This window comes from Cohnella yongneupensis (genome assembly GCF_042655785.1).
Lineage (GTDB): Bacteria > Bacillota > Bacilli > Paenibacillales > Paenibacillaceae > Cohnella > Cohnella yongneupensis.
The window spans coordinates 1-45270 of record NZ_JBHSNC010000049.1; the positions used below are offsets into that span (position 1 = coordinate 1).

At 53.1% G+C, this 45270-nt stretch carries 37 protein-coding genes, 1 pseudogene and 2 riboswitches; of the genes and pseudogenes, 32 read left to right on the forward strand and 6 right to left on the reverse strand.

The window, feature by feature from the left end; translation table 11 throughout:
- Positions 1-46: 46 nt before the first annotated feature.
- The 21 genes and pseudogenes from ACFPQ4_RS16165 to ACFPQ4_RS16265 all read left to right on the forward strand — a co-directional run.
- A pseudogene (locus ACFPQ4_RS16165) lies at positions 47-946 on the forward strand (NHL repeat-containing protein); the annotation flags it as partial.
- A gap of 10 nt (positions 947-956) precedes the next feature.
- Entirely contained in the window at positions 957-3620 is a 2664-nt protein-coding gene (locus ACFPQ4_RS16170; protein ID WP_378112911.1) for an OmpL47-type beta-barrel domain-containing protein, read from the forward strand.
- A 180-nt stretch (positions 3621-3800) separates the two neighbouring features.
- Positions 3801-3901, forward strand: a riboswitch (purine riboswitch).
- A gap of 140 nt (positions 3902-4041) precedes the next feature.
- Positions 4042-5469: an NCS2 family permease gene (locus ACFPQ4_RS16175; protein WP_378112912.1), complete on the forward strand. Its 1428-nt coding sequence runs from the start codon at positions 4042-4044 to the stop codon at positions 5467-5469.
- A 269-nt stretch (positions 5470-5738) separates the two neighbouring features.
- Positions 5739-5839: riboswitch (purine riboswitch) on the forward strand.
- Between the two features lie 185 nt (positions 5840-6024).
- A complete protein-coding gene (gene purE, locus ACFPQ4_RS16180) occupies positions 6025-6510 on the forward strand; it encodes a 5-(carboxyamino)imidazole ribonucleotide mutase (RefSeq protein WP_378112913.1) in 486 nt (161 codons plus the stop codon).
- A 98-nt stretch (positions 6511-6608) separates the two neighbouring features.
- A complete protein-coding gene (gene purK / locus ACFPQ4_RS16185) occupies positions 6609-7745 on the forward strand; it encodes a 5-(carboxyamino)imidazole ribonucleotide synthase (RefSeq protein WP_378112948.1) in 1137 nt (378 codons plus the stop codon).
- A 6-nt stretch (positions 7746-7751) separates the two neighbouring features.
- Positions 7752-9047: an adenylosuccinate lyase gene (purB, locus tag ACFPQ4_RS16190; protein ID WP_378112914.1), complete on the forward strand. Its 1296-nt coding sequence runs from the start codon at positions 7752-7754 to the stop codon at positions 9045-9047.
- A 25-nt stretch (positions 9048-9072) separates the two neighbouring features.
- Positions 9073-9954 carry a phosphoribosylaminoimidazolesuccinocarboxamide synthase gene (locus ACFPQ4_RS16195; protein WP_378112915.1) on the forward strand — a complete coding sequence of 294 codons (882 nt, stop codon included), beginning with the start codon at positions 9073-9075 and terminating at the stop codon, positions 9952-9954.
- 36 nt (positions 9955-9990) lie between these two features.
- Positions 9991-10233 (forward strand): phosphoribosylformylglycinamidine synthase subunit PurS, encoded by a 243-nt coding sequence (gene purS, locus ACFPQ4_RS16200; RefSeq protein ID WP_378112916.1) that lies wholly within the window; start codon positions 9991-9993, stop codon positions 10231-10233.
- A 6-nt stretch (positions 10234-10239) separates the two neighbouring features.
- A complete protein-coding gene (gene purQ / locus ACFPQ4_RS16205) occupies positions 10240-10932 on the forward strand; it encodes a phosphoribosylformylglycinamidine synthase subunit PurQ (RefSeq protein WP_378112917.1) in 693 nt (230 codons plus the stop codon).
- Positions 10910-13165 carry a phosphoribosylformylglycinamidine synthase subunit PurL gene (gene purL / locus ACFPQ4_RS16210; protein WP_378112918.1) on the forward strand — a complete coding sequence of 752 codons (2256 nt, stop codon included), beginning with the start codon at positions 10910-10912 and terminating at the stop codon, positions 13163-13165. Before purQ ends, purL begins: the two co-directional genes overlap by 23 nt.
- Positions 13166-14662 carry an amidophosphoribosyltransferase gene (purF, locus tag ACFPQ4_RS16215; RefSeq protein ID WP_378112919.1) on the forward strand — a complete coding sequence of 499 codons (1497 nt, stop codon included), beginning with the start codon at positions 13166-13168 and terminating at the stop codon, positions 14660-14662.
- 280 nt (positions 14663-14942) lie between these two features.
- Positions 14943-15989, forward strand: coding sequence for a phosphoribosylformylglycinamidine cyclo-ligase (gene purM, locus ACFPQ4_RS16220; RefSeq protein WP_378112920.1), 1047 nt, complete (start codon positions 14943-14945; stop codon positions 15987-15989).
- Entirely contained in the window at positions 15986-16609 is a 624-nt protein-coding gene (purN, locus tag ACFPQ4_RS16225; protein ID WP_378112922.1) for a phosphoribosylglycinamide formyltransferase, read from the forward strand. Before purM ends, purN begins: the two co-directional genes overlap by 4 nt.
- A gap of 39 nt (positions 16610-16648) precedes the next feature.
- The gene (locus ACFPQ4_RS16230; protein WP_378112923.1) at positions 16649-17827 is read left to right on the forward strand and encodes a phosphoribosylaminoimidazolecarboxamide formyltransferase; all 1179 of its coding nucleotides are present in this window, start codon (positions 16649-16651) and stop codon (positions 17825-17827) included.
- A 19-nt stretch (positions 17828-17846) separates the two neighbouring features.
- Positions 17847-18581 carry an IMP cyclohydrolase gene (locus ACFPQ4_RS16235; protein ID WP_378112924.1) on the forward strand — a complete coding sequence of 245 codons (735 nt, stop codon included), beginning with the start codon at positions 17847-17849 and terminating at the stop codon, positions 18579-18581.
- A 3-nt stretch (positions 18582-18584) separates the two neighbouring features.
- Positions 18585-19850 (forward strand): phosphoribosylamine--glycine ligase, encoded by a 1266-nt coding sequence (purD, locus tag ACFPQ4_RS16240; RefSeq protein ID WP_378112925.1) that lies wholly within the window; start codon positions 18585-18587, stop codon positions 19848-19850.
- An 802-nt stretch (positions 19851-20652) separates the two neighbouring features.
- A complete protein-coding gene (locus ACFPQ4_RS16245; RefSeq protein WP_378112926.1) occupies positions 20653-21474 on the forward strand; it encodes an alpha/beta hydrolase family protein in 822 nt (273 codons plus the stop codon).
- 86 nt (positions 21475-21560) lie between these two features.
- Positions 21561-22649, forward strand: coding sequence for a DUF3048 domain-containing protein (locus tag ACFPQ4_RS16250; protein ID WP_378112927.1), 1089 nt, complete (start codon positions 21561-21563; stop codon positions 22647-22649).
- 260 nt (positions 22650-22909) lie between these two features.
- Complete coding sequence (locus ACFPQ4_RS16255) at positions 22910-23527, forward strand: DUF47 domain-containing protein (protein ID WP_378112928.1); 618 nt, start codon at positions 22910-22912, stop codon at positions 23525-23527.
- A 30-nt stretch (positions 23528-23557) separates the two neighbouring features.
- The gene (locus ACFPQ4_RS16260; protein ID WP_378112929.1) at positions 23558-24562 is read left to right on the forward strand and encodes an inorganic phosphate transporter; all 1005 of its coding nucleotides are present in this window, start codon (positions 23558-23560) and stop codon (positions 24560-24562) included.
- Positions 24563-24600: 38 nt separating this feature from the next.
- Entirely contained in the window at positions 24601-25545 is a 945-nt protein-coding gene (locus tag ACFPQ4_RS16265) for a DUF1861 family protein (RefSeq protein WP_378112930.1), read from the forward strand.
- Between the two features lie 70 nt (positions 25546-25615).
- Here ACFPQ4_RS16265 and ACFPQ4_RS16270 read toward each other — a convergent pair whose 3' ends face one another.
- Positions 25616-26032: a hypothetical protein gene (locus tag ACFPQ4_RS16270; protein ID WP_378112931.1), complete on the reverse strand. Its 417-nt coding sequence runs from the start codon at positions 26030-26032 to the stop codon at positions 25616-25618.
- 267 nt (positions 26033-26299) lie between these two features.
- On the opposite strand from ACFPQ4_RS16270, the gene ACFPQ4_RS16275 reads away from it, so the two are divergent.
- The 10 genes from ACFPQ4_RS16275 (at position 26300) to ACFPQ4_RS16320 (ending at position 37892) form a co-directional block, all read left to right on the forward strand.
- Positions 26300-26632: a YerC/YecD family TrpR-related protein gene (locus ACFPQ4_RS16275; protein WP_378112932.1), complete on the forward strand. Its 333-nt coding sequence runs from the start codon at positions 26300-26302 to the stop codon at positions 26630-26632.
- 154 nt (positions 26633-26786) lie between these two features.
- Complete coding sequence (locus tag ACFPQ4_RS16280; RefSeq protein WP_378112933.1) at positions 26787-28622, forward strand: sensor histidine kinase; 1836 nt, start codon at positions 26787-26789, stop codon at positions 28620-28622.
- Complete coding sequence (locus tag ACFPQ4_RS16285) at positions 28597-30201, forward strand: response regulator transcription factor (RefSeq protein ID WP_378112934.1); 1605 nt, start codon at positions 28597-28599, stop codon at positions 30199-30201. The genes ACFPQ4_RS16280 and ACFPQ4_RS16285 overlap by 26 nt, the downstream gene beginning before the upstream one ends.
- A gap of 184 nt (positions 30202-30385) precedes the next feature.
- Positions 30386-31366 carry an ABC transporter permease gene (locus tag ACFPQ4_RS16290; protein WP_378112935.1) on the forward strand — a complete coding sequence of 327 codons (981 nt, stop codon included), beginning with the start codon at positions 30386-30388 and terminating at the stop codon, positions 31364-31366.
- 20 nt (positions 31367-31386) lie between these two features.
- Positions 31387-32316: a carbohydrate ABC transporter permease gene (locus tag ACFPQ4_RS16295; RefSeq protein ID WP_378112936.1), complete on the forward strand. Its 930-nt coding sequence runs from the start codon at positions 31387-31389 to the stop codon at positions 32314-32316.
- Between the two features lie 100 nt (positions 32317-32416).
- Positions 32417-33997 carry an ABC transporter substrate-binding protein gene (locus ACFPQ4_RS16300; protein ID WP_378112937.1) on the forward strand — a complete coding sequence of 527 codons (1581 nt, stop codon included), beginning with the start codon at positions 32417-32419 and terminating at the stop codon, positions 33995-33997.
- A 192-nt stretch (positions 33998-34189) separates the two neighbouring features.
- Positions 34190-34963, forward strand: coding sequence for a sirohydrochlorin chelatase (locus ACFPQ4_RS16305; protein ID WP_378112938.1), 774 nt, complete (start codon positions 34190-34192; stop codon positions 34961-34963).
- Positions 34960-35928, forward strand: coding sequence for a diacylglycerol kinase (locus tag ACFPQ4_RS16310; protein WP_378112939.1), 969 nt, complete (start codon positions 34960-34962; stop codon positions 35926-35928). The genes ACFPQ4_RS16305 and ACFPQ4_RS16310 overlap by 4 nt, the downstream gene beginning before the upstream one ends.
- Entirely contained in the window at positions 35925-37415 is a 1491-nt protein-coding gene (gene rlmD, locus ACFPQ4_RS16315; RefSeq protein ID WP_378112940.1) for a 23S rRNA (uracil(1939)-C(5))-methyltransferase RlmD, read from the forward strand. Before ACFPQ4_RS16310 ends, rlmD begins: the two co-directional genes overlap by 4 nt.
- Positions 37416-37691: 276 nt before the next feature.
- Positions 37692-37892 carry a hypothetical protein gene (locus ACFPQ4_RS16320; RefSeq protein WP_378112941.1) on the forward strand — a complete coding sequence of 67 codons (201 nt, stop codon included), beginning with the start codon at positions 37692-37694 and terminating at the stop codon, positions 37890-37892.
- 67 nt (positions 37893-37959) lie between these two features.
- Here the strand turns inward: ACFPQ4_RS16320 and ACFPQ4_RS16325 are convergent, their stop codons facing one another.
- On the reverse strand, positions 37960-39132 hold the full coding sequence (locus tag ACFPQ4_RS16325; RefSeq protein ID WP_378112942.1) for a site-specific integrase: 1173 nt from the start codon (positions 39130-39132) through the stop codon (positions 37960-37962).
- Between the two features lie 221 nt (positions 39133-39353).
- Here ACFPQ4_RS16325 and ACFPQ4_RS16330 point away from each other — a divergent pair, with 221 nt between their 5' ends.
- Entirely contained in the window at positions 39354-40706 is a 1353-nt protein-coding gene (locus ACFPQ4_RS16330; RefSeq protein WP_378112943.1) for a protein kinase domain-containing protein, read from the forward strand.
- Between the two features lie 95 nt (positions 40707-40801).
- Here the strand turns inward: ACFPQ4_RS16330 and ACFPQ4_RS16335 are convergent, their stop codons facing one another.
- The 4 genes from ACFPQ4_RS16335 to ACFPQ4_RS16350 all read right to left on the reverse strand — a co-directional run bounded on the left by ACFPQ4_RS16335 (position 40802) and on the right by ACFPQ4_RS16350 (position 45071).
- Positions 40802-41731: a tyrosine-type recombinase/integrase gene (locus ACFPQ4_RS16335; protein ID WP_378112944.1), complete on the reverse strand. Its 930-nt coding sequence runs from the start codon at positions 41729-41731 to the stop codon at positions 40802-40804.
- Between the two features lie 5 nt (positions 41732-41736).
- Positions 41737-42846 (reverse strand): tyrosine-type recombinase/integrase, encoded by a 1110-nt coding sequence (locus tag ACFPQ4_RS16340; protein WP_378112945.1) that lies wholly within the window; start codon positions 42844-42846, stop codon positions 41737-41739.
- A gap of 12 nt (positions 42847-42858) precedes the next feature.
- On the reverse strand, positions 42859-44346 hold the full coding sequence (locus ACFPQ4_RS16345; RefSeq protein ID WP_378112946.1) for a tyrosine-type recombinase/integrase: 1488 nt from the start codon (positions 44344-44346) through the stop codon (positions 42859-42861).
- 89 nt (positions 44347-44435) lie between these two features.
- Complete coding sequence (locus tag ACFPQ4_RS16350; RefSeq protein WP_378112947.1) at positions 44436-45071, reverse strand: hypothetical protein; 636 nt, start codon at positions 45069-45071, stop codon at positions 44436-44438.
- Positions 45072-45270 lie beyond the last annotated feature (199 nt).

A 45270-nucleotide genomic window follows, 5' to 3' on the forward strand; every position in this document is an offset into this window, starting at 1 on the left:
TCTATTCTGTTAACACGGTGGCTCTGACAGATTAACCGAGCGGCTCTGCCGCACCGAAATATTCAGGAATTCCGTTAAGAAGATCGATGCGAGCGGCAATCTAGTTCCGCTCTGGCAAACGAGCGGACTAAACAAGCCGCGCGGCATTGCCGTCAATGGGGCTGGTAATTTGCTCGTCATAAATTCAAATACGCTGCACGGTTCGCTGGTAGAGATCGACACCGCCGACGGTTCCGTTATTCGAACCTATGAATCCACCGTTGGCCCGGATGATTTTCCCGGGTCCAGAGACGTCGTCGAGCATAAGAACGGTGTGATTTATATTGCGGACACCTATCACTCCAGGATACAGACGTGGACAGGCGTCATGGGTTTTAATGATTTATATATCGATGGCATTGACGAAAGAGGGATAAGGGAACCGACATCCCTCGCTATGGATCCGCAAGGTACTCTTTATATCGCGGACCAGTATTACGATCGTATCGTGAGAGTGTCCGACAACGGCTCCTATATCGAACACTGGGGCGGGTTCGGTACGACTGCCGGCCGCTTCGACGCGCCAGGCGGCGTTGCGGTCGATAAGAACGGCAACATGTATGTCGCGGATACGAACAATAACCGCATTCAGAAGCTGGCGCGAAAAATGAGCGTTTCTGCGAACGAGCTGACGCCGGAACTGCGTCAAGCGTTGAAAGTAACGCCTCCGGCATTGACGGTCGTGTCGGGCCAGACGTTCAGCATCGTGCTGGCAGGCTTCGCGGACCGGATTCCGAACGGCACGTATGGAGGCATCTTATTCACCGGGAGCACCGACCGGAAGTATGCGACATTGACCGGCCGAATAGATACCGAAGGCGTTCAGGTCATCCCGATGAATGGCGTCGACATCGTGTTCCAAGTCGTTGCTCCGCCATCGGCGGGCAGCGTTCAGGTCAGCTTCTAGGAGCGGGCGGATGATGAAACATAAACTATTCAGCTTGTTAATTGGGTCTTTCTTGCTAATCGCGGCTTTTCTGCTCGTGAACAGGGTAGAAGCGTCGGAGGATGCTTCGATTCTCGTCGGCGTATACGGGGGCGAATGGAAAGCGGCCGATCGGATCGAGATCGCTCTGCAGACGGGAGACGCCTCAGGACATTTCCGGTATCGGGGTTTCGATGCCGCGATTCTGGAAGGAGATTCGGAGGCTGGACCTTTCCGCGCTTTGGCCGGCAGGACGAAGCGGGTGTTGACCGACACCCCCGCGATTAGCCTTGAGTTAGGCGACGCTTCGGGGTACGATGCCCGCAAAACATATAAAATCGCGTATCGCGTGTTGTACAGCCCCGTCGGTTACGATACCGGGATCCTTGTCCCCGGGTCGGCCGATAACGGCAAGGACGGATGGATCGCGGCGCAGGACGGCTCGGGACGCGATATTGAGTTCGTTGCGCAAACCGTCGATGATACGCCTCCGAACGTGATCGTCGCGATGACGGACGAAACGGGATCCGCTTACGAGGATAATACATGGACGAACAGGTCGGTAACGGCGAGCGTCTATGCATCGGACGGGTCCGGCGATATCGGATCGCTTGAATACCGCGTAACCTCGTCCGGCGGAACGGTCGTCTCCGATTGGCAAACGTACGAGTCCGACATTGCTTTTCATAACGACGGTCAATACACGTTGAGCGTCAAAGCGATCGACCTAGCCGGCAACGAGACCTCTAGAGACTATATCGTCAAAATCGATCGGCAAGGCATCTCGCTCAGCGTCAATATGAGTATAGCGACAGGAGTCGCTTATCAAGATGGAAGCTGGAGCAATGTCCCTGTCATGCTTACCGCCGACGCGCGGCCAGCGAATCCGAATATCGATGTTCAGAGCGTCGTATATTCACTTAATAACGGTTCCACCTGGCAATACGTTCCCGGCGAAGGCATCGTAATAGGCGATGACGGAGTTCACGTAATAACATTCAAGGCGACGGACGAGCTCGGAGGATCGCGAGAAGAGATTCGCACCATCAATATCGACTCTTCCGCTCCGCAGCTTTCGATCGGCGGCGTACCTTCCGGTTGGACGAACGGCGCGGTGACGGCTATATTAGCGGCGAGCGACGTATGGAGCGGAACCGATCAACTGGAATATTCTCTGGACAACGGCACGCACTGGATCGCCGTTCCCGATTCAGGGACCGCTCAAATCACATTCGACGAGGAAGGCGAGCGCAGCTTGCTTGCGCGCGCGATGGACAAAGCCGGCAATATGGCATCGGCGCAAGCCGTCATTCGGATTAGCCGGGGAGGCATTACGCTAACCGCGCAATGGATGAAGGAAGACGGTACGTCTTACGCGGAAGGAAGCTGGTCCAACCAACCTGTTATATTGCGGGCGAGCGCTTCGCATGCACAGCCAGAAATCGGAATAGCAACAATCGAATACACGCTCGACGGAGGGGCGCATTGGGTAAATGCTATCGACCAGCCCATAATCCAAGACGATGGCGAATATGAAGTGACGATTCGCGCGATTGATACGTTAGGCAATGAGCGGAGTACGATTTCTCGCATTAAGATTGATAAAACGGCTCCCCATTGGCAAACCGGCGCTTCGCTGAGAACGGAGTCGGACTCAACTGACTCCATCCAGCTAAGCTGGAGCGACTCTCCGGCTGTCGATAATGCGGCACTAAGCCGTTATCTGCTATATGCCGGGGAACGCCTCGTTGCCGATTTACCGGTAGCCACGACGAGCGCGACGGTGACGGGACTGAACCCGGACACGAGCTATTCGTTCGCTGTTCAAGCCGTAGATGAAGCAGGGAACGCGAGCTCGGACGGACCGCGTGTCACGGTTCGAACGGCAGAAGCGGTAACTCCTCCGGTCGATCCAATCGATCCAATCGATCCAATTGATCCAATCGATCCAGTCGATCCAGTCGGTCCGGTCGATCCGATCATTCCGCCTCATTCGCCGGAACCCGAACAACCTACTAGGCCAGTTGGACCGGTAGGACCAATAAAACCAGTTGAACCCGTAAGTCCAACAGAGCCCGGTCAGCACGAAGAGGCACAACAACCGGTATTCCGCGACGTCGGCGGACATTGGGCGAGCGACCGGATTCTCGAAGCCATCGATAAGCATATCGTGAGCGGCTACGGAGACGGAACGTTCAAACCGGATCGGCCGGTTACGCGAGCGGAATTCATCTTCATGCTAGTCAAGGCGGTGGACCTGAAGGAGTCGTCGGACGATCGCAAGTTCGCCGATGACGACAAAATCAAAGATTGGTCTAGAGCGGCGATTCATGAAGCTGTCAGGGCCGGAATTCTGTTCGGCGACGAGAACGGAAACGTTCACCCTGATGCACAGCTAACGCGAGCGGAAATGGCGGTACTTATCTTCCGCGTGATATCCCAGCACGAGCTCACATCAACTACAGCGCCATCAGGAGCTTATAGTTTCACAGATGCCGGCTCGATTCCGGACTGGGCGAAATCAGCGTTCGATAAAGTCGGCGAGCAAGGAATTATGAGAGGCAGAGGCGGCAATGCTGCCGAGCCGAACGAGTCGGCTACGCGGGCGGAAGCCGTCGTTACGCTTCTGAACATGCTGGAGCGCATGACGAAATAAGCCGCACTATTCAGTTGAAACCCAAGCTTTCCCGAAAGGGAAGCTTGGGTTTCAATTGCGTCAGCAGAGGTGAAACGGCTATTTATGGAAAATTCCGAACGTTCGATACCGTTAAGCGCTTTCAATATTCGTAAATTTCCATTGACACAAATGGTACTAGGTCCTAGAATAATAAAGAATCGACAACTGAATAGTTCTTTTCGTATAATTCCGGGAATTGGCTCGGAAGTATCTACGAGGTCACCGCAAATGATCTGGCTACGGGAAGTGGAATAACCATGCAATGGGGCAGCGCGCGCTCCAATTGTATGATTTTCCCAGTTGTGCGGAACCTAGAGGTGTCATCTTCTGGGTTTTTTGTATGTTTAAGCCTTGGTTTTCACCATCAAACTCACAAATTGAAGGGAGCTTGTCGAAACTAATGGAACGTTTCTTTAAGCTGAAAGAACGGGGATCGAACGTACGCACAGAGCTCATGGCAGGTTTAACGACTTTTATGACGATGGCGTACATACTGGCGGTCAACCCTGATACGTTGTCCCACATGGTCGACGGCGTAAGCCAAACGGGCGGAGAATGGTATCCGATCTTCTTGGCTACCGCGCTGGCGGCGGGTATCTTTACGATCTTGATGGGGATCTTCGTGAATTTCCCTGTCGCCTTGGCACCTGGTATGGGTCTCAACGCTTACTTTGCAACGGTTATCCTGAGCTCTGCGGCAACCGGCAAGCCAGTAACGTTCGAAATCGCGCTAACCGCGGTGTTCATCTCTGGACTTATTTTTATTTTGCTTACGGTTACGAAGATCCGACAAATGCTGATCGTCGCAATGCCTGATAGCCTGAAGCATGCGATTACGGTAGGAATCGGTTTGTTTATCTCGATCATCGGTTTGAAAAACAGCGGCTTGTTGACGGTCGGCGTGGAGACGAACCCATTCGTCAGCGGCGCGATCGAACCTGGAAAGTTCACGGACGTAAAGTTCTTCGAGACGGTGTTCCACATGGGATCGCTTGAAGATCATGGCGTACAGCTCGTATTGATCGGCCTTGCGTTGATCTCCATTCTGATGGTTCTGCGCGTTAAGGGCGCGATCCTGTTCGGCATCTTAGGCACGACGATCATCGGTATTCTGATGGGTTCGTCCTATGTACCGACGGATATCAACACGGATTTGACCCCTTGGATTCCGGAACTGGATAAAGTGGCTTTCGCCAACTTTGACTGGGATGGCGTCATGTCGACTGGTCTCATCTCGATCGTCGCGACGTTCACGTTCGTCGAGCTGTTCGATACGTTCGGCACGCTCGTCGGTACGGCGAGTCGCGCGGGTCTCATGCAGGATCCGGTCGAAGGTCAAAAACGCGTCGGCAAAGCTATGATGGTGGACGCGGTAGCGGTCAGCGGCGGCGCTTTACTCGGCACGAGCACGACGACGGCGTACGTCGAGAGCGCTGCGGGCGTCGCGGAAGGCGGACGCACGGGTCTTACCTCGGTGGCAACCGGTACGTTATTCTTGGCGGCGCTCTTCATTGCGCCGATCATCAAGCTGATTCCGGGTTCCGCTTCGGCGGCTGCACTGATCATCGTCGGTCTGCTCATGCTGCAATCCGTCAAGCACATCGACTTCCAAGACTACACGATCGCGATTCCTTCGTTCTTGACGATCGTGCTTATGCCGTTCACTTATAACATCGCGAACGGTATCTCGTTCGGTATCGTTACCTACGTCATTCTCGCAACGCTTGTGAACCTGTTCGGCAAAGGTAAGTACAAGGTTCACTGGCTCATGTGGATTTTGGCTATTCTCGTAGTCGCTCGTTACGCGTTCATTGGTTCGCAAGGTTAATTTAAGCAATCGTTAAGCGCGCGTCAAAACCCCGCTATTTCTTCCCTTAGGGTAGAAGTTGGCGGGGTTTCTTGCATGCTAAGCAACAGAAATTATTCGAATTTCCGGGTAGTTCCCGCGTATGACAGGACTCGACATCGGACTTTTGCTTGGATAGTGTCAAAACACGAACATTAATATTTGATAGACATGAAAGCGTTCGTCTTTGTTTGACAACCTCGCAGATGTGGAGTAAACTTAGAAGCGTTATAAGAGCAAATTGCCTGCTGATCGTCAGCAGCGAAAATACGCGTATAATGTCGGGAATCGGCCCGATAAGTCTCTACCCGGAAACCCTAATTTCCGGACTACGCGGCATAGGACGAACGAGAGTTTTTGATAGAGAGCGCGGACCCTTGGTCCGGGCTTTCTGCTGTCGTACGTCGTCAATTATGCCAAACAGAGAGTTAAGGCCGATTGGGGAATGCTGTATGCATACCCAGCGGCCTTTTTGCGTTCTAACGCGCTTACGTTCGGCTTCATATTAAAATGGTTTAAACGGGGAAGGGTGGAATTATGTCTGCAATTGTCGGCATTATTATGGGAAGCACGTCGGATTGGGATACGATGAAAAAAGCTTGCGACGTTCTGGACGAGCTCGCGATTCCGTACGAGAAGAAAGTCGTATCGGCTCACCGTACGCCGGATTTGATGTTCGAATACGCGGCTACCGCCGTAGAGCGCGGTCTCAAGGTCATTATCGCGGGAGCGGGAGGCGCGGCGCATTTGCCGGGCATGGTCGCTTCCAAAACCGTATTGCCCGTCATCGGCGTCCCCGTTCAATCGAAGGCGTTGAACGGGCTTGATTCGTTGTTGTCGATCGTTCAAATGCCGGGCGGCATTCCCGTTGCGACGGTCGCGATCGGCGCGGCGGGCGCCACGAACGCGGGCTTGCTCGCGGCGCAAATGATCGGTTCTTTCGATTCGGGCGTCCAAGCTAAGATCGCGGCTCGCCGCGCGCGCATTACGCAGGACGTGCTAGATAACGGAGAATTGCCATGAACGAGCTAATTAAGCTGGATAGCTTGTTTGACGGCGATGGCGAGGCTTGCGGAATAGACGGTTGCGAACCGTCGGACGCACCTGCGCAGCGCACGATTATGCCGGGCGCGACGATCGGCGTGCTCGGCGGCGGCCAGCTCGGGCGCATGCTCGCGCACGCGGGTAACCGGCTCGGCTACAAGTTCGTAACGCTCGATCCGACGCCGGATTCGCCATGCGGGCAGACGGCGGAGCAGATCGTCGCCAAGTATGACGACCGGGATGCGGCGCGAGAGCTTGCCAAGCGCTCGGACGTCATTACGTACGAATTCGAGAACGTCGACGCCGACGTCGCGGCGATGCTGGAAGCGGAGTCGTACGTGCCGCAAGGCAGCAAGCTGCTTTATACGACGCAGCATCGTTTGCGCGAGAAGCGTGCGATCGAAGCTGCGGGCGCGACGGTCGCTCCTTACGCAGAGATCGTCAGCCTGGAAGGGTTGCAAGATGCGGCGGCACGGCTCGGCTTGCCGGCGGTACTGAAGACGGCGACCGGCGGCTACGACGGCAAAGGCCAATGGGTGCTGCGCTCGGAGGACGAGCTGGCGCCCGCTTGGGAACAAGCGAGCAAAGCCGGCACGGAGCTCGTGCTGGAGCAGTTCATCCGCTTCGACAAAGAAATATCCGTGATCGCGGCCAGAAGTCCTTCCGGAGAAGTCCGGACGTTCCCGCCGGCCGAGAACGTTCACGTTCGCAATATACTGCACTTATCGATCGTACCGGCCCGAGAGTCGGCCGAAGTTTTGGCCGAAGCCGAGCGGCTCGCCGTATCGATCGCCGAGACGCTGGGCGTCGTCGGACTGATCGCGGTCGAGATGTTCGTGACGGCGGACGGCAAGCTGTTCGTCAACGAGCTTGCCCCGCGGCCGCACAATTCCGGCCACTACACGATGGAAGCGTGCCGTACGTCGCAATTTGAGCAGCACGTTCGCGCGATTTGCGACTTGCCGCTAGGAAATCCTTCGCTGCTGACGCCGGTCGTCATGGCGAACATCCTCGGCGAACACATGGAGCCGCTCATGGCATGGATGAAGTCGCACGATGCGGTGGCGAACAAACTCGGCGTCGAGCCGAAAGTCCATCTGTACGGCAAGGCCGAAGCGAAACACATGCGCAAGATGGGCCACGTCAACGTGCTCGCCCCGAACGTCGAGGCCGCGCTTGAATGGATCTCTCAATCAGACATATGGAGGGTTTAACCGATCATGATCGAACGTTACAGCCGCCCCGAAATGCGGGCAATATGGACCGAAGAGAACAAATTCCAAGCGTGGCTAGAGGTTGAACTTGCAGCCTGCGAAGCATGGGCGGAGCTCGGACACATTCCTCACGAAGACACCGTTATTTTGCGCCGCGACGCGAAGTTCGATATCGATCGCATCTACGAGATCGAACAAGAGACTCGCCATGACGTTATCGCCTTCACGCGCGCCGTATCCGAGAGCTTGGGCGCTGAGCGCAAATGGGTGCATTACGGCTTGACGTCCACCGACGTCGTAGATACGGCGCTCGGGTACTTGCTGCTGCAAGCGAACGCGATTTTGAAAAAAGACATAGAGAACTTCATCGCCATCCTGCGCGACCAGGCGATCAAATATAAAGACACCCCGATGATGGGCCGTACCCACGGCGTTCACGCGGAGCCGACGACGTTCGGCCTCAAGCTGGCGCTTTGGCACGAAGAGATGAAACGCAACCTCGAGCGATTCGAGCGCGCGGCGGACGGCGTTCAATTCGGCAAAATGTCCGGAGCGGTCGGCACGTACGCGAACATCGATCCGGCAGTCGAGCAATTCGTTTGCGCGAAGCTCGGAATCAAGGCTGCGCCGATCTCGACGCAAACGCTGCAACGCGACCGTCATGCGGAATACATGGGAACGTTCGCGCTCATCGCGACGTCGATCGACAAGTTCGCTACGGAAATCCGCGGCTTGCAGAAGTCCGAGTTCCGCGAAGTAGAAGAGCCGTTCGGCAAAGGTCAGAAGGGCTCCTCGGCGATGCCGCACAAACGCAATCCGATCGGCTGCGAGAACATGAGCGGCTTGTCCCGCGTCATTCGCGGCCACATGCTTACCGCTTACGAGAACGTGCCGCTGTGGCATGAGCGCGATATTTCGCACTCCTCCGCCGAGCGCATCATCCTGCCGGATGCGACGATGCTTCTCAACTACATGCTCAACCGCTTCGGCAACATCATCAAAAACTTGACGGTGTTCCCGGAAAACATGAAGCGCAACATGGCTCGCACTTATAACGTTCCGTTCTCCGGTCGCGTCATGACGAAGCTGATCGACAAAGGCCTTAGCCGCGAGCAGGCGTACGACACCGTGCAGCCGCGCGCGATGCAAGCTTGGGAAGAGCAACGCGATTTCCGCGACATCGTCTCTTCGACGAGCGAGATCACCGAGTTGCTGTCGGCCGAAGAAATCGCCGATTGCTTCAACCCGACGTGGCATCTGAAGCACGTGGATACGATTTTTGACCGCTTAGGTTTGAAATAACAGCATTGATCATGGGGAGGCCATTATGTCCATCCAAGCGTTAGCGACGGCCGAAGGGCTCGTCAAAGCCCCGCTTATTCACAAGGGGAAAGTTAGAGAGCTGTACGATTTGGGCGAGCATCTGCTTATCGTCGTTACCGACCGGATCTCCGCGTTCGACTACGTGCTCGATCCGCCGGTTCCCGGCAAAGGCAGCGTGCTGAACACGCTTAGCGCGTACTGGTTCGAACAGACGGCCGGCGTGCAACCGAACCATGTCGTTCATACCGACGTGGCGTTGCTCGGAGACTTGGTGACGGAGCCCGAGAAGCTGGCGGGACGCATTATGGTGAGCCGCAAAGCGAAACGGATCGATATCGAGTGCGTCGTGCGCGGATACATTACGGGCGGCGGCTGGCGGCAGTATCAAGGTAACGGCGAAGTCAACGGAATCAAGTTACCGGACGGATTGCGCAAAAACAGCAAGCTGGACGAGCCTATCTTTACTCCGGCAGGCAAAAACGACGTCGGCCATGACGAAGACATTCCTTTCGAGGAAATGGCGTCGCGCGTCGGTCAAGCGCTGGCGGAAGAGCTTCGCGAGCGCAGCTTGAAGCTGTATGCGTTCGGACGGGACTATTGCGCGGAACGCGGAATCATTTTAGCCGATTGCAAATTCGAATTCGGAATCATCGACGGACAAGTCATTCTCATCGACGAACTATTCACGCCGGACTCTTCGCGCTTCTGGGCGAAGGAAAAGTACGCGCTCGACGTCGAGATCGATAGCATGGACAAGGAGCCGGTTCGCGCTTACCTCGCGGGATCGGATTGGGACAAGAACAGCCCGCCTCCGCGCTTGCCGGACGCAGTCGTTGAAGCGACGACGGAGCGGTATCGCGATATTGCACGCAGATTGATGGAATAGAACGAACACATAACCCCATTTTCAGGAGGAGAACTCATGAAAGCGAAAGTATACGTAACGATCAAAGAAAACGTGCTCGACCCGCAAGGCAACGCCGTACAAGGCGCGCTACACACGATGGGCTTCGGCGAAGTCGGCAAAGTCCGCATCGGTAAGTACCTGGAAGTCGAAATCGCAGGCAACGACCGCGCGAAAGCGGAAGCGCAACTGAAAGAAATGTGCGAAAAGCTGCTGGCGAACACGGTCGTTGAAGACTATCGCTTCGAATTGGAGGGCTAAGACGCCATGAAATTCGCGGTCCTCGTTTTTCCGGGTTCCAACTGTGATATCGACTGCTACAAAGCGGTAGAAGATACGATCGGCCAATCGGTCGACTATGTGTTCCATACGGCTACGGATTTGTCCGAGTATGACGCGATTCTCGTGCCGGGCGGTTTCTCCTACGGAGATTACCTGCGTTGCGGCGCCATCGCGCAATTCGCGCCGGTTATGGCGGAAGTTCGCAAGGCGGCCGAAGCCGGCAAGTTCGTGCTCGGCATTTGCAACGGATTCCAAATTTTGACGGAAGCAGGCTTGCTCCCGGGTGCTCTAATCCGCAACAGCTCGCTGAAATTCCGTTGCCATCAAGTGGACCTCGTCGTCGAGAACAACGCGACGGCGTTCACGAACGGCTACGCCAAAGGCGACGTCATCGATATTCCGATCGCGCACGGCGAAGGCAGCTACTACGTCGACGACGCTACGCTGCAACAACTCAAAGCGAACAACCAGATCGTTTTCCGCTATGCGGGCGAAAATCCGAACGGTTCGGTCGACGGCATTGCAGGCGTATGTAACGAAGCCGGCAACGTCGTCGGCATGATGCCGCATCCGGAACGCGCCGTAGCCGAAATCCTCGGCTCCGACGACGGCGTTCGCATGTTCACGTCAGTACTTAACGCTTGGAGGGAACGCAATGGCGCAGCAAGTATCCGCTAAAGAACCTACCGTAGAGCAAATCGCGGAACAAAAAATATATAAGCAATTCGGCGTGTCCGACAAAGAATATGCCCTCATCTGCGAATTCATGGGCCGCAAGCCGAACTACACCGAAATCGGCGTTTTCAGCGTTATGTGGTCCGAGCACTGCGCATATAAAAACTCGAAGCCTCTTTTGAAACGGTTCCCGATCACGGGACCACGCGTCCTGATGGGTCCGGGCGAAGGCGCGGGCATCGTCGACATCGGCGATAACCAAGCGGTCGTGTTCAAGATCGAATCCCACAACCACCCGTCCGCGGTAGAACCTTACCAAGGCGCGGCTACGGGCGTCGGCGGCATCATTCGCGATATTTTCTCGATGGGCGCGCGTCCGGTTGCTCTGTTGAACTCCTTGCGTTTCGGACGTCTGGAAAGCGATAGAGTGAAATATTTGTTCGAGCACGTCGTTAGCGGCATCGCGGGCTACGGCAACTGCATCGGCATCCCGACGGTCGGCGGCGAAATCATGTTCGACGAAGCGTACGAAGGCAACCCGCTCGTTAACGCGATGTGCGTCGGCTTGATCGATCACGATAAAATCCAACGCGGCGTAGCCAAAGGCATCGGCAACCCGGTGTTCTACGTCGGTCCGGCAACGGGACGCGACGGCATTCACGGCGCGACTTTCGCATCCGAAGATTTGACGGCCGAGTCCGAAGCTAAGCGTTCGGCGGTACAAGTCGGCGATCCGTTCATGGAGAAGCTCGTTATGGAAGCAACGCTCGAGCTGATCGACTCCGGCATCGTCCTTGGCATTCAAGACATGGGAGCGGCTGGCCTTACGTGCTCCAGCGCGGAGATGGCGAGCAAAGCCGGCAACGGTATGGAGCTGTACCTCGACGAGGTGCCGCAACGCGAAGAAGGCATGACCGCTTACGAGATGATGCTGTCCGAATCGCAAGAGCGCATGTTGTTCGTCTGCGAACCGCAGCACGAAGAGCAAGCCAAAGGCATCTTCGCACGTTGGGGACTGCATTGCGCGAAAGTCGGCAAAGTGTCCGACGACGGCCGCCTGAAACTGTTCCACAAAGGCGAACTGGTCGGTGATATGCCGGTTAAAGCGCTAGTCGACGATTGCCCGATCTACGACAAGCCATCCAGCGTACCTGAATACTACGTGAAAAACGGCTCCATCGATACGAACGGCTACGAGCAAGTGATCGACCTGAACGCGGCATTGAAAAAAGTGCTAGGTTCCCCTTCGCTCGCAAGCAAAGAGTGGGTTTACAACCAATACGATTACATGGTTCGCACGTCGACGGCGGTACGTCCGGGTTCGGACGCGGCGGTCGTTACGATTCGCGGCACCCGCAAGGCGCTGGCGATGACGACGGACTGCAACGGACGTTTCGTCTACTTGGATCCGGAAGTCGGCGGACGCATCGCGGTTGCCGAAGCAGGACGCAACATCGTTTGCTCCGGCGCGGAGCCGCTCGCGATTACGGATAACTTGAACTTCGGCAGCCCGGAGAAGCCCGAAATCTTCTGGCAAATGGAGAAATCGGTCGACGGCATGGCGGAAGCTTGCCGCGTGCTCGAGACGCCGGTCATCGGTGGTAACGTATCGCTGTATAACGAGAACAGAAACGGCGCGATCTACCCGACGCCGGTCGTCGGAATGGTAGGTCTCGTACACGATACGGATCACATCACGACGCAAGAGTTCAAAGCCGAAGGCGACGTTATCTTCTTGCTTGGCGAGACGAAAGCAGAGCTCGGCGGCAGCGAATTCCAATACGCAGTTCACGGCGTAACGGAAGGCCGTCCTCCCGAATTGGATTTGACGGTTGAGAAGCGGTTGCAAGGCGCTGTGCTTGGCGCGATTCAGCAGGGCCTCGTCGCTTCCGCGCACGACTTGTCCGAAGGCGGCTTGGCAGCGGCTTTGGCCGAATCCGGCTTCGGTCGCGGTCTAGGTGCAGACGTAACGTTCGGTTCGAACCTGCGTCCGGACATCGCGTTGTTCAGCGAATCGCAATCCCGTATTCTTTTGACGGCTAAACCGGACAATGCGGATGCACTCGCGGCTGCTGTAACGGCTGCAGGCGTTGCGGTTGAGCGGTTGGGCGTCGTAACCGGCGAGCGCTTGAAAATTGTTATCGGCGGCCATAACGCGATTGACGCATCGGTCGCAGAGCTGCGCCACGAATGGAAAACGGCGATTTCTTCGAAAATGAACGGTAAAATCAAATAAATGACAACTCGATTGGCGAACGGAGGTACAGCAGTGACGCGCTTCTGGACCGGAGACTACTACAACGAAGGCAACAGCAGTCGGGATTCGATCTTCGATAAATTGAAAGAAGAGTGCGGCGTATTCGGGGTGTACGGTCATCCCGAAGCCGCCAACATCTCCTTCTTCGGCTTGCATGCGCTACAACATCGCGGTGAAGAAAGCTGCGGCATCTGCACGTCCGACGAAGGCACGTTCCATTACCATCGCGGGATGGGGCTCGTCAAAGAAGTGTTCGACCGCGACCGGTTGGAGAGCTTGTCGGGCAGCCACGCGATCGGCCATGTGCGGTATTCGACGTCCGGCGCCAGCCAACTCGGCAACGCGCAGCCGCTCGTCTTCAAGTACCGCGGCGGCGATCTCGCCGTCTGCACGAACGGCAACCTCGTGAACGAGCCGGGCATCCGCAAGGAGCTCGAGGAGAGCGGCTCGATCTTCCAGACGACGAGCGATACCGAAGTCATCGCGCATTTGATCGCGCGGTCGCCGAAGGATCTCGTCGAAGCGGTCAAGGACGCGTTCGCGCGTCTGATCGGCGGCTTCGCGTTCCTGATCATGACGAAAGACAAACTTATTGCCGCTTGCGATCCGCATGGCTTGCGTCCGCTCGTCATGGGTCGCCTGGGCGATGCGTATATTTTCGCTTCGGAATCGTGCGCTTTGGAAACGACGGGCGCCGAATACGTTCGCGACGTACAACCGGGCGAACTGCTCGTGCTCGACAGCGACGGTCTTCACGAGGATCGGTTCGCGCCGATGGAACGCCGCGCGATCTGCGCGATGGAGTACATCTACTTCGCGCGTCCGGATAGCGACATCTACGGCGTGAACTTACACTCCGCGCGCAAGCGCATGGGACAGCAGCTCGCGCAAGAAGCGTTCGTCGACGCCGACATCGTTACCGGCGTGCCGGATTCTTCGATTTCCGCCGCGATCGGCTATGCGGAGCAGACGGGTATTCCTTACGAACTCGGACTCATTAAGAACAAATATACCGGACGTACGTTCATCCAGCCTTCCCAAGAGCTTCGCGAGAAGGGCGTTAAGATGAAGCTGTCTGCGGTACGCAAAGTCGTCGAAGGCAAACGCGTCGTCATGATCGACGACTCGATCGTGCGCGGTACGACTTCGCTGCGAATCGTCAACATGCTGCGCGAGGCAGGCGCGCTCGAAGTTCACGTGCGCATCACTTCGCCGCCGTTCATGAACCCTTGCTACTACGGCATCGATACGCCGAACCCGGCGGATCTGATCGCTTCTAGCAAGACGGTCGAGGAAATTCGCCAGGCGATCAACGCCGATTCGCTCTATTTCTTGAGCGAGACCGGCCTTATCGATTCCGTCGGCGGTCACGATAACGAGAAGAACCGGGGGCTCTGCCTCGCGTGCTTCAACAACGACTACCCGACCAAGGTTCAATTCGAGGACGCTAAGCTGACTTCTTGCAGCTGCGACTAAGATTCGAACCGAAGGCAGCACCTCCGCCGAAGGGTAACCTACTAAGCGGAGTTGCCCAATCCAGCTTTTCGACGCGGGCTTGTCCCGCGAAGGTACAATAGAACGACTTACAAGGGTCTGAGCAACGTAAGAACAATCATCGGGTGGAGAGTTTACGTCCTGCCTTTTCAGTCGCGTGATTACCTCATCGTCTAATCCGATCACGCGACTGGAACAGCAGGCGGAACCCGATGGTTCGTTCTGAAGTGGCGATTATGACCCATACAAAGGAGTGGAGTTTGTGTCCGAAGCCTACAAACAAGCCGGCGTCGACATCGCCGCGGGCAACGAAGCCGTCGAACGGATGAAGAAACACGTCAAAAAAACGTTCCGCCCCGAAGTCCTTACCGGTCTCGGCGGATTCGGCGGGCTTTTCGGCCTGAACAAGGATAAGTACGAGGAGCCCGTGCTCGTCAGCGGCACCGACGGCGTCGGCACGAAGCTGAAGCTCGCGTTCGCGATGGACAAGCATGACACGATCGGCATCGATGCGGTCGCGATGTGCGTTAACGACGTCATCGTTACCGGCGCTGAGCCGCTCTTCTTCCTCGACTATCTGGCGTGCGACAAGATCATTCCCGAGAAGATCGAAGCGATCGTCAAAGGCATCGCCGACGGCTGCCAGCAAGCAGGCTGCGCGCTTATCGGCGGCGAAACGGCGGAAATGCCGGGCATGTACAGCGCAGGCGAATACGATATCGCCGGCTTCACCGTAGGCATCGTGGATCGCCCGAAAGCGATCGACGGCTCCACGATCGCTGCGGGAGACGCGGTCATCGGTCTCGCTTCTAGCGGCGTGCACTCCAACGGCTTCTCGCTCGTGCGCAGATTGTTGCTCGAACAGAAGGGCTACGCGCTTACGGACAAGCTTCCCGAACTCGAAGGCAAGACGCTCGGCGAAGTGCTGATCGAGCCGACTCGCATTTACGTGAAGCAAATTCTTAACATCATCGAGAGCGTTAAGATCAAAGGCATGGCGCACATTACGGGCGGCGGCTTCATTGAGAACATTCCGCGCGTCCTCCCGGACGGCGTGAACGTCGATATCAAGCTCGGCGCATGGCCGGTGCTTCCGATCTTCAACCTCATGCAACGCGACGGCGCAATCACCGATCGTGATATGTACACGACGTTCAATATGGGCATCGGCATGGTACTCGTCGTGCCTGCGGATCAAGCGGAGGAAGCGCTCCGTATCGCGAAGGCTCAGGGCGAGCAAGCGTACCGCATCGGCACCGTGACGGAAGGCAACAAGGTCGTCACGTTCGAAGGCGTTGAGTTTCCATGACCCGAGCCGTGCCGCTGAAAATAGCGGTATTCGCTTCCGGCAGCGGAAGCAACTTTCAGGCGCTAGCTGATGCTATACGCGCGGGCGGGATCGATGCAACGATCTCGCTCGTCGTGTGCGATAAGCCTTCGGCCTATGTGCTCGAGCGCGCCAAAGCATTCGAAATAGAATCGTACCTTTTCAACCCGAAGGAATTCGCGTCCCGCGAAGCTTACGAAGAGCAAATCGTGGCGAAGCTTCAGGATAAAGGCATCGAATTAATCGTCATGGCCGGCTATATGCGACTCGTGACGAACGTGCTCGTCGAGCCTTATTACGGGCGAATGATTAATATTCATCCTGCTTTGCTCCCCGCGTTTCCGGGGATGGACGGCATCGGGCAAGCGATCGCCTACGGGGCGAAAGTAACCGGAGCAACCGTCCATTTCGTGGACGGCGGTACGGATACGGGACCGATTATCGCTCAGCGAGCGGTAGAAGTCCAAGAAGGCGATACGAAGGAAACTCTCGGCGCGCGCATCCAGCAAGCGGAACACGCGATGCTGCCGGAAGTCGTGAAATGGATAGCGGACGGTAGAGTGTCGCTAAGCGGCAGAGTAGTTACGGTCTCGCAATGCTAGAAGCGGACGGCAAGCGACAATGGAAAGGGCGAACAAACGATGAGCGAAGTATACGAAATTGGTTTGAGATACGGCATGAACCCGCATCAGAAGGAAGCCAAGCTGACGGCGGACGGAAAACCGCTACCGCTGAAGGTCGTTAACGGAGACCCTGGCTTCATCAACTTATGCGACGCATTGAACGCATTCCAGCTCGTGCGCGAGCTGCGCCAAGCGACCGGATTGCCGGCTGCGGCTTCCTTTAAGCACGTCAGCCCAGCAGGAGCGGCCGTGTATGCGCCGTTGACGCCTGAGTTGGCCAAAGCGTACTTCGTCGACGGCGCGGAGCTTTCGCCGCTGGCGACGGCTTATGCGCGCGCGCGCGGCGCCGACCGCATGTCCTCCTTCGGGGATGCGGCAGCTTTAAGCGACGTCGTCGATGCCTCGACGGCGCTGTTGCTCAAACGCGAAGTGTCCGACCTAGTCGTGGCGCCGGGTTACACGCCTGAGGCGCTCGAGATTTTGAAGCAGAAAAAAGGCGGCAAGTATTTGATTTTGCAAATCGATCCCGAGTATGTTCCCGACCCGATCGAAACCCGCACTTTGTTCGGAATGAAGCTTCAACAGGAGCGCAATAGCGCCGTGCCTGACGCTTCGGTATTCGACAAAGTCGTGACGGCGAACAAGGATTTGCCGGACAACGCGAAACGCGATTTGCTAGTCGCTCTCATCACATTGAAATATACGCAATCCAACTCCATCTGCTACGCGCTGGACGGCCAGACGATCGGTATCGGCGCAGGCCAACAGTCGCGCATTCATTGCACGCGCCTTGCGGGAGACAAAGCGGACCGTTGGTTCCTGCGTCAGCATCCGGCAGCGCTGAACATGAAGTTCCGCGAAGGGCTTGCGCGCGCCGAACAGAACAACGCCATCGATCTGTGGTTGGAAGACGAACTCACTCCGATCGAGCAAGCGAGCTGGGAAGGCTGCTTCGAAGAAGTACCTGCGCGCTTGACGCGGGAACAGAAGCGCGAATGGCTGAGCGGACTTCAAGGCGTATCGTACGGTTCCGACGCGTTCTTGCCGTTCCGCGATAATATCGACCGTGCAAGCCGCAGCGGCGTGAAATACATCATCCAGGCGGGCAGCTCGCTGCGCGACGAAGAAGTGGTGCAAGCCGCGAACGATTACGATATGGTCATGGTGTATTCGGGCGTACGCCTGTTCCATCACTAACGGGGAGGGTGTTACGAGCATGAGCGCACAATGGCAGAAGCAAGCGGAAAGCACCGTTCAAGAATTAAGACAAAACGCGTACCCGGGACGAGGTATCATCATCGGACTGACTCCGGACGCGACCCGATACATGCAAGTTTATTGGATCATGGGAAGGAGCGAAAACAGTCGCAATCGTATTTTCGTTCCGGAAGAGAACGGATTTCTGCGGACGGAAGCAGCCGATCCGGCGAAGCTGTCGGACCCTTCGCTCATCATCTATTATCCGCTCAGACATACGGACGGCGCGCACATCGTGACGAACGGCGACCAGACCGACACGATCTACGAGGCGCTGCGCCAAGGCGGCACGTTCGAGCAAGCGCTCGGAACGCGCACGTACGAGCCGGACCCGCAGAACTTCACGCCGCGCATCTCGGGCATCGTCGATTTGAACGACAAGCAGAACGCCTACAAGCTGTCGATCCTTAAGTCGAACGAGAACGACGAGTCACAGACGAAACGTCAGTATTTCCATTACGAGAACGCGATCGCGGGTTACGGCCACTTCATATCGACCTACGTGGGCGACGGCAATCCGCTGCCTTCGTTCCAAGGCGAGCCGAAGCTGGCGCCGCTGTTCAACAACGCGCAAGAGACGGCGAGCTACTATTGGAGCCTGCTCAACGAAGACAATAAAATTTCGCTTCTGGTGAAAACGATCGGCGTAGACGACGGCTCGATTTCTTTGACGGTCTTCAACAAGGAGGTCTAATCCGTGAACATTCTAGTGGTAGGACGCGGCGGACGCGAGCATGCGATTCTGTGGGCGTTGAAGCGCAGCGACAAAGTTAAGCAATTGTACTGCGCGCCGGGTAACGCCGGTACGGCTTTGATCGCGGAGAACGTGGATATCGGGGAGTTCGAATTCGACCGTCTCGTGCAGTTCTCGCAAGACAGCGGGATCGATCTTGTGGTCATCGGACCGGATGACCCGCTTGCCGCGGGCATCGTGGACGCTTTCGAAGCGGCCCGCATTCCGGTGTACGGCCCTCGCAAGAACGCCGCCGAGATCGAAGGCAGCAAAATCTTCATGAAAAACCTGCTCCGCAAATACGATATCCCGACGGCGAAGTACGAGACGTTCACGGATTACGCGGCGGCACGCGACTACTTGCAATCGCAACCGGTGCCGATCGTTATTAAGGCGGACGGACTTGCAGCAGGTAAAGGCGTAACGGTCTGCTTCACCCGCGAGGAAGCGGAGAAGGCGCTCGAGGAGACGATGGTCAGCCGTTCGTTCGGCGCGGCCGGAGATAAAGTCGTCATCGAGGAGTTCCTTGAAGGACAGGAAATGTCTATCTTGGCGTTCGTAGACGGAGAGACGGTACGTCCGATGTCCCCGGCGCAAGACCATAAGCCGGCGTACGACGGCGACAAAGGTCCGAATACCGGCGGCATGGGCACGTATTCGCCTCTGCCGCATATCGACCAGTCGATTATCGACGACGCGATAGAGAACATCATTAAGCCGACAGCTTGCGCGATGGTGTCCGAAGGCCGTCCATTCCGCGGCGTATTGTTCGCGGGTCTCATGATTACGAAGGACGGACCGAAGACGATCGAGTTCAACGCTCGCTTCGGCGATCCGGAGACGCAAGTGGTGCTTCCGCGCCTGCAGACCGATTTGCTCGATATTTTCTTGGCATCGATCAACGGCCGGTTGAACGAGATCGACATTACGTGGAGCGAAGAAGCTGCGGTATGCGTCGTGTTAGCTTCCGGCGGATATCCTGGCTCCTACGCGAAAGGGCTTCCGATTACGGGGCTTGAAGAAGTGAGCGAGGAGCAAGCGCTAGTCTTCCACGCCGGTACCGCAAGCAAAGACGACCAAATCGTAACGAACGGCGGTCGGGTGCTCGGCATAGTCGGGCGCGGCGTGGGCATTGCCGAAGCGCGCGCTAACGCCTATGCCGCGGCAAACCGCATTTCGTTCGAAGGCAAAATGAACCGAACCGACATTGCGGCTAAAGCGCTAATCTAATAAACGAACCCAAATAGCACCGTCCGTTATCCCTTGCGTTAAGGGGTGACGGGCGGTGCTATTCTTTGCGGAACAATTCCTTGCGATGCGAGAGGACGAACCACAACGCATAAGCCGTTCCTACGATCAACACGGCGGTAAGCGTATGCTCGGACAGCCAGGTTACGAACGATTTCATGAGGGGAAGCTCCTTTCAATTGAGGCAAGCTTTCCCTTAGTGTGTCCAATTATTGGCGATTCGTGCGCCGCTCTAACGGTGCCACGCACCGCTGCACGAGCCAATCGCGCCAACTCGCCGCTCTAACGGTGCCGCACACCGTTGCACGAGCCAATCGCGCCAACTCGCCGCTCTAACGGTGCCACACACCGTTGCGCGAGCCAATCGCGCCAACTCGCTGCTCTAACGGTGCCAGACACCGTTGCACGAGCCAATCGCGCTAACTCGCCGCTCTAACGGTGCCAGACACCGTTGCACGAGCCAATCGCGCTAACTCGCCGCTCTAACGGTGCCACGCACCGCTGCACGAGCCAATCGCGCCAACTCGCTGCTCTAACGGTGCCACGCACCGCTGCACGAGCCAATCGCGCCAACTCGCCGCTCTAACGGTGCCACGCACCGTTGCATGAGCCAATCGCGCTAACTTCGCCGCTCTAACGGCGCCCCACACCGTTGCACGCGTTAATCCCGTAAACGACGTTCAATTTACGTTAAGCTATCTCTTGACATCCCCTTATAACGATGATAATCTTTAATTCATAGTTAACTTATCGGAATTAACGGTTATTGAAGGGGGTTTACATCATGGAGAAACCAATCACGATTCGCCATGAAGACATCGCGCTTACGGCAACAATTCATTACCCGGTCAAGGACGAACAGGTAACGGCCAATAAAATGCCGCTCGTCGTTATATGCCACGGCTTCGTCGGCAACCGGATCGGCGTAGATAGACTGTTCCTGCTGGCAAGCAGACAGCTCGCGCATAGCGGCTATCTGGTCATCCGCTTCGACTTCGCGGGATGCGGAGAGAGCGGCGGTATATACGGAGAGCATGGGCTCGATTCGATGATCGCGCAAACCCGCTCAGTTCTGGATTACAGCCTCAGCCTCGATTGCGTCGATCCGCTGCGGGTTACGCTGCTTGGCCATAGCTTGGGCGGCGCCGTCGCGCTACTTACCGGAACGAGGGACCGCCGAGTGAAATCGCTCGCGCTGTGGTCGCCGGTAGCCCATCCATTCAACGATATCGTCCGCATCGTCGGACGCAAAGTATACGAAGATGCCGCTAGCAAAGGGCAAGCAGACTATCAAGGCTACCGACTGAAGCCGAAGTTCTTCGAATCGTTGCAGCAGCACCAGCCGTTCCAGGAAGCGCAGAAGTTCCACGGCGACGTTTTCGTAGCTCACGGGACTTCCGACGACGTCATCCCGGCCGATTATAGCTTCTTATTGGAGAAGACGTTCTGGCTGCGCGGAGAGGGCCGCTGCGACAAGAACATCCTGTTCCAAGCGGATCATACGTATACGCAAGGTCTTCATAAGCAGGAGCTGTTCGACTCGACGCTGGCATGGCTGAACAGCCACGAAACGCGGCAGCAGGACTGGCAGCACTGGAGCATCTGACGCGATAAGACGTTGGGATCAAGACAAGCTCCGTCCGTTGTGGTTTAATGGGAGAATAACCCGAATGCTGACGGAGGGATCTTCTCTTGAAATCTCGTCTTACATGGAGCAAGAAGTATGCAGCAGTAGCTTTGTCTCTCAGTCTCGTCGGGCTTTCGGCATGCGGCGGTAACGATAAGCCGGTAACCGCGCCGACGGAGTCCGCAAGCGCGTTGCCGACTTCGACCGCATCGCCTTCGGAATCGCCTACGCCTACGCCGACTCCGATCGCCGCATTCGTCGCGCCTCTGACCGGGTTGCCGGTCGAGCAAGCGGTAACGAATCGTCCGTTCGGCGTCATGATCAACAACTTGGCGCCCGCGCGTCCCCAATCCGGTTTAACGAATGCCGATATCGTATGGGAGCTGCTTGCCGAGGGCGGAATCACGCGTCTAGTCGCCATTTTCCAAAGCAAAGATTTTACCGATCCGATCGGTCCGGTTCGCAGCATTCGTCCTTATTTCCTGCAAGTCGGAGAATTTTATAACAGCGTCCTCGTCCACGTCGGCGCAAGCAACGACGCGCTCGCCATCTTGCAACGTCAGAAGAAGCAGACGCTCGACGAGATTAACAACGCCGGGGCTTACTTCTACCGCGATAAGACGCGCAAAGCGCCGCATAACGTATACACGACGCTCGAGAAGCTTCGCGAAGCGGTTGTGAAACGCAAGTACACGACGACAGTTACGGTGCCGCAGCTTTCGTTCGATCCTGCTCCTCCCGCATTGGCAACCGCCGAAGCCGCGACGAAGATCGATATCAAATTCATGCTGCAGGATTACAAAGTTTCCTATGCGTACGATAGCGCCACGTCCAAGTACAACCGGTTCATCAACGATAAGCCGCATATTGACAAGAACAACAATCAGCAGCTGACGGCGACCAACTTGGTCGTGCTGGCCTCCAAGTACGTGACTTACGACGATTACGGACGGCTCGAGCTTGACCTCAACAGCGGCGGGGACGCGGTATTGTTCCAGCAAGGCAAAGCGATTCCATGCAAGTGGGAGCGCAAGGAAGGCGACACGATCCGCTTGATGAAAGACGGAGCGGAGCTGCCGTTCATCCCGGGAGTCACTTATTATCACGTCGTACCGAACGCCAAGGCGCTGAACTCATACTTAACGTATCAATAATAACGATCGCAACCGATTAAAGTCCGTGCCGAGCGCGGGCTTTTTTTCGTGATTGCATGTATCGGCGAATATAAAAAAATGTCGGCACTATCCGACTACGATTTCCCCTCGCTGGTAACCTTAAAAAATGTGTCGAAAGTGTCAAAGGTAGGCATACCAAGCTCGTCCAGCCTATGATAAAATATTGAGTGGTCATCCGGATGTAAAAAATGGATGCAAGGTTTATTAAGTAGGTACTCAATGGGAAAGAAGGGCTATCCGTGTTCCTCCGTAAAAAAGACATTTTTTTTAAGACGCTCGAAGAAATGGCCGACGTTATTTACGAAACCGTCGATCGATTCGCTAACGCAGTGAACGGCGATCTGCCGGACGTAACGGCTTTCGCCAAAGAAATGAAGGACTATGAGCATAAGGGTGACAAGTGCACCCATATAATTTTGACCGAACTGAACAAGACGTTCATCACGCCGATCGAGCGCGAGGACATCATGGAGCTGATCAAGAAGCTGGACGACGTGCTGGACGGTATCGAAGCTTGCGCGTCCCGTTTCGAAATGTACCAGATCACGAAGGCCGATCCGTTCATCCGCAAGTTCGGCATTTGCTTGCGCAATTGCGCGCAAGAAATCAAATCGGCGATTTATTTGCTGACTCAGAAGAAGCTGCTCGCTATTCAGCCGTATTGCGTGAAGCTTAACGAGCTGGAGAACGAAGGCGACGAGTTGATGCGCCAAGGCATCAAGCATCTGTTCCTGAACGTGAAGGATCCGATCGAGCTGATCAAGCACAAGGAAATTTACGAGCGATTAGAAGAGACGACGGACTCGTGCGAAGACGTCGCGAATACGCTGCAATCTATAATCATGCGCAATTCTTGATCGGCGCGAACGGGGACTGAACAGAATATAATGGATTATCAAACGTTATTAGTCGTGATTATCGTCTTATTAGCGCTAGGCTTCGACTTCATCAACGGTTTCCACGATACGGCGAACGCCATCGCGACGTCCGTATCTACGCGTGCCTTGACACCTCGTCGGGCGATTATTTTGGCGTCCGCGATGAACCTGTTAGGTGCGCTTATGTTTACCGGCGTCGCCAAGACGATCGGTAAAGATATCGCCAATCCGCTCGAGTTAGACCACGGATTGACGGTAATAATAGCCGCGCTGATCGCGGCTATACTGTGGAACCTTATAACGTGGTGGTTGGGCCTTCCTTCTTCTTCCTCGCATGCGATCATCGGCGCGCTGGCCGGCGCGGTCATCGCTTCGGAGGGCTTCGACGGCATTAACTACGCGGGCTTCACGAAGATCGTCAAATGGCTGATCATATCGCCGATCGTTGCGTTCATTATCGGTTATATCATCATGTTCATTCTGAAGCACATCTTCGCCAACTCGAGTCCGCACCGCATCAACAAAGTGTTCCGTTCCGGTCAAGTGCTGACGGCGGCGTTCCAATCGTTCACTCACGGTACGAATGACGCGCAGAAGGCCATGGGCATCATTATGATGGCGCTTGTCGCGGCGGATTTCGAACCGAGCATGGATGTGGACATTCCGATATGGGTTAAGCTGGGTGCAGCAACGGCCATGGCGCTCGGCACGTCGGTCGGCGGATGGAAAATCATTAAGACGATGGGCACTAAAATCTTCAAAATCGAGCCGATCAACGGATTCGCGGCGGACTTGTCTTCCGCGTCCGTTATTTTGACGGCGACGTTGTCGAACTTTCCGGTCAGCACCACGCATGCGATTACTTCTTCGATTCTCGGCGTAGGCTCCGCCAAGAAATTTTCCAGCGTCAAATGGAGCATGGCCGGCAGAATCGTATGGACTTGGGTCATTACGATACCGATCGCCAGCGTGATTTCGATGCTTGTCTACTTGTTAGTAAGCTTGTTCGTTTAACTCATTTCGGCCCCTGATCATGTCTGGAGGGCGACATAATGCTTGTATACACCGAGCGGGCGAAATCATGTGTCGAATTGTTGCGGGAGTTCATGGTTCATCCACCCGAGGCGAGAGGCGAGCAGTTGATCTTCGCGGGTGTAGGCAAGCGGGACGTATACAATATATGCGCGCCTTTCATCGATAACGGTGAGCCCGTCATTGCCGGACGCGTCGAGGATCGAGACAAAGAATCGTCCGAGGTCGTCTTCTTCGTCGAGCGGAACGGCGAGTGGGTACCGAGGAACGGAGCGCCGGTCTTAGCGCTGCAAGATCCGTTCGTTACCTTCATCGAAGGTGAACTCGTCTTCGGAGGCGTTGAGGTGTACTTCGATGGAGACGATCCGCACTACGTTTCGTCTTGGAGGACCGTATTCTATCGCGGGCATTCGATCGCGCAACTGGAGCCGTTCGCCAAAGGTCCGCTAACGATGAAGGATATTCGGCTTATCGGCTTGGAGAGCGGGCGCATTGGCGTGTTCACGCGTCCGATGATGGTCGATGGCGCGCGGGCGCTTATCGGGTATACGGAAGTCGGGGCTTTGTCGGAATTAACAGAGGAGATTATCTCCTCGGCCAGACTGTTCAAAAATCAGTTTTTGCTCGACGAGTGGGGCGGCGCGAACGAAGCGCATTTGCTCCGCAGCGGCAAGATCGGCGTGCTCGGCCATATCGCGAGGATGGAAGACGACAACATCCGGCACTATTATCCGATGGTGTTCGCCTACGACCCGGCTACGCATCGGACGACGCCGATCAAGCTGATCGCGACGCGGGCGATGTTCCCGGACGGACCGGCCAAGCGGCCGGATTTGATCGACGTGTTGTTCAGCGGCGGGCTCATCCGGCATCCGAACGGAACCGCATCGCTTTACACGGGAGTCAGCGATGCCCAAGCGCATGTTATCGTCCTGCCGGATCCCTTCCTCGAGTACGAGTCCTAACACGCAAACAAAATGGCCTGAAGCGGGAACTTCCTGCTTCAGGCCATCATGTTTTAATTCCGCGTCTCCGTTAGCGCTTCTTGGAGGAAATACGTCTGCGACGGGCAGCCGGACGCCTTGCGGTCGTCCGCCTTCTGCGCCGCGGGCGGGATGTCGATTTGTCCGCGGATGATCCCTTTTTGCCCATGAACAGCTTGACGAGCGGCGCCACTTGCTGCATCGTGGACATGAACTTCTGGGCTTTGCCCACCATGGACATGACGCCTTCGATGCCGCCCATGCGATCGAACATCGCCTTCAGATCGTTCAGGTTCGAAATATTGATGTTGAACGGGAGTTTGATGGAGGAGCCCGTCGATCCCGTCTGCGTAGGCAACACCGTCGGATTGACCTCGGCAGGAGGACCGGAGAACGTGGGTCCAATACCGGGAAACGAATCCTGGCCCGATGTCCAGTTGCGATCGGAGGGCGTATACGGATCGTACATGATGAAGTCACCCCCTTCTTCGTTATTCAACCCCATGCAAAGCGACGCATAGGTTTACGTTTGGTTATACATATGTGCGAATGCCCCGAGCGGCATGGACGAATGCCCGCCTACCCGGACATTTTACCTCTGTAATGCGGAAATACGGTGACGCTTGAAGAATACGAAGCTACGAAGTACAATGGGATCATAGGTTTGTGCGAACATGCCATGCGCCGATGCATCGCTTTCGGCAGGGGAAGTTCGCGAGGGAAGGAGCACGCGATCATGCAATTAAAGAAGCTGAACGATAAATCGATCGACCAACTATTCGAGGCAATCCTGACGTTGAAGGATGTAGAAGAAGCTTATGTGTTTTTCGACGATCTGTGCACGGTGAACGAGATTCAATCGCTTTCCCAGCGGTTGGAGGTTGCGCGCATGCTCGGCAAAGGGCATACGTATAACCAGATCGAATCGGAGACGGGTGCGAGCACGGCTACGATCTCCCGCGTGAAACGCTGCCTCAACTACGGCAACGACGGCTATAAGCTGACGCTCGAGCGGCTTGGACGCTTCGGTAACGAAGCGAAGCCGGCCGAGGGAGTTCACAACGAATAAATCCTTATCGTGTACCAAACGTACGCCGCTTGTTCCCTTGGAGGGAGCAGGCGGCGTATTTTGCGTTCGGAATGTTCTATCGAAATACGTGTTGCCCATTCCGGAAATGGTAGGTTATGCTAATGGCAACATCGACTTACAGGGGGAGCGCGCCGTGAAGTATTGGCAGTCGGTAAGATTCAAGATCGTATTCGGCTTCCTGCTCATCATCGTGCCGATCGTCGCCTTCCTCATTTACAATAACCTGTACGCCATGAACGTCGTTCGCCAGCAGGTTTCCTCCAACTACAACAAGCTACTGTCCGTCAACGTTCGCGAGAACGACAAAATATTGCTCGAGTTCGTCTATTATTTGCTGCGACTGAAACAGAGCGACCCCGATATCGCCAGCATCAAAAATTTATCGGCGAAAGATGACGGCTACACGCTAGCCAAAATCCGAATCCAGAACAATTTCATAGGCAACTCGCTAGGGATGAACTACAACATCGATTCGCTGTTCGTCTATAACCGCAAAGAGGACGAAATCTTCCTGACGACGCAATACAGCGGCAACTCGGTGAGCAAGCAGGCCGCGCTGAAGGATTGGACGACGAGGCATCTGAAGAACAACACGCTCGCCTTCTCCCCGGAATGGGAGACGATGAAGATCGGGGATATCTACTACTTGCTGAAGTTCGTCGACATGGGTTCCGAAGTGTTCGCCGGCGTTCTGGTGCGGGCCGAGAGCATGATGCGGGGGATGGACAGCTTCGAGGTCGGCTCTGTCGGCAGTACCTTCCTGATCGATCCGGCCGAAACGGTCATAGCCGACGACGATGCATTCAAACCGCTGCAGGACGAGCAATTCCGTAAGAAGGTCAGCGAGATGAAAGATTCCTATGGCGTCGTGAGGCAAGGCGGCGAGTCCTACCTCGTCTTATCCAAGCCTTCGGCGTACACCGATTTCAGCTATTTGATCGTTATGCCGGAGTCGTATATTTTGCGTAACTTGCCGTTTTTCCAGAAAATGCTGTACGTGTGGATTCCGCTGTTCATGGCGTTGCTCTTGTCTCTCTATCTGATCTTCCTGCAGCGCGTCATGTTCAAGCCGCTCGTCGAATTGATCCGCGGGATGCGCAAAATCGGTCAAGGCCGGCTGGACGTCCGTCTTCCAACCGATCAGAGCAGCGAGTTCGCGTTCATGTCGGGCTCGTTCAACCAGATGGCGGAGCAGATCGAACGGCTCAAGATCGGAATCTACGAGGAGCAGCTTCGCGTGCAACGAGCGGAATACAAGCATTTGCAAATTCAGATTAACCCGCACTTCTATATGAACTGTCTGAACATCATCTACAACTTGGCGGCGCTAAAAGATTTCAAATCCGTGCAGAAGCTGTCGCTGCACTTGGCGGACTACTTCCGGTTCCTCATGCAGAGCCACCGCTCGGTCGTGCGATTGGAAGACGAAGTGGGGCACGTCAAAAATTATTTGGAAATTCACAAGCTCAGGTACGTCACGAAGCTCGATTACGAAATCGAAATCGAACCCAGACATATGAATACCGATATTTCCCCGTTAATGATTCAGCCTTTCGTGGAAAACTCGATTATTCACGGGTTCAATCGCAGGGTACAGGATGGCTCGGTATTCCGCATTCGGATTTATTCCGAGGATGACCCCGTCGCGCCGGACCGATTCATTCGAATCGTCGTCACGGATAACGGCTCGGGATTCCCGCCGGATATGCTGAGAGATTTGGAGAGCAACGTGTACATGGCCGGAATGGGCGAACAGCATCTTGGGATATGGAATATTTTGCGACGATTCAAAATGCTATACGGAGACGAAGGCAGCATTACATTCCGCAATAGCGAAACCGGCGGCGCGGTAGTGACGATCAGGCTGCCGACGTCGCGCACGGGACAGGTCGACATGGATACGGAGATGGCGATCGAAGAAACTGCCGCGGAGGGGGATAACGATGCTAACGATGCTGGTCGTCGATGACGAGATTTATGCCTTGAAAGGCATAACGCAAGGAATCGATTGGAGCGACGTACCGATCGGAGCGATACTGGAAGCGGACAGCGTCGAACAGGCGAAACAACATTTGCGGCAGTCGAAGGTCGATCTGATCATTTCCGATATCGAGATGCCGGGGGCTAACGGGATCGAGCTACTCAAATACGTGAGGGAAGCGTCCCCTTCGGCGTTGACGATATTCCTGACCGGACATGCGAGATTCGAATACGCGCGCGAGGCGCTGCATTACGGTTGCTTCGACTACGTGCTGAAGCCGGTCGATCACGACATGCTGAAGGACATCGTGCGCCGGGCAATAGACGAGATTGAGCGGCGTCGCGAGCAAGAAGCGTTCGAGGACACGCTCGAGCTGTATCGCCGGCAATGGACGAATCAGCTCCCGATACTCGTGGAGCGCTTCTGGCACGAGGTGTTAAGCGGCAAAGCGTCCGCGTCGCCGGATCGATTGAACAGGGAGTTTCAGCTATACGATATTCCGCTCGATTCGGATGGGCAAGTGCTGCCGGTATTGCTCAGTATCGAAGCCTGGGAGCTTGAACTGGACGCGCGGGACGAGAGCATTATGGAGTATGCGGTGCGCAAAGCCGCGACGGAGATCATACTCGGCGAACAAGCCGGTACGATCCTGAAGGACCGGAACGAGCTGAACATCGCGCTGCTCTACGGCGATTCCGAGGATCGCGCCGAGCTGAAGAGGCGGTGCTTGCAATATGTTCGCGCGTGCAACGACTACTTCCATTGCAGAGTATCATGCTATATCGGACAGTCGTCGCGGATCGCGGAGCTTCCCGAAGCGCTCGAGCGTCTCTCGCAATTGGAACGGTCGAACGTGTCGCAACCGCAAACCGTAATCGACGGCATCCAAGCGGGAGCCGGCGAGGGAGCGGTTGCTCCGGGCCAAGCGTTGCCTTCGTTCTCGGATTGGGCGTTAATGCTCGACGGGGGGCAGATCGAGGAGCTTGGGAAGGCGATCGAAGAGACGATGGGCCGGTTCCAAGCGGAATCGGCGGGCCGCGAATCGCTCGAGCTGTTCTATTACGGCTTTGTGCATCTGATGTTCCAGGCGGCAAGCCGCAAAGGGATGTCGATCTACGATACGGTGACCGCGCAGGAGATTCATGACGGGCAAACCGCGCGCACGCCGGTGCTCATGCAAGCTTGGGCGACAAAGCTGCTGGCCAAGGCCGGGCAGGCGATCATCAATCAGCGCGACGCGTCGGCCGTCATCGGCAAAATCCAAGCTTTTATACAAGACAATTTGCATAAGGAGCTAAGCCGGGACGACATCGCGAATTCCGTGTACCGTAATCCGGCGTATCTGTCTCGCCTTTTCCGCAAGGAGACGGGCCTATCGCTATCCGACTATATCGTTCAGCTCAAGATCGAGCGAGTGAAGAAGCAGCTGCGGGAGACGAACGACAAGATCAGCAATATCGCCGAGGGACTCGGGTATTTGCACTTCTCCTACTTCGCTAAGCTGTTCAAGAAGACGACGGGTTACACTCCGCAAGAGTATCGCAAGAGGCATCAGACTATGCCATAAGCAGGCTTGAAGCCGCCAGGGAATCCAAGATTCCTTGGCGGTTTTTTCATTTTCGGAATCGGATAGCCAAAAGTCACAATAGTGCTATGTCGGTCACTGCAGTAGATAGATGGCTGACAACGTTTTCCACTACAATGAAGTCACAGACGAGACAACACGATACAAGATAAAGGTTGTGATAGAGATGGAACAAGCTACGCAGACGGTCGTGCAACCGAAAGCAAGGAAAGTGAAGACGCTTAATCAAGGCTATTGGCAAAAATACGGCGTTTTCTATCTCATGATGGCTCCTGCGCTTATCGTAATTATTATTAATAACTACCTCCCGATGGCAGGCGCGCTGATCGCGTTCAAGAAAATCACTTACGAATCCCGCAGTTTCTTCGTGAACTTCATGAACGGCGAATGGGTCGGCTTGAAAAACTTCGAGTTTTTGTTCAAAACAAGCGACGCATGGCGGATTACGAGGAATACGGTCGCGTACAACCTCGTGTTCATCGTCTTGAATCTCATCATCGGTGTCGCCTTCGCCCTCATGTTCAACATGATGCGCAACCGCAGGCTCGCGAAATTGCACCAAACGATCATGTTCCTGCCGTTCTTCCTGTCCTGGGTCATTCTGAGCTATCTCGTCTACGCTTTCTTTAACCCGGCGCTCGGCATCATGAATAAGGAGATCTTGCATTGGTTCGGCGCGAGCGAAGTGGAATGGTACTCGGATCCGAAGTGGTGGCCGCTCGTCCTGCCGATCTTGAACACTTGGAAAGGCATCGGTTATTACGCGGTCATCTACTTGGCAGCCATAATCGGTATCGACAAGGAGTATTACGAAGCGGCTACGATCGACGGTGCATCCCGGATGAAGCAAGTATGGAGCATTACGATGCCGCTCATCCGCCCGGTTATTATCGTCTTGACGATGCTGCAGATCGGAAGAATTTTCTATGCGGACTTCGGATTGTTCTTCAACGCCACGCGTAACGCGGGGGCGCTCTACGATACAACGTTGGTTATCGACACTTACGTCTATCAGGGATTCCTCGTGTCGGGGAACATCGGGCTGTCATCCGCCGCAGGCTTCTACCAAGCGATCGTCGGCTTCGTGCTCGTACTCGGATCTAACTTCATCGTGCGACGAGTCAGCAAGGACGACGCCCTGTTCTAAACAAGAAGGAGGATTACCCTATGGCTGCAATTACTCCCAGAAAAAAGCATCGCGACGTGCTAGCGATTTCGAGCGGATCGAACTTCGTCATCAATATTTTCTTCTGGATCTACTCCGCGTTCTGCATTATTCCGGTCCTATTGCTCATCGGCGTCTCGTTCTCGGACGAGAAGCAGGTGCTCATTCATGGATATAAGTTCTGGCCAGAGAAGTTCAGCTTGGAAGCTTACGAGTTCCTGCTCAACGACTGGCGCCCGGTCGTCACGTCTTACGGGATCTCGATATTCGTAACGTTATGCGGTACTTTGATCGCGGTGACGATGATGTCGCTGTACGCTTATCCGATCTCCAGACGCGACTTCAAGCATCGCAACCTGTTTTCGTTCATTATGTTTTTCACTATTTTGTTCAACGGCGGTCTCGTTCCCTTCTACTTGATGTACTCGAACATTCTGGACTTGAGAGACACAATGTGGGTGCTCATGATGCCGATGTTCGTGCAAGGATTTTTCGTCCTGCTGATTCGTACGTTCTTCTCCAACTCGATACCGACGGAGTTGCTCGAATCGGCTAGGATCGACGGGGCCGGGGAGTTCCGAACGTTCTTCAATATCGTCCTCCCGTTATCGCTCCCGGTACTCGCTTCGGTCGGGCTGCTCTGCACGCTAGGGTATTGGAACGACTGGTTCCTCAGTCTCTTGTTCATTACCGACAACGGACCGCACAGCATTCAGTTCCGGATGTACGAAGCGCTCTTGGATATTCAATATCTTAGCGCGAACTCGGCGGCATACTCGGCGATCCTGCAAGCGAATCCCGCTTTCACGATGCCAAGCGAAACCGCGCGGATGGCGATGGCGATCGTCGGCGTAGGCCCTATCATCTTCGCTTATCCGTTCTTCCAACGCTTCTTCATTCAAGGCTTGACCGTAGGCGCCGTCAAGGGGTAAGTTCTATTGGAAAGCATTGGGGTTTGTTCAGTGAAAGGCTTCTACCGGTTACCGGCCGGTTGAGCATAGATGTTCAAACATGAAAAGGGAGGCAATACCCATGCTTAGAAAGAGTAACGTAATGCTGCTCGCCGTTATTTTGACGCTCGCCGTCGTACTCGCGGCTTGCGGCAACAATAACAACAATGGCGGCAACGCTTCGCCGTCCACCGCAGCTTCGAAAGAACCGGCGTCTACGGACTCGGCAAGCTCCGATGCACCTGCTCCATCCGCCGCGGATCTTCCTGAAGTGACGTTGTCCCTGACGTTCCCGGGCACGGCACCGAAGGACGAGAAGAAAGTCGAAGAAGCTATCAACGCTTACCTGAAAGACAAGATTAACGCCAAAATCGACATCAACATGATCGATTGGGGCCAATGGGATAATAAGATCAACCTAGCCATCGCGGGACGCGAGCCAATGGACATTCTGTTCACGGCTTCCTGGAACGGTCATTCCAACAACGTCGCCAAAGGCGCGTTCTTGGCACTGAATGATCCGAATGGTAAATACGGAAACCTGCTCGAGAAGTACGGCCAAGGCATTATCGAAACGCTGCCTCCGGCATTCCTCGCAGGCGCTAAAATCAACGGCTTCAACTACGGCATCCCGACGAACAAAGAGCTTGCCGAACAAGGCGGCGTCATCTATCGTACGGACGTTGCCAACGAGCTCGGTCTGACGACGCAATTGGATGCGGTCAAGACGATCAAAGACCTCGAACCGATTCTTGCGGTCGTCAAAGAGAAGAAGCCTGAATTGGTACCTCTTTATCTGAAAGACGGCGAAAACTTTAACGCTCACTACTTCGCTAAATACGATCACCTCGGCGATGGCCAAATCGACGGCGTCGTTATGAAGAACGGCACGGACACGACGGTTAAAGCGCGTTACGATTTCCCGATCTACAAAGAAACGCTTGCCGTCACCCGCGATTTCTTCCAAAAAGGTTACATCAACAGAGACGCGGCTACGGCTCAGCTCTCCCCGCAAGACGCAATGAAAGCCGGCAACGTGTTCATGGGCGTATTCCCGCTGAAACCGGGTAAAGACGCCGAAGTAGCGAACGCCGCTAACCTGCAAGGCAAGCTGAAACAAATCGCGATGACCGATCGTACGGTATCCACCGGCGAAACGGCAGGCTCGATGCTTGGAATCACGACGACTTCGGCTAACCCTGAGCGCGCCATGATGTTCATCAACCTGCTCCACACGGACAAACAATTGAACAACTTGCTCAACTTCGGTATCGAAGGCGACCATTATACGCGTAACGGCGAGATCATCACAGCTACGGCGAACACGCCTAACTACGCGATCGGTTCCGCGTGGATGTTCGGCAGCCAATTCCTGAACTACGTATGGGATAACGAAGATCCGAACAAATGGGCGCTGTTCAAAGCGTTCAACGAGAACGCGATCAACTCCCCGGCACTGGGCTTCACGTTCAACGCCGAACCGATCTCGTCGCAAGCTTCCGTGTTAAACAACATCCGCAAGGAATTCGATCCGGGCTTGGATACGGGCGCGATCGATCCGGGCAAAGCGGATGAGTTCATCAAGAAGATGAACGACAACGGCCTGAAAGACATTATCGCCGAGAAACAAAAACAATTGGATGCGTTCCTTGCTTCGAAATAAAGCTTAAATAGTTAGATAAGGAAACCGCCAAGCACCGCCAAGCGCAACTGCTTGGCGGTTTTCCTTATATCGGACACAAATTGGATACACTTGGTAGTAGGGCGGGGGTAATGCGTTGACATTGGCTTAACGATTCGTTAGCATAAATGAGAATGAAAGTTCGGCTGGAAGAGACTGGGGGCGCGCGCGAACATGCAACCGGGCCTATTGATTATTAGCCATGGATCGCGAGAAGCGGGCTGGGTAGCGCTCGTAGATCGTACGGTCGAAGCCGTTCGGTCTGCGCTGGGCAATGAAATGGCGGTTGAGGCGGCATTCCTTGAATTGGTCGAGGGGCGACTGATCCAAGACGGCGTGAGCAGGCTCGAAGCATCCGGCGTCAATCGGATGCTGGCACTGCCTTTGTTCGTCTCTTCGGGCAGCACGCACGTCGACGAGATCGGATGGGCGCTCGGCGCGTATGCCGAAGCTCGGACGGAGACGGAATTGGCTCGCGTCGAAGTAAAAGCCAAGCTTACGTACGGCGCGCCGATGGACGATGATCCGGAAATCGTCGACGTGCTGCTCGATCGCTTGCAAGAGCTCTCCGTCAACGCCGGCGAGGAGAGTCTATTGCTCATTGGGCATGGCAGCAAGGAGCCGGGGTTCAAGGAAGCTTGGGAGAGCGGCATGGCTTCGATCGGGCGGCAATTGATCGAGCGCGGCGGCTTCGGCGATTGCTTGGGCGCACTGCTTCAGCTTGACGAGGTCGCGGAGAAATTCGGGGAATTGCGAGAACGGCATGCGGGGCATGCGGTGATTGCCGTTCCTCTGTTCCTTAGCGAAGGGTATTTCACGTCGATCGTCATTCCGCGCGAGCTGAGCGGAATGGAATGCCGGTATTCCGGCAGGACCTACATGCCGCATCCGCGCATCGCGGAGTGGATCGTGCGCAAGGCGAAGGAATGGCAATTGAATGATGGATGAAGAGGGGATCTGGATTGGATAAATTAAGAGCACGATTAATCTATAATCCGACTTCCGGCAGGGAAGAGATTCGCCGCAAGCTGCCGGCGATCTTGCAACGACTGGAGAGAGGCGGCATCGAGACGTCGTGCCACGCGACCGAATGCAAAGGCGACGCTACGCAAGCGGCGGCGGACGCGGCGGAGCGCGGCTTCGATATCGTCATCGCAGCGGGCGGAGACGGCACGTTGAACGAAGTCGTGCACGGGCTCGCGGGGCAAGAGCATCGGCCTGCGCTAGGCTTGTTACCGCTTGGAACGACGAACGACTTCGCGCGGGCGCACGGTATCCCGCGTCATTGGGAGGGCGCTTGCGATCTCATTACGCGCAACTATTCGACTCCGGTGGACGTAGGTCGCGCGAACGGCCGATATTTCATTAATATCGCGGGCGGCGGCTCTCTTACGGAGCTTACTTATGAAGTACCGAGCAAGCTGAAGACGATGGTCGGTCAGCTGGCCTATTATATGAAGGGCATCGAGAAGGTCGCGAAGCTTCACCCGACGCCGCTGAAGATTTCCGCGGACGGCGTGGGAGAGTTCGAGGAAGAGTTCATGCTGTTCTTGATCGCGAACAGCAACTCGGTGGCCGGCTTCGACAAGCTATTGCCAGACGCGAGCACGAGCGACGGACTGTTCGACTTCATCGCGCTTCGCAAATGCAGCTTGCCGGAGTTTTTCCGCCTCGCGACGCTGGTCATGCGCGGCGAGCCCGTCATGAACGACTCGCATTTCTTGCATTTCCGGAGCAACCGGATCCAGGTGGAATCGAGCTCGCGCGTTCAGCTGAACTTGGACGGCGAATTCGGAGGAACGCTACCGTGCGTATTCGATATGCTGCCTTCGCATATTCGAATCATCGTCGATGAGAGCGGAGAGTCTTCCTATCGCAAGAACGGCGGGCCGAACCGGGCGCTGATGCTATGAGCGGACGCAAGTCGAATGGCGGTCGGGGACGGCATGTATCGGGTTCGCGTGCGCCGGTTGCCGCGCTTGCCGGCGTGCCGGTCGCGGTCGGACAAGTCGTGGAATGCGACATTATAGGGTTAACGCATGACGGAGAAGGGGTAGGCCGGTACGAGGGCTATACCCTTTTTGTTCGTGGTGCGTTGCCGGACGAGCGTGTGCGAGCGGAGGTTTCCAGTATCGGCAAGTCGTTCGGCCGCGCGCGGACGGTTAAGGTGTTGAAAGTAAGTTCGGACCGGCGCGAGGCGCCTTGTCCGATCTATGATTCGTGCGGCGGCTGTCAGCTGCAGCACTTCGACTATGCGGCGCAGCTGCGGTGGAAGCGGCAGCATGTGATTAGCAGCTTGGAGCGGATCGGGAAGTTGAAGGTGTCGGCGGACGACGGCGATGGCGATGAGTCGTCAAGGACAACCGAGCATTCTCTCGTTGTCGTACATCCGGTTATCGGCATGGACAAGCCTTGGCGTTATCGCAACAAGGCGCAGGTGCCGATTGGCTCAGGCGAAGCGGGGCTCATCGGCGGGTTCTATGAACAAGGAAGCAACGACGTCGTCGATATGGACGCTTGCCTGATTCAGCAGGAAGAGAACGAAGCGTTGGTGCGAGCGGTCAAGTCCGTGGCGCGCGAGCTGGGCATCCCCGCTTACAACCGCGCGACCGGTCGCGGCCTGCTTCGCCATGTCGTCGTGCGGCATGCGCAAGCGACGGGCCAGCGCATGGTCGTACTCGTCACGAACGGTCTCGATATCCCGTATGTCGACGAATGGATCGGACTCATCCGCGAGCAAGTGCCCGGACTCGTCAGCGTCTGCCAGAACGTGAACACCGCAGCGACTCCGGTCGTGATGGGCGATGTGACAAGGGTATTGTGGGGCGAGGAAGTGATATACGATGAGATCGGCGACATTCGCTTCGCGATCTCGCCTCGCTCGTTCTTCCAGGTGAACCCGGTTCAGACGGAGAGACTTTACCGCGCTGCGGTGGATTATGCCCGGCTCACCGGCGAAGAGACGGTTATCGACGCTTATTGTGGGATCGGTACGATTACGTTGTTTTTGGCTCGCTATGCTCGGAGGGTATATGGCGTAGAGATCATTCCCGAGGCCATCGAGGATGCGCGGAGGAATGCGTTGCTCAATGATATAAGGAATGCCGAGTTCGAAGTCGGTGCGGCCGAAGTCGTCATGCCCCGCTGGCAGAGTAAGGGCATCACGCCCGATGTCATCGTCGTCGACCCTCCCCGCAAAGGCTGCGATCCGGCGCTTATCGCTACTATGTTGGAGTTGAAGCCGGCGCGCATCGTCTACGTCTCTTGTGATCCGTCAACGCTGGCAAGAGATTTGAGATTGCTCGAGGATGGCGGGTATCGAACGGTAGAGGTGCAGCCAGTGGATATGTTCCCGCATACGGGGCATGTGGAGTGCGTGGCTTGGTTGGTGAGGGATTGAACAGGGAATGAGATCCCTTGTCCTGACTGGGTTTTGTGGAGTGATACAGCAATTTTAAAGTTGTGATACAGTGGTCGAAAAATGTCGTTGATGTAAAAGTGATGTAAAAATCCAGCCCATAAGAACCGAAGAGACGCCGGGATAACCCGAGCGTCTCTTTGCGGAATCCAAAATTGGAGTTACAGCAAAAATGAAAACAAAAGCAATGGGTCATTAGACAAGGGTGTGGAATCAAATCTTAAAAAACGGGCATTATTATTTAGCGAGGTGATTGTGATGGCGCGAAAAACTAATGACGAATTTAAAGATATGAGCATCAAAGAAATGGACGAGTATACCAACGATCATCCATCCGAGGCGATTAGAGCATCCAAATTACTGGGGGCTGCCGCAGGACAACAAGTTCAAAAATATTTTGTTTATCAAGCTCAAAGGGTAATGAAGATGGGGACACCTAAACAACTAAGTGAAGAATAAAACAATTGAAAGTCAAAAGGTACGAAGAGACGCCGAGGTTATGACCAACTCGAGCGTCTCTTCCTTGTCATTGTGCTGTTTTTATGGTGAAAAGCGAATCGAACTTATCCGCAGCAGCTTGATCGGCTGTCCGAAGTGCATGGCCATAGATGTTCATGGTTGTCGTAATGCTTCCGTGTCCGAGTCGTTCCGATATGATTTTGGCATGGACGCCCTGGTTAATCAGTAACGTGGCGGACGTATGCCGAAGATCATGGAATCGGATATACCGAAGTTTGTTCTTCTGAACAAATTGCCTGAACCATTGATAGGGGCGCTCGTGATGTAGGGGGTGCCCATTCGCGTGGGAGAAAAGGAAAAACCATTCACCGCCATTCCATGCATCGCCCATGTCATTTCGTTCCTTGATTCTGTAGGCGTGGTATTCCTTTAGTTCCTCAAGCACAGATGATGGTAGGGCAACCTTGCGTACCGATTTTTTTGTTTTTGGCTGTTTTACGATGACTTCTCCTTTATTGGCGTGAACCATTGTTTGCTTTACATCAATAACGCCTGAGCTTAAGTCGACATGCTTCCACTCGAGTCCAAGAAGTTCACTGCGACGAAGACCTGTTGTCAAAGCAACAGTGATTAATATTCTCCAGTGGTAAGGTTCCTTTTGCAGAGCACGCAGCATTTCGGAAACTTCGGTTTCATCGTATGGAACAACTTCTTTAGATGTAACCTTTGGTTTTTGAACATCATTCACAGGATTACGTTTGATGACTCTCCATTCCACAGCACGTTTAAATATGTTTTTTAAAATGCGGTGGTTAATTTGAATCGATCCGGATGAAAGTCCGCCACTCTTTTTATCCCGTCGGCTGTTATTTTTCTCAAGCTTGTCTAAGTAATCGACGACGTGAAGTGGTTTGATATCCTTGATTGGAATGTGTTGAAAAGCGGGGAGGATTCTGATCTTCAAGTTGGTTCTGCATGTATAGAGGGTTTTAAATGCAAGGTGTTTAACGGCATACTTAGAATACCATTCTTCAACAAATGCACCGAAGGTCATCTTTTCGGGTGCAATGTATTCCTCGGCTTCAACCTCCAAGCGAAATTTTGCATATTCGCTTTCAGCTTCACGTTTTGTTCGGCAATGAACTGTTTTGGTGAAGCGTTTGTATTTTCCGTTTATGTCTTTGCCCGCGTTGACCGTCAAAAACCACGAATTGTCGCCGCGCTTTTGGATGTTAGCCATTCATTATTCAACCCCGATGTTATATATTGATAACATCATTATTTCCAATTATTAAGAAACAAGACTATTTGTCTGTATGATAGATTGCTACCTAAGGATTGAAATCAGACCGCGGTATTACCACCTTAGTCAGTCAGGGTTATAAATTTTAGTAATTACTTTTTGTGATAGGATTATTTATCTTTTATGTCGTGCGCGAGCTGGTGACTGGAGGAAGGCACATGTATCAAGTAATCAAAATGGAAAGCGATAATGGTATATCGAAAGAAATTCCTATAGCAATGACCAGTACTTGGAGTGTAGCTCTAACGGAATTTATAAACTTAATACTCGAACAAAAGAAGAAAAGAATAAAAAACGAAAAAATTTTGAGAACATGTTACATCCTCAAGGATGGAATGACATTAGATAATATCGATTTTACTATTGTTGAGAATACTGTTATTGCAGTCAGACAAGACGAAAATATTGTAAACATCAATACAGAGGAACTCCATTTTAATTTGATTAATCGGAAGATTAGGGGGTTACTCGGCTCTGGGGCAAATGGTGTAGTTTTGGAGTGCGAAGACCCAACGTTGCAGGTATCCTTGGCTCTTAAGCTCTGGCTACAAATAGATGACGAAGACAAGCCACTCTATGAGGTTAGAAAGCAAACCGTAGCTGGAGAAACGAACCCCAATGTTGTAAAAGTCAGATATGCAAGTAAATTAAATGATTATTTGTTTGCTGAGTTTGATCTTATTGAAGGCAAGACGTTAGAAAAATGGTTGAGAAAGAAACCACCGTTGAGAACTAGATTACGTGTCGGGAAAAAAATAATAACTACATTAGATCAAATTCATGATCAGAATATCTATCATGGTGATTTACATTTGGATAATGTAATTGTAACTCCTGATGAAAACATAAAAATATTAGATTTTGGCACTAGTCGTACAAATACCCGGGAATTCAAAGAATTATCGGATACTCGGGCGGCCTGGTTGTTAACACAAACAATAAGTAAATTGCTTCCTGAAATACACGAGTATGAAGATTTAATAAGTGATCCTGCAATTAGGTATTTTCTACGAGTGACAGAGTGGACAAAGGTAAGAAAGTATCATTACACGGACGGTAATAAAACATCGGCAGATTATGTTAATGCATCTTTAGATTTTATAATTGAATTCCTCTGGGCAGATGCATTTCTCTTTAATTCAGGTGCTAATGACGTTCCACTACTATTTGATCTTTCTGGTTTGTTGATTAAATCTCCATTCATAGATATCATGAAACTATTAGCTTACTTTATTGAACATTGTAGCGAAAAATCAATCAAAGTGTTCTTTTCAGGATTATTTCAACATTCCTATTTTAATGAGTCAGATGAATTGGGAATAGAGATAGAAGACTTTTTTGATGAAATTAATCAGAAAATCGTAGTTGATATGAATGAATTTGATCCGATTACATATTACAATTTCTTGATGCAGTTATTTAGTGACGATAAAGAAGGGTATAAGAAGTGGCGAAAAATCATCGGCCAAATGATTAAAAAAAGAAAAGGGGTCGTTTCTTTAGTAATGTAATGCAGTAAGGGACTGACTACGCAGGCAGGGTCATGAGCCGTACGCAAGTGGCCGGCAAGATGAACTGGAGAACCCGTATGTGTACCGGAGCGGCTTCATGTATCCTCGAGGATTTTAATTAAATCTACTAGGGGCGGAACGTATCGTAACGTGGTCCCTAGGTTTTTATGACGTAGCTGATGCTGAATTTCTACAATATTCATGCCGCCAGTTTGCATTAAATATCCAGCTGTTCTTCTAAGATCATGCGGACGAATTTGCCTAGACAGTCCCGCATCACGAGAGAGATCGGATAACATTTTTTTAATTTTATATATTGACATAATCTTTCCTTGCTGATGGAATAGGTACTCATCCCCCTGATTTGCATGTTTTGAATATTTTGGATGTTGAATGTATCGTTCAAGTTCTGCGGTGAGGTCTTCGGGGATCGCAATAGGTAGCTGCTTAGTTTTTTGAGCATCAAAGACATGCACAATCCTTGTCTCCAAGTTCACCCGTTTCCGTCGAAGAAAGCGAACCTCGTTTTTACGCAGCCCAGTGATTAACATGAACCAGATAAACACAAATTCCTGCCGATAAAAAGGGTCCTTAAGTAACGCAGCCTTAAGAAGAGCGTAGCACTCTTCTATGGATAATGCGGTGTTCTGAATCGGACTTTCGATTTTAGGCCGACGGTAACCAATCATCGGATTTTGCTGTATCATCTCCGTGTCGTGAAGAAACTCAAAAAAGCGTTTAAGCACAGTAATGGTGACCGCCAACGTGCGGTCCGATGCTTGACCATTTTGCTTTAAATCAAGAATAAAACGGTCAATGACTTGACGCTGAATAGGTGAGTATCTATCTGGTTGTGCACGACTGGCATGAAATCGGTCAAAATCAAGAGTTCCTTCGAAGCCTTCCTTTAACAGGAAGGCTTCGAACCTTTTCAAAGCGGTAATATAGGTCTGCTTCGTACTGCTGCTACGTCTGAAATGTTCACTCCAAAATTGAAAATAACCTGATTGAAGCAAAAGAGTCATTCAAATTACCCCCTAAATTCAAAGAGATCACTGAATTTAAGCTGGGCTAAGGGATGCTGGTCGATTGCTGTGACCAGCATGCTGTCAAATAGTTTCAAATATACTTCTGTTGAACTAAGCCATTTGTGACGCATCAGTTCTTTAATTTTATATATGTCAACGCCTCCTTCGAGCAAATATAAAGCAAAGGAATGCCGTAGTGAGTGTACGGACAATTGATACTGTTTTTTATCAGATTCCGGTATCGATTTCGCCTCATCAATCAACGAGGCAAACATTTTCTGAACGGTGCTTTTATGCAGGGGAGATATTCCCTTGTCATCGGAAAAGATGTACCGCTCGCGATAATCTGGGGTGTCATGTACGCCCTGATAACGAAAACTCACGTATGCAAGTAGGATTTCAAGGGCATTTTTAGTTATCTTGTTCGGCTGCTTGTATCCCTTGTTTCCCTTTCCACGCACAAGAATTTCTTGTCGGGATGGAACAATATCTCCAACTTGCAAAAATAACAATTCGCTTAACCGTATACCGGTTCCGAGAAAGGTCCATAAGATGGTGAAGTTTCGGTGGGCTTCACGACCGAGTCGGACAAGGCAACGGATCTCATCCAATTGTTCTTTGGTAAAAGCACGTGGCTCGCGGTTTCGATCGATTTCGATGGAGAGGACCCTCTTAAGTTTGCCGATATCACTGTGAAAAAAATGTGCGCACGATTCCCCAAGGAAGCTTCTTAAAAACGCGGCCTTTTTGTTACGGGTATTGAGCTTTTGTGCGTGAGCCAAATACTCGGTCAAAAAGACAGCAGAAATAACCTCCTTGAGGAATGGATTGTCTCCTTTTTGATCTCGGCAATGGCGCACGAATAGTCTCATTTCGCACCGGTAAGCCTGCTGCGATGAGGGTGCTAAAATTTGAAATGAATCACTCTCAAAGTAATGAAGCACTGCATCATCGAGAGGGATATCTTCGTGCTGTTTTGCTTTATCGATGTTTGAAGGCACCAGCTGATGCACCATCCGCATAAACGAATCCGGTCCAAACTGATCTGCCAGTTGTAAAAGCGTTTCTTCAAGCGCCACTTCATTCGTTACAACATCATCAAATATTGGCATTGGCTTCTCTCCTTAATCGTAATTTAACTTATTGATTTCGCTGATTAGGTGCTCGTCTTGGTTTGCCATATGTATATACAAACCGACGGTATTCAGCATTTTTACACGCGCAACTTCTTTTATCGCTTGTGGTAGGCGCTTTTTGTAAGCAAGGCGCGTGATAAAGATATGGCGAAACAAATGAACGCCGCCGGGAAACGGCCATGCCGCAATCATGGCGTAAAGTTTAAAGTTCTCATACAATTCACGCTTAATGATGGAAGGCGTCTTTCCCATGACGTACGTCGCAGAAGGATAATTCTGAACCTCCAGCAATAGCTTCTTCAATTCCACTGAGAGTGGTAGGAAATGGGCCTTCTTTCCTTTACTGTGGGTGACAATCGTTCGTGCTCCCAGGTTAATATCTTTCCATTTGATATTCGCCACCTCAGATAGTCTTAAGCCCAGGTCTAACATGAATCGGTATCCAAGCTGTTCAAGGATAGGATCTCTTGCGTACTGTTTTACAACTTGGAATAGAGCATCAATTTGCTCATCCGTTGGAATTTCACGAGGACTGTAACGCGGGGCACTTATCGCACGAAATCGCTGAAGTGGAGCGTTGTATCCATAACGATCTCTCAAAAAACCGTAAAAAGATCGAATGGCATATATGCTGTGCTCAAAAGTGATTGGGCTGCACAGTCCCTCCTTGATCAGTTTAAGTTTGTAGGTGCGGTACATGAGCAAATGTTCATTTTGAATTTGCAATATTGAAATTGCATCTGGAGAAGTAGCGGCAAATACTCGAACATTTGCACATAACCACATAAAAAGCTGTTGAACGCATGTTACGTAGTTCCGAATATGTTTACGGGCAAATCCTTGTTCCTCCATATGCATTTTGAAGCTCAGTATCCTTGGATGCAGAGGAGGCGACTTGTGAGGTTTCTTCGCGGGGATCTTTTCATTTAGTAAACCAGCTTGTATCGATTTCTCCATTAAAAAATGAAAAAGCGAGGATGTTAACTCATCCTTAGGCAGATGATGAATGCCACGTTGAAGGGATTTAGCATCAAGGAGCTGCTCATCTCGAATTTGATCCGAAGGAACGCCATATAGCTTCGCAGTCAAAATCTGCAGCTTCCGCGCATGTTCAAACTTCTTGATGAAAACAAGTGGTGCATTTTCCATGGCATGACTTAGAAATTCTCGCAACAAGTTTGCGAGAATTTCTGTTTGCACCTTGTTCTCCCACAGCCATGGATTAATCGCTTGTTGACCTAAGTAAGGGATTTCTTTTTGAGCCTGATCTAACTGCTTCGCATACAGCATGTTTTCCACCTTCTCCCGTGTGACTTTCCTAATGTCATGATCGTCACTGTGCAGGGAGAAAATACCCGAAACGTCAAGAATCTTTTCGGCAAAAGAAGAATTCTGCCGAAAAGATTCTTGGGTTTTTGCATGGTGGTGGTTGTTAATTTGAGGTTGGTTATTTGAAGAATTTTCGAAACGGTCCATGTCCATGCCTCCACTCATCATTCAATGGTATTAGCATGGACAGGATTCAGAAGGTGGAGAAAAAACTTAACTTGGAGTAAAGTATCTGGTTATAACTCATGGCACTCGGTTTCATCTCGAAAATTCTTTAATTCATGAATCATGCCCACATAAGAAAGGGATGGCTGATTTTTGGGGAAAATCACGCGAAATGCACGATCGTGCTTGGGCCTGCAAGGCCGAAAAGTTTTAACAATGTATCTCGCTTCAGGAAACAGGGTTACGACTTTTTTGCGAAGCACATGGTCCACCAAAGGGTCATATGTAAGATGAAACTCGAAGTAATCCAATTCAGGGTAAGTGGTTACCCATCTTCCCGTTATAGTTTCCTCTTGATTAAACAATAACTGTGGATTTAAAAGTTTGAACCCGCAAATACTTTTTGTTTTGTCACGTTCTTGAGCAAGTTCATTTAGTTGGGCTTGCTTTGAAACCCCAGGAATAAAATACTCAGGGTTTTGTTTAAACGAATCCATATCGGGCTTTATCATGTTGACAAGCTGCCAGGGATGATCAAGAAGTATGCTTAAAGAGAATGGCTTTGGCCATTTTGGCATGTTAAATCCGTTGAATAATTTGCTGACTGCGGCTTCCGTTATGTCTAATTTTTTGGCAATTTCATTTTGCTTAATATTGTAGGTGGCTGCACATAAGGCTCTTCGAAAATGGAGACTAGATTCACTCATTAATGTCTCCCATCTTTTCCTCGAACTTTGCATGATAAGGAGTTCGTAATAAGTAAGGTTAAGGATGTCTTTTCTAGCCTCTTTCAAATTGTAAATGTTTGATAGAGGTTTTTGCGCTTCTTTCACATACTTCTTGTTAGAGCTAGCGTAATTCGTCCAGCACTAGACGGTGTTAGTTGTCCACGAATTGACGGGAAAA

Bases quoted from the DNA above. Each gene is read 5' to 3' on its own strand.
- ACFPQ4_RS16170 (WP_378112911.1), top strand. From the start codon at position 957: ATGATGAAACATAAACTATTCAGCTTGTTAATTGGGTCTTTCTTGCTA.
- ACFPQ4_RS16175 (WP_378112912.1), top strand. From the start codon at position 4,042: ATGGAACGTTTCTTTAAGCTGAAAGAACGGGGATCGAACGTACGCACA.
- purE (WP_378112913.1), top strand. From the start codon at position 6,025: ATGTCTGCAATTGTCGGCATTATTATGGGAAGCACGTCGGATTGGGAT.
- purK (WP_378112948.1), top strand. From the start codon at position 6,609: ATGCCGGGCGCGACGATCGGCGTGCTCGGCGGCGGCCAGCTCGGGCGC.
- purB (WP_378112914.1), top strand. From the start codon at position 7,752: ATGATCGAACGTTACAGCCGCCCCGAAATGCGGGCAATATGGACCGAA.
- ACFPQ4_RS16195 (WP_378112915.1), top strand. From the start codon at position 9,073: ATGTCCATCCAAGCGTTAGCGACGGCCGAAGGGCTCGTCAAAGCCCCG.
- purS (WP_378112916.1), top strand. From the start codon at position 9,991: ATGAAAGCGAAAGTATACGTAACGATCAAAGAAAACGTGCTCGACCCG.
- purQ (WP_378112917.1), top strand. From the start codon at position 10,240: ATGAAATTCGCGGTCCTCGTTTTTCCGGGTTCCAACTGTGATATCGAC.
- purL (WP_378112918.1), top strand. From the start codon at position 10,910: ATGGCGCAGCAAGTATCCGCTAAAGAACCTACCGTAGAGCAAATCGCG.
- purF (WP_378112919.1), top strand. From the start codon at position 13,166: ATGACAACTCGATTGGCGAACGGAGGTACAGCAGTGACGCGCTTCTGG.
- purN (WP_378112922.1), top strand. From the start codon at position 15,986: ATGACCCGAGCCGTGCCGCTGAAAATAGCGGTATTCGCTTCCGGCAGC.
- ACFPQ4_RS16230 (WP_378112923.1), top strand. From the start codon at position 16,649: ATGAGCGAAGTATACGAAATTGGTTTGAGATACGGCATGAACCCGCAT.
- ACFPQ4_RS16235 (WP_378112924.1), top strand. From the start codon at position 17,847: ATGAGCGCACAATGGCAGAAGCAAGCGGAAAGCACCGTTCAAGAATTA.
- ACFPQ4_RS16245 (WP_378112926.1), top strand. From the start codon at position 20,653: ATGGAGAAACCAATCACGATTCGCCATGAAGACATCGCGCTTACGGCA.
- ACFPQ4_RS16260 (WP_378112929.1), top strand. From the start codon at position 23,558: ATGGATTATCAAACGTTATTAGTCGTGATTATCGTCTTATTAGCGCTA.
- ACFPQ4_RS16265 (WP_378112930.1), top strand. From the start codon at position 24,601: ATGCTTGTATACACCGAGCGGGCGAAATCATGTGTCGAATTGTTGCGG.
- ACFPQ4_RS16270 (WP_378112931.1), bottom strand. From the start codon at position 26,032: ATGTACGATCCGTATACGCCCTCCGATCGCAACTGGACATCGGGCCAG.
- ACFPQ4_RS16275 (WP_378112932.1), top strand. From the start codon at position 26,300: ATGCAATTAAAGAAGCTGAACGATAAATCGATCGACCAACTATTCGAG.
- ACFPQ4_RS16285 (WP_378112934.1), top strand. From the start codon at position 28,597: ATGCTAACGATGCTGGTCGTCGATGACGAGATTTATGCCTTGAAAGGC.
- ACFPQ4_RS16290 (WP_378112935.1), top strand. From the start codon at position 30,386: ATGGAACAAGCTACGCAGACGGTCGTGCAACCGAAAGCAAGGAAAGTG.
- ACFPQ4_RS16295 (WP_378112936.1), top strand. From the start codon at position 31,387: ATGGCTGCAATTACTCCCAGAAAAAAGCATCGCGACGTGCTAGCGATT.
- ACFPQ4_RS16300 (WP_378112937.1), top strand. From the start codon at position 32,417: ATGCTTAGAAAGAGTAACGTAATGCTGCTCGCCGTTATTTTGACGCTC.
- ACFPQ4_RS16305 (WP_378112938.1), top strand. From the start codon at position 34,190: ATGCAACCGGGCCTATTGATTATTAGCCATGGATCGCGAGAAGCGGGC.
- ACFPQ4_RS16310 (WP_378112939.1), top strand. From the start codon at position 34,960: ATGAAGAGGGGATCTGGATTGGATAAATTAAGAGCACGATTAATCTAT.
- rlmD (WP_378112940.1), top strand. From the start codon at position 35,925: ATGAGCGGACGCAAGTCGAATGGCGGTCGGGGACGGCATGTATCGGGT.
- ACFPQ4_RS16320 (WP_378112941.1), top strand. From the start codon at position 37,692: ATGGCGCGAAAAACTAATGACGAATTTAAAGATATGAGCATCAAAGAA.
- ACFPQ4_RS16325 (WP_378112942.1), bottom strand. From the start codon at position 39,132: ATGGCTAACATCCAAAAGCGCGGCGACAATTCGTGGTTTTTGACGGTC.
- ACFPQ4_RS16330 (WP_378112943.1), top strand. From the start codon at position 39,354: ATGTATCAAGTAATCAAAATGGAAAGCGATAATGGTATATCGAAAGAA.
- ACFPQ4_RS16335 (WP_378112944.1), bottom strand. From the start codon at position 41,731: ATGACTCTTTTGCTTCAATCAGGTTATTTTCAATTTTGGAGTGAACAT.
- ACFPQ4_RS16340 (WP_378112945.1), bottom strand. From the start codon at position 42,846: ATGCCAATATTTGATGATGTTGTAACGAATGAAGTGGCGCTTGAAGAA.
- ACFPQ4_RS16345 (WP_378112946.1), bottom strand. From the start codon at position 44,346: ATGGACCGTTTCGAAAATTCTTCAAATAACCAACCTCAAATTAACAAC.
- ACFPQ4_RS16350 (WP_378112947.1), bottom strand. From the start codon at position 45,071: ATGAGTGAATCTAGTCTCCATTTTCGAAGAGCCTTATGTGCAGCCACC.